The organism is Butyrivibrio fibrisolvens, from assembly GCF_023206215.1.
In the GTDB taxonomy this organism is placed as follows: Bacteria; Bacillota; Clostridia; order Lachnospirales; family Lachnospiraceae; genus Butyrivibrio; species Butyrivibrio fibrisolvens_C.
Map to the genome: position 1 here is coordinate 173,015 of NZ_CP065801.1, position 57,671 is coordinate 230,685.

Here is a 57,671-nt window from a genome sequence, read left to right on the forward strand (position 1 = left end):
AGGGAAATAGCTAAACAAATTAAGCCAGATATAGTTCATCTGCATTCGTCTAAAGCTGGCGTTATAGGACGATTTTTGTTTAACTTTTCTGATATACCAGTTTTTTATACTCCACATGGATATAGTTTTTTGATGCAGGATCGTTCAAAGGTCAAATGTTTTATATATAAAACGATAGAGAGATTTTGTGCGAAGTGTAATTGTACAACTGTTAGTTGCAGTTATGGAGAGTATGAAGAGACTTTAAAATTAACTAAGCGTGCAGTAGATATAGACAATGGAATAGATATCAATGGTTTTAATGAATTAGTCTCGCAGGCAAAAAATATAAGTTCATTTGAATCGCATGATAAGCAATTAAAAGTGTTTACACTTGGTAGAGTTAATTATCAAAAGAATCCGGAACTGTTTAATGAAATAGCGACCAGATTGCCTGATGTCAAATTTGTATGGATAGGTGATGGACCTTTGATAAATCTTCTAACTGCTCCAAATATTGAAGTAACTGGTTGGAAAAACAGAGAAGAAGCACTTGCGATATCAATGTCATGTGACATCTTTATATTAACATCTTTATGGGAAGGACTTCCACTTTCATTATTAGAAGCGATGTACATGAAAAAACCTGTTGTCGTAAGCAACGTTATAGGAAATCGTGATGTTGTTAAGAATAAAGAAAATGGATATGTATGCGATAAAGTAGAAGATTATGTTTCTGCAATAAGCGACGTTGCACATCATAAAGAATATGCTAGAAATGCATATTATGATGTTATTGGACACTATAACATCGTAAATATGACACAGAAATATATATCTTTATATAAGGAAGCTTTAAAAAGCGGAGAGAAAGTCTTTATTAAGAAGGTTGAAAAATATAATCAATTAGTAAAGTGTTCATGAAATGTTCTTTATAAAGAAAAAATAAGTATTGGAAATAGTTTAAATGTTGCTGTAAAAAAGCAGCAACATTTTTATTGAAAGTAAATGTTCATAATAAGTATCGGAGATTATTGATTTTGAAAAAGGTTGCAATTGTATCGTGTTATTTTCAACATAATTATGGCAGTATGCTTCAAGCATTGGCTACACAGATGGCACTAAAAAAATTAAATATAGATAATGAAACTATAAATATTGAAGGTTTTAGAAGTGAGATAAAAAAATCTAAAATAAAATATTTTGCTAGAGCCGCTGTTACTTCAGATATATTACTTTCTAAAAAAGGAATGGTAAAGAATGTCCTTAGAAGAAAGATTATTAAGGATGATTATTCAGTTAATAGCAAAAAGCGTTCGGAAAGGTTCGATGATTTTTATAAGAGGTATTTTAACTTATCTAAAAGATATAACTCAATCAAAGAATTATCCTCTGCTTGTCAGAATGCATATACTGATGTACTTGTTGGAAGCGATCAATTGTGGCTGCCTGCGAATATAGCAGCGAATTATTATACTCTTAGCTTTGTTCCCAAAAATGTTAATAGTATTGCATATGCTACTAGCTTTGGACAGTCTACATTACCAAGTGATTCATCAAAAAAAGCATCTGTTTTTTTGAAAGATATAAAAAACATAGGTGTAAGAGAAGAATCTGGTCAGAAATTAATAAAAGATCTAACGGGAAGAGATGTCCCAGTAGTATGTGACCCTACTATTTTATTTTCTGGTAAGGAGTGGATGGATATTCAGAAAAAGGAACCAATAATAGAAGAGCCATATATTTTATGCTATTTTCTTGGAAATAATCCTCCACATAGAGAGTTTGCCAAAAGGCTTAGAGATGTAACAGGATGTAAGATAGTCGCGCTTGTCAATTTAGATGAATACGTAAAAAGTGATAATGATTATGCTGACTTTACGCCTTATGATATCGATCCGGCAGACTTTTTGAATCTAATCAGAAATTCTTCTTATGTTTGCACAGATTCATTTCATTGTACAGTATTTTCGATTTTGTATAATAAGAAGTTTTTTACATTTAGAAGGTATACTAGAAAGACTAAAACATCTACTAATAGTCGAATTGATACCCTATTAAAAATGGCAGGTTTAAATAATAGACTATTCAACGGTGATGAAGATGTAAAAAAACTCATCAATCAGAACATAGATTTTGAGAGGGCTAATAAAAGACTGCAGGTAGAAAGAGAAAAGGGATACCAATTTATTAGGGCAGCGCTGAATGTTTGATGAATAAAGCTCCAGCAAGCATTATTTGTGTTTAATAAGCGTTGAGATAAAGAGGATTTATATGATTAGTATTAAAGATAAAAAGCAATGTTGTGGATGTAGTGCCTGCATGAATGCTTGCCCTATAAATTGCATTTCAATGGTGGAGGATGAAGAAGGTTTCAGATATCCTCATGTAGACACTGCAAAATGCATAAATTGTGGTAAATGCGAACGTGTATGTCCTATTTTAAATGTTAAACCTGGAGAGAAATTTGAACAAAAAGCATTTCTTATCAGAAACATGGATGAGCAAATCCTTAAGGAATCTACATCAGGAGGTGCATTTACAGCAATAGCTAAAGAGGTTATTGATGCCGGTGGAGTTGTCTTCGGTGCAGCATTTGATGATCAATTTGAAGTACATCATACTTATGTTGAAAAATATGAAGACTTGAGAATCTTTAGAAACAGTAAGTATGTACAAAGTAATATTGAATCAACTTATAAAGAAGCGAAGGCATTTCTTGATGCTGGTAGACAGGTGTTATATAGTGGAACACCTTGTCAGATAGAAGGATTCTGGCATTTTCTTGGTAAAGAATACGATAATCTGATATTATTGGATATTGTTTGTCATGCAGTACCTTCTCCACTTGTTTGGAGAAAATATAAGGAACATGGAATAAAAGAGAATCATAGCAATATTGTTGGTGCTGCATTTAGAGATAAGACTAAATATGGATATCAATATTCTCAAATTAGTTTGAAATATAGTAGCGGAGAATCAAAGTTTGCGGGTGTTGAATCAGATCCTTATCTAAGAGCCTTTTTTTCTGATTTGAGTGATAGACCATCATGTTACGATTGCAAATTCAAAAAAAGATATCGTGTAAGTGATATCACAATATGGGATTGTTTTGATGTATATTTACTTGATAAATCTTTTGATGATAATAAAGGTGTAACAAGGGCTCTCGTTCATACAGAAAAAGGTCAAAAGATAATAGAGAACCTTTATAATTGTAGAGTCAGAGAAATCATGGCAGATGATGCAGTAAAAAAAGTTAATGAACTTGTTCATTCAATAAAAGAGAACACAAGAAGGAGTGAGTTCTTTGAAGACTTAAATAATAAACAGTATTATGAAGTAATTGATAAATGGTTTCCGGATTCAATTAAAGTGAAAACTGAACGATTTATAAGAGTAAGTTTTGAGTGGCTTGGTATATACCGGCCTGCGAAGAGATTTGTTAGGAAAGTTTTGGGCAAAGAGTAATCTTGGAATTGCCAGAGGTGATGTTATGACAAATAAATGTGTGAGTATAGTAGTACCAATCTATAAAGTCCCTGAAAAATATCTAAGAAAGTGTATAGAATCTATTCAAAGTCAAACATTGAAAGATATTCAGATTTTGCTTGTTGACGATGGATCACCTGATAATTGTGGCGATATTTGCGAAGAGTATGCATCTAATGATAGCAGAATAATACTAATACATAAAGACAATGGTGGTTTATCTTCGGCTAGAAATGCAGGCCAGAGAGCAGCGACAGGCGAATATTTAATGTTTGTTGATGGGGATGATTGGATAGAACCTGATATGTGTGAAAAACTATATTCTATTGCCCAAAACACAAATGTTGAACTTGTAATGTGTGGAATGTATAGAGATTATGCTTCTTCAAGTGATATTTACAAGATAGGCTTAGAGGACAAGAAAATTTATTTAGGCGATGAATGTAAAAAACTACAAGAAAAATTATTTGAATACAATTGTAATATTGCAGTGGTTTACTCAAAGCTCATTAAAAAATCACTTTTAGATGACAATAATATATATCATGATGAAAAATTAAAACAAGGAGCTGAGGGTCTTGAATTTAATTTGAGACTTTTTGATAAATTAAATTGTGCTACATTTACTAAAGAATCATATTATCACTATATTTATAATGAAAATTCCATATCATCTACATCTACTGATTTAAACAATGAACTAGTAGTAAGATGTTACAGTAAAATACTTGAATTAATCAATAGTAGTGATAATTCTAAGAATCTTATCCCAAAGTTTTATAACAGATTCATTTATGTAATTGTTACTACTGCTATCAGTGGATATTTTAATCCAAATAATACGGATAATCATAAAGAACGCGTAAGAAAATTTACTAACTATTTACGAAAACCGTTGGTTGAGAGAACAATTAATTCTGCTGATTTAAGTAATGTTAATAAGCAAAGAAAACTAATACTATGGCTAATCAAAAATAGATTTTTCTTGGGCTTAGAAATACTTGGATATATAAGAATATGGCAGAAAAAGCATAAGTGAATCCGGAGAAAAAGTAATGGTTAGAGAAGATATATTGGTTTTAGCTGACAACATAGGAAAATAATAGTAGAAAATAAACTGATGTTTCCTGCAGATTTAAAAATAGGTGAAGATGCTTGTTTTAATATTGATTATTGTAAATGTTCAGATAAAAAACTATTTATTGATGAATATTTGAATTACTATAGAATACTTTCAGACTCGGCTAATCGTTCGTTTAGTAAAGATATTCTAGTAACTAGATTATCTTTACTTCAAGCATATTTAGATAGATTTAAGGATCAAAAAGACACAATTGAGTTTGGGACTTGTTACTTAAGAGAAGTGTTAAGTTGCGTATATAATTGTCTTTATAAAGATATTTCGAATTTGTTTAGTGGTGAATCTATAAGGTATAAGAATAAGAAATTAAATGAGTTAATAAATTCAGAATTGATATGTCAAGCCTTTAATATTAATTTCGACAATGATTTTTTTACAGTGGTCGAAAAAATAAAGATATATTTAATTAGAAACAAACGGAAAAATTTATTGTATTTATTTGGAATTTTGGTGTTCGCAAAGATCAGTATTAGTCGGCAAATAGCTTAATATGTTTGCCATTAAAGTTATGAAAGAGGGATTGTGATGATATATGTAGATATGAGAGGTAATTTAGGAAATCAATTATTTGATTATGCATTGGCTAGGGCGATTAGCGAAAAAACTGGCGATAACATATGTTTGAATACATATTATTTGCATAAGTATAAACCTCAATATACTTTTAATTTAGAGTATTTCAATCTTCCAGACAATGTTGAGATTGTAGATGACATGAAATTCCCATTTGGAGCAAATAGCTTTTCTTTGTTTTCCAAAATAGCTAGGAAAGTAGCTCCAAATATTTATTTTTCCCTTTTTAGTAAATTTGGAATATATGTGTGGTTAAGACCGGAATACAAAAAAATAGATATAGCAAATACAAAAAACCATTATGTGGTTGGATACTGGCAGAGTCCCAAATATTTGAATGGTATTGAAGATATATTAAGAAAAGAAATTGTTCCTAATAAAAAAACATTTGAGGATAATAAAGATGTGATTGAAAGGAATAAAGATTTATTTAATATAATACAGAAAACTGAGTCTGTTTGTATATCTATTCGTAGAGGTGATTATATCTCTGATGAAAAGAATAGGAAAAATTTTTATATTTGTGATGAAAAATATTTTAAAGAAGCCATGGAAAGAATAAACGCTGATGTACCAAATGCTGTTTTTATAATGTTTTCTGATGATATTGAATGGGTAAAAAATAATATAGATGTAGGTAATACACAAACTTATTATGAGTCGGGTAAAGATCCAGTATGGGAGAAACTTAGATTAATGTCATCGTGCAAACATTTTATTCTGTCAAATAGTACCTTTAGCTGGTGGGCTGAGTATCTTTCACAAAATAGTAATAAAATAGTGTATGCACCAGACAGGTGGTTTCCTACCAAACAAGTATCTGATTTGTATGAGAGCTATTGGAAGAAGATTTTAGTATAAGGGAAGCGCTATGCTATATTTGTTGTATTGTATTGTTTTGATTTCATCGATATTATATGCCTTAAAATATAGAAATTTAAAAAAAATCCTGTTTCTTTTAAATGCACTATTTTTCTTTTCCTATGGATCTTTTCTGGATGGATAAGAGGTTCGTATGATGTTGAAATTGGAATTAGCAGATATTTAGAGAGTTCAAGATTTGAATCATTTACAGAAATTGGATATTCTTTTTTGGTTGAATTTGGTCATAAATTAGAACTATCCTATAGAATGCACTTTGTTATTTGGTCTTTATTTGAAGTGACTATTCTAGTTTGGTTTATTAATAAATGGTGTATCAAACCTCCGATAGTCTATGCTATGTTTTTGCTTTATCCTATGATTTTTTACTTCCAATATGTTAGGAATATAGCAGCGTTTTCTATTGTTTTAATTGGATTCAGTTGTCTTATTGAAGAAAAAAAAAATATGGTAAATATATATATGCGTTATGCATATTGGGGGCTTCAACAATACACTTCAACTCTATATATTTTGCGACGTATTTGTTGTTGTTTGCAATTAGAAAGAAAATAAGTAAAAAAACAGAGTGCATTTTCGTTGGAATACTATCAGTTCTACTAGGAGTTGGTACTGGAACAGGTTTTTTTTACAATGTAATCAGCATGTTTTTAGGAACAACTAAGACAAGTATTATTGAAAATTCCACAGGTGCGTCGGGGCAGTTTGGAAGAGTTGCTACTTGCTTGGCATATATTCTTTTGTTTTTTATATATTATTATTTAGTTAATTTCAAATATGGTTTAAAAACAATTGATTCTAATTCTGACTTTCTTTTTAAAGCAAATGTCTTATCTTTTATGTTTGTTCCACTTACTTTGAATTTTGGTGTCGGTTTTGCTAGGATGCCAATACTAATTGGAGTTATAAACTACATATGGATTGTGAATAAGATATCGCTGATTAAAGGGCAGAAGAAAAGAATTGTTGCGTATATTCCGATGTTACTAATATTGTCATTTATATTAGCAGCAAATCTAAAGAATCAAGAGTTTTGGGAATTAGTAATTAAACCATCATTTGAGAATAATGAACTTATTAAATTTATAATGGAGTGATATTAGATAAATGGGAAACAAATATAAATATCTTGGAAAAAACATTTTTTTATTTGCATTAGGTGGATTTGTTCCCAAAATTCTATCTTTTTATTAGTCCCGTATTATACAGGTATACTATCAACTGAAGAATATGGTGTTGCTGATCTTTTATTGACAACAGTGTCTATTTTAGTTCCAATCTTTACACTAGATATTCAAGATGCAGTTATGAGATTTACGATGGATTTTCATTATGAAAAAAAATCAGTTCTATCAGCTTCCTTAAAAATTATATTTTTTGGAACAATTTTATTAGTAATATTTTCAATAGCATTTTGGTCCACTGGCATTTTGAGCCTTAAAATTGACTTGCTCATTTTTTTAATTATATTATTTATGGAAACTGCCTTTTTGAATGTTTGTTCTTTCTTTTGTCGCGCTATTGATAAAGTTAGAACAATGACCATATCTAGTATCGTAAATGCACTGGTATTTCTGGGTTCAAATATATTATTTCTTTCAGTATTCAAAAAGGGATTAAATGGATATCTGCTTTCATACGTGATTGGATATGCTGCACTAATATTATATGTGTTCTTTTCAGCAAAATTATATAAATACATTTGTATAGTAGATGACAAATTTAAAAAAACTATAAGAGGAATGTTAAAGTTTTGTTTTCCGTTGGTTTTTAGTGTATTAGCATGGTCAATTAATACAGCATTGGATAGATATATATTGACTTGGATAGTGGGAGTATCTGCAAGTGGTTTATTTGCAATATCTTATAAAATACCGAATTTGCTTTCAACATTTCAAAATGTTTTTTCCCAAGCATGGTCTATTTCTGCTATAAAAGAATTTGATCCTGACGATAAAGATGGTTTCATGAGCGAGATGTACACAATGATGCTTTTTGCCATGTCAGTAACTTGTTCTGTTATTATGGCATTTAATGTTACTTTTTCTAAAATCCTTTATTCTAACGATTTTTTTAATGCTTGGAAATATGTTCCGCCCCTTCTATTTGCAGTAGTGCTAAATGCTATGTCTATGTTTATGGGAAGTATTTATACTGCAGTAAAAGATTCTAAATCATTGTCTATTTCAACGCTGCTAGGGGTTTTTATTAATATTATTTTAAACGTCGTATTAATTTTTTTATACGGAACGTATGGAGCTGCTATTGCTACTGTAATTGGTAATTTTGTAACTTTTTTTTATAGGAAAGTATTTCTTAGAAAGCATATTAAGTTAAAAATAAATGCTTTTCGAGAATTCATGGTTTATTTTGCACTAACTATAGAGATGCTACTTGGTATATGGGGAAATGATTATATTATAATACAATTTACTGCTATTATACTTATTTTAATAATACTTAGAAAAGAAATGATAAAAACTTTTGGATTTATGAAGCAGAAAATATATAAGGTACGCAAATGAAAGATATGGTGACAATAAAATGAATAAAATAAATACACTTACATCATTAAGGTTTTTCATGATTATTACTATTTTTTTGTATCATTTCGAGTTTATGGGTGTTGGTGTAAGAAACTTTTATGATTTGCATCTTCATAATGCTGGAATGGGTGTGGATTATTTCTTTATTTTATCCGGGTTTGGGCTTACATATTCATACATTGGAAGATGTAAGGAAGTTAGTAAGGATGTTTACTCAATAGTTGGGGCATATAAATTTGCCAAAAAAAGGACCAAGAACATATGGAGATGGTATATTATTTCATTAATAATTATGATTGGCCCCAGTCTTGCTCTATCAGAGATTGATCCTATATATAAAAGAGTTGTTGTAAAAATGACACAATTTATAACTGCGCTCACACTTCTTCAATCGGGTACAGGCATTTCAAAGATTAGTCATGCGATTAATCCTGTTTGCTGGTTTTTGTCTTGCATATTTATTTTATACATGATATATCCTTGGATAAAGAAAACTAATGATTTCATTATACTAAATAGAAAGAAAGACATTGTTCTTTTTCTGATTGCTGATTATATCATCTATTACTTATTTCATCTAATTTTTTCGTTTTTAGAAAGAACGCAAGGCATTTTTGATGATATTTCATATGGTTCTCCTTATATAAGAATTTTCCAGTTTGTTGCAGGTGTTTTGTTATGCGATTTTGTTTATATCAATAAAAATAAATCATCATGTGATAAAAAGATCGCATCTATCCTTGAAGTTGTTGTTTTATCGGCGTTCATGCTTTGGTTTTTTTATAGAAATGCTTTATTTTATGGTGAATATGAGTCTGAAAAAAGTTTACTAGATTTTATTATAGCATCAACAATTGTATTAGTTTTTTCTTACGAACAGGGATTTATATCTGATTTTTTTACGACAAGATTATTTGTATATCTTGGGAATATATCTATGTATGTATTTTTATTTCATTTTCCTATCATTAGATCAATGGAGATTATTTTGGATTTATTAAAAATCAGCATTCCTAATTTAATATTCGTTTTTATTTCTGCGATTATTACTATGATTGTTTCTTTTCTAGCTAATTTGTTAACCTCATGTAAGTGTCAAAACGTGTCCTGAACAACTAGAAATTATTTAATAGTTTTCGGTGGCGCTATACTGGAGATAATGGAAGATCCCTCATAATTCAATAGTCCCAATAATAGCGAAATGTTGACTGGATGCGGAAGAATTTGTAGCAGTAATGAAGTAATGGTAATTAGAGTGAAGCGTAGGGATTATGATAGTCTACTCATTTTTGAAACAACTACATTTAGTGTGAGAATTAATGAACAAGAGAAAAACATTTCAGATTTCGCAATAGGAAACCTTAGTAACTTATAGAAGAGTTAAGACAAATCGTGGAGCAGGAGGTGCTGACGGTGTAGACTTTAAGAAATATGAGACTAACTAAAAAGATAATTTTTCAATCTATGGAATCGTCTATCAACTAGTACATTTTTTTACCAAGCGTTTAGAGGAGTTGAGATTTCAAAGATAAACGGCAAGAATAAGCTATTTGTTATTCCGACTATTGAAGAACGGTGTGCCTAGATGGATGTTAGAAATATATTAGAAATATATTAGAGGCCAAGCTAGAAGCCTTTCACGTACGGTTCCGTGAAAGGCTTGGGGTAAAAATCCCTTACTTACTTGATTGTTTTGCCTATTATTGAGCCGGTTTATACTGTAATCTTCTACAGTGGTAATGTTGCCTAAAAATGATAAAACTGGTTGGAATATTATTGGCGTGTTATTCAACTTGAAACAAATATAAGGATATAGAAAGGAAAAAGAATGAGAACTTACCTTGTAACTGGCGGTGCCGGATTCATTGGCTCCAATTATATTAACTATATGTTTAAAAAGTACGACAACGAGATCAGAATAATTAATGTTGATGTACTGACTTACGCAGGCAATCTTGAGAATCTTCGCTATGTTGAGAACCGCGATAATTACACATTTATCAAGGCTGATATCTGTGACAGAGATGCAATCAACAAGATTTTTGAAGAGAATGATATCGACAGAGTAGTTCATTTTGCGGCTGAGAGCCATGTGGACAGATCTATCGTAAATCCTGAGGTTTTTGTTCAGACCAACGTTCTTGGAACAGCTACAATGCTGAATGCTGCCAAGAAGGCATGGGAGCTTCCAGATGGTACTTTCAAGGAGGGCAAGAAGTTCCTTCACGTTTCAACAGACGAAGTTTACGGATCTCTTGATGATGACCCAAATGCTTACTTCTATGAGACAACTCCATATTCACCTCATAGCCCATATTCAGCAAGTAAGGCAAGCTCTGACATGCTGGTTAAGGCTTATATGGATACCTACAAGTTCCCTGCTAACATTACTAACTGCTCCAACAACTACGGACCCTACCAGTTCCCAGAGAAACTTATTCCGCTTATCATCAACAATGCCCTTGCAGGCAAGGAGCTTCCTGTTTACGGAGATGGTAAAAACGTTCGTGACTGGCTTTATGTTGAGGACCACGCTAAGGCTATCGACATGGTTCAGGAAAAGGGCAGACTTTTCGAGACTTACAACGTTGGAGGACACAACGAGAAGCAGAATATCGAGATCGTCAAAACCATAATTGATGTGCTGAGAGAGGAGCTTGATGACTCTGATCCAAGAAAAGCGCATCTTTCCTATGACCTTATCAAGTATGTAACTGACAGAAAAGGTCATGACCGCAGATATGCAATCGCGCCTGATAAGATCAAGACAGAGATTGGCTGGGAGCCTGAGACAATGTTTAATGAAGGCATCCGCAAGACAATCAAATGGTACTTTGAGAATCAGGAATGGATGGAGCATGTAACTTCTGGTGACTACGAGAAGTATTATCAGAAGATGTACGCTAACAGGTAATATATATATAAGTATAAATGAACTTAACTATTTTATGGACTACATGATTACTGACATAAAAAACCATTTTAATATTGATATGTTTAAAGATGTAGAATACCTGTCATTTAATGCTTTTGTAATAATAATATGCGTTTTGGTGTTCGCAGTATCAGAAGACAATATATTTTTTCGTATAAAGCGAACTATCTTGATACTGTACATGAACGTAGTATATTCGATGACTGTATTAATGCGAATTGGAAGTAATACAGTACGAAAGATTCGAATGCAGCCATTTTTTACCATATTTTATTATAAGGAAAAAGGGAGTGCATTTATGTTTTGGCAAGGTCTTATCAACATACTGATGTTTCTACCTATTGGTTTTTTATGCACGAATCTGATTAGGGATAAGAGAACCATATGGAAATATCTTATGATATTCGTTGGTGTTATCTTATTTTCAATTATTATTGAGACTGAACAATATTTCCTGCGTGCAGGTGTCTGCGAATTCGATGATATACTTACCAATACTATAGGTGGTGCAATAGGTATGGTGATAGGTTCAGCAAACGATATACAAATAATAAAAAAGGGTAAAGGATTGAGTAATAATGGGACAGATTAAAGTTGAAAATTGCGGTGATATAGAAGGTCTGAAGGTTATCACACCTACAGTACATGGTGATAACAGAGGCTATTTTATGGAAACATATAATAAGCGAGAGTTTTTTGAAGCGGGAATAGACGTAGAATTTGTACAGGATAACCAGTCTGCAAGTAAGAAAGGTGTTTTAAGAGGACTCCATTTTCAGAAAGAATTCCCTCAGGACAAGCTTGTTAGAGTTATCAAGGGCGAGGTATTTGATGTTGCAGTAGATATTCGAAAAGGTTCTAAGACTTATGGAAAGTGGTTTGGAGTAGTTCTATCAGAAGAGAACAAGAAGCAGTTCTTTATCCCCAAGAACTTTGCACATGGATTCCTTGTTCTGTCTGATTATGCAGAGTTTTGTTATAAATGTTCAGACCTTTGGCATCCAAATGATGAAGGTGGACTTGCTTGGAATGATCCTGAGATAGGAATTGAATGGCCAAGGCTTACCGGAGAATATCGAGGAAGTGCTTCAGCTGAAGGATATAAACTTGAAGATGGTTGTGATTTGACACTTTCAGGCAAAGATCAAGGCTGGAGTGGACTTAAAGATACTTTTTAAAATGCATCAAAGAATTCGATAACCGTAGTTATAATTGCACACTTGCAAAGAATCTTGTGGGATGGCAGAATAGTTCTAGATTTGCACTGACATTTGAGGTAAAAAGTTCTTTTACATGACTATACTATTACTATTTCTTACTATACTTTTAGTTTTTACTATCACTCTCCTTGTTGTAGAAAAGCTCCTGTTCCAACCATTCAAAGGAACTGCCACTAAATGGCTCCACCATTCTGATCAAAACGGACGCAAAGTTCTTTTTAAAAGCCGAAGAAATGAACTATCAGGTTGGTTCTATGGAGATGACAACGACAATGCGAAAGGCATGATCATAATCTCCCACGCAATGGGAGTTACATCTGAGTATTACCTGCCGGAGATCATGTATTTTGCTGACAGGGGATATAAGGTATTTGCATTTGATAATACCGGATATGGATACAATAAAGGCTTGTTTTGTGGATTTCCTCAAGCAGTTAAGGGTTTCATAACTTACAAAACGGTATAAAATTGCATGAACTATAACTTTTGGCAATCTATCATACATGACTTAGAAAATCACTTTGAAATAGGTATTTTCACAGGGGATACTTATATAATATTCAGTATATTTATCCTCCTTATGTTGCTGATGTTTGTTTTTATAAGATCAGACAATACCAAAGAACGAATAATGCAGGCTGCCCTGCAGGGATATATGTTCATAGTTTATTCTATGGCAGTTATCCTCCATTACAAAAGATTTGAGCGAAAGGTTAACTTTCAGCTGTTTATATCCTACAAAAGGGCAATTGAGTACGGAAACAAATACCTGTTTTATCTCGGCATAGAGAACGCGCTGGCATTTGTGCCGATCGGAATATTGATTCTAATACTTCTTAAGAGGGAAAAGAAATTTAGTTCGGTTTTACTGACCACGGTGCTTAGCGGTGCCTTTTCGCTTTTGATAGAAGTAGTTCAGTATATTTTTGTTGTAGGTGTCTTTGATGTTGATGACCTGTTCCATAATACTTTGGGTGGTTTTCTTGGAGCATTGCTTGCATTTGTGGTTTTCAGGATCAGAAACAAAACTAAAGCAGAATCATCGTAATCCTGCTTCAATGATATCAAAGGCGTTATTAGGGACTTTATAGGCGCTCATGGCAGTCTGCCTAAGAAGATGTTTGCATTACGAAGAATTGACGGTATATATATTTAATGATAAGATACGTATATTAGTATATATACATGCACTGTGGATGTAGCATTTCAGTTTTTATGGAAGGATCATTTTATCAATGCTTATAAGAGATCGTATATTTCAGAAACTTGATGAACTGGATATGACACAGAAGGAGTTTTCTATAAGAACAGGTATACCCCAGACTACTATCAGTGATTGGCGTAAGAAGAGGACTAATCCAACAGCAGAGAAGATAATGGTGATCTGCAAGGTGCTTGATGTCACACCGGAGTGGCTTCTTTCTGGGATTGAGCCGCAAGGAGACAGAGGTAACCCCCAGAAATGGTATGCCATAGATTCTGAAACTGAAGTTGGTAGATTAGTAGTAACTTTTAATGCTATGAATCATGGAATGCAGGAGAGGCTTCTAGGCTATGCGGAGGCACTTTCTAAAATGTAATTTTAATTTAAAATTCATATACGTATAATAGGATTATTTTAAAAGCTCATTGAATGCAAGTTTTTGACATATAGCTTGCTAACAATAAATATAAATGCAATAATCGGAGTAAGAGAAGGCATATGGACACAAATTTATCCCAGACTATAGATATTACTACTGAAAGAGCCAGATACGATGAATATATAAAAGAGATTTTATCTGACAAGCAGATTTTGGCTAGAATATTAAAATATACTCTTGAAGAATTTCAAGATACAGATATAGATACTATAATTGCCAATATAGATGAACCGGAAGTTTCAAAAGTTAGAGTAGAACCAGGGCATACCAATACAGAGACTATAAAAGGGGCACCCACTGAAGATAATGTGCCTGGCGAAGGGAAGATTTTCTTTGACATAAGATTTTCAGCTTATTCCAAGGATGAGCTCATCAAGATTCTGATTAATATTGAAGCTCAGAAGAGCACGAATACATCAAAGCTAGGATATCATCTTGATAACAGAATAATTTATTATCTGGGACGAATGATATCAGCCCAAAAGGAAGTAGAGTTTGCAAAGTCGGATTATGATAACTTAAAGCCTGTAAGAAGCATATGGATATGCATGGATGCAGGTGATAATGAAGATTCTATTAATCGTATTAGATTTGTACAAGATACTGTATTTGGAAAAGATATAGAGTTTTCTAACATTAATAAGGTTCAAGGCATTATAATAAGGTTAAGAAGTAATGAAAATGTTGCGGAATCGAAGAACTCACTTATAGCAATGCTTGAAGAGCTTCTAAAAAGAGAACCTGTGGATATTAAGAAGCAGCGTTTGTCAGAAAATTTTGGACTAATGATGAGCGTAGATACTGAAAGGAGACTTGGTGATATGTGCAATTTAAGTCAAGTTCTAATAGATCAGGGAGAAGAAAAAGGAAGAGTAAAAGGAAGAGAAGAAGGAAGAGAAGAAGGGAAAGTAGTAGCCAGATTTGAGGATGGCATGAATATAGAAACAATTGCTCATAAATCACAGCTGTCTGTTGAGAGGGTTAAGGCTATCCTGAAAGAGGAAGGACTTATATCTTGATTTTGTTTTAGAAAAGCGCTGCTCTACCTGTTGCTATTGAGGCAGAGCAGTTTTTTTATATCAAAACTCAATCTGTGCATCTATGAATTCCTTGAATCTAGGCAGCCTAAGCGTGATAACCCCGCGAAGCCTTGTATCAATGACGCCCTTTTCCATTAGTCGTTTACGTGGAACTGACCATTCGCTATGTGATTTTTTAGTTATTTCCAGAAGATCAGTTGCTGTCATGGAATCCTTTTGGGCTATAAATTTAAGGAACCAGCGGTCGTTTGGTGCAAGTTCAGACCATATTTTGTAATATACTTTCTGGGCCAGAACATCATCGAATTGACGTAAGACCTCGTCTGTCACTGTCTTTCCTTTTGAATCCCACATGTATTTTCCAAGTGTTTGATATGCAAAGGCGTAACCTTTCGTTATATAGGCCATTTTCTCAGCTTCTTCAAAGGTGATCCCTAGAGTCTTTTGATAATCGTCTCTTATATAGGTTATATTAAGAGGCGTCATTTCGAATTTAGTAGCACGCAGGAAGAAAGTAAGCCCTTTTGTGTTCTCCAGACTTTCTATATCTTCATATAGTCCGGCAAGAATGGTATAAATCGGAAGGTCTTTCCTTATCAGTATCTGAAATTCTTGAATGAAGTCAATAATTCCCTTGGTATTCCTGGCTTCATCTATAGTAACAAGAAGCCTTTTTCCATGTTTGTTTAATTCAGAAAGAAGTATTTCAAGAGCATAATCTATACTTGCAACAGGGCTCTTTTTTGAGACATTAATGCCAATGCCAAATGCAGACAGGTTCAGGTTGGCATCTACAAATTTGGTTATGAGTGGGACGCTGCTATATAGCCTGGCTACAAGTTCGCTTATGATATCAGAATCAGACCTGATTCCGATCACAACCCAGTTTTTTTCATCATTGAAGTGCCTCTCAAGGCTTGTTAGAGTTACTGTCTTACCGGTACCACGAATGCCTGTTAGTTTAAAGGCCTGTTCATCAGGGATATCGCTTTCAAGAGCTTCAACGATGCTGTCTATAATGCTTGCTCTGCTCAGGTATTTAGTTGGGACTTTACCAAAGCTTATGGTATATGGATTTCTATTGTTCATAAATGGTTAACCTCATGTATCTATATAATGGCACAACAACTATATAATTCTATATAAAATAATATAATTTACTATGTATATATAATACTATATAAAATAATATAAAACAACCAAACACAAGATAATCATATAAAAGTATATAAAGTTATATAAAAGCTACAACTTATAAAAGTCACAACCTATCAAGATTCTGATTAATATTGAAGCTCAGAAGAGCACGAATACATCAAGCGCTGCTCTACCTGTTGTTATAAAGTAAACTCTCCGACAAATACTGTCCGGAGAGTTTTTTTAGTGCCGAAAGCGGCCAATTAGCTTGATTCTATCATCATACAAATAAATTAAGCAAAAATAAATAGAAATATGATATTTTTGAAGATAGGTGATTTGGTATCCTATTCCTCGTGATTGTGATTAAGAATTTACTTTATGCCGCAGTACCTGGCATTTGGTATATAAAAATCGTTACGGAGGGATAGGAACGATGAAAAAGATGAGACGCGTATTGGCTATGGCCATGGCACTTGCAATGATGCTCACTACATTTGGCAGTGATATAAGTGTTATAACATCATACGCAGAAGAAATGACTGATATCGAGCAATCAGATATCGATACAGTCGAGACACCGGTTGAGGAAGGATCTGAAAACGGTGAGGAACAAGTAACTGATGTATCTGCAGAAGGATCAGGTGAAGCTGAGACTTCTGAGCTTGCAGAAGATGCTTCTACAAAGTCAGCTTCAGGCGATTCTGTAAATGAAGATGCAATTGACGCAGCTAGTACAGAAACATCTGCAGATGATTCTGCAAGTGTAGCAAGTACTGACGAAGCAACAGACAGTGCTTCAAATGCAGCAAGTGTTGCAACATCTGATGAAGCTGTAACAGAACCTCAGTATGAGTATGAATTCAAGGATTCTACAGAGGTTGATAATGTAAAGATATCTCTTTACGCTGCTAAGGATGTACTTCCTGATGATACAACATTTGTAGTAACCAGAGTTTATCCTGAGGTTGCAGAGATGATTGAAGAAGATCTCTCTAATCAGGCAGGAGAAGATACTCAGGTTGAAGTTCAGGAGACAATCTCTTTTGACATCACATTATATGCTAAGAGCATGATTACAGAAGAGAATCCGGAAGGTGTTGTCCAGCCTAAGGATGACGGGACTGTAAAGGTTACATTTGAGGAACTTAGCGAAGTATCAGATAACGTATCTGATTCAGACACAGGAATTGCTGTATACCATGTTGAAGATGACCTTTCTGATGTTAATTGTGAGACTAAGGTTGAGAATACAACATCTGATGATGTGACTTTTGATGCAGAGCATTTTTCTACATATTCAGTTGTAATTTACAGATATATGTTTAGAAGTGAAATAAAAATAGAAGCCAAGGATATTAATGATACTTCTAAAAAAATAGGGAGTACAGAAACAGTTAGCCATTCGTTAGGGTTATTTGAAGAAAAAATTAGTCCATCAGAGTTAGCAGAATCAATTACTGGTTATAAATTCGTAAAGGCAACAGTAGAAAGCAGTAGTAATTCCATAGAAATTAAATATTTCAGACTGAATTGGAATAATGTTCAGTATACTACAGGCGAGAGAAATGGTCTCAATGGTTATAAATGGATCAATTACGAAAGTACGGTGTATTTCTGGTACGAGAAGATAAACGAAAAGATTCCTGTAGCAGTATACGCAACAGATGGAACAAGCAGCGCTAAAATCAATCAGCACAGCCAGGTACTTAGAGACACACTGGGGCTTAAATATGTACAGGATGATGGCTATTTCCCTATTGGTGTTGTATGGCTTTCACAGGATGTAATAGATCAGGGATTAAATGGTGACATAAGTGCAGTTATAAACAGTATTGAGTCAATAGATACAAAATATCTTATTAATTCCGGTATAGATAACAACGAGAACACAGTATTTGCTAATAAGAGCAATATAATGCTTGATAAGGGCGGAAGCGCTAAATCTTATCGCACAGCATTTTTTAAATGGGTTAATGGTGGCCAGTCATATAAGGGACATGAGAATCCGGAGCATAAAGATTCTAATGCTAAAGATAAAGATAAAGAAAATATAGATTATTTTAATGGACAGGATTATAAATATCACCTTGACATAAGATTTGATACCAATGTTGTAAGTTATACTGAAAAGTACTACACAGATAACAAAATTGATTCAACTAAAGAAAATGCATCGTCAGTTGCATATCTTAAGAACAGCAACAATTATTCAGCTGTATCTTATGAAGAGATTAAGAGTGCTGCGGTTGAAACAAAATCTGAATATAAACTTGAAGGTTTCTATTCAGATGCAGCTTGTACCAACAAGATCAGCGGAGATATTACAGTAAGATCAGATACAACAATCTATGTGAAATATGTTAAGAGCGGATCATACAATGTATATTTCAAGGATTCTGAAGGAAATATCCTTAAAACAGTTACCAAGAAAACAGGTGAAGATCATTCAATCACATTGTATGAAGGTGATGCTCCTACAAAGGAAGGATACAGATTTACCGGTTGGAGTAATGCTGAGACTTCTGATAATGGTGATGTAACCTACACAGCTCAGTTTATCAAAAAGGTAACAGTATCATTTGTAACAACTAATGATAAAGTTAAGACATCATCTGTAATTACGAATCAGGTTATTGATGAAGGAGAAAATGCAGTACAGCCCGAAGCGCCTACTGCTACAGGTTATACTTTTGCCGGATGGTATATCAAAAATGGTGATAAGGAGAATGAGTATAACTTTAATACTTCAGTAAGTGAAGATATAACCCTCTATGCTCATTGGACTGCAAATAAATACACAGTAACAGTTAAAGATGAGTATGTTATTGGTGATACTAAAACAATAGTGACCAGAATTGCAGCTGATAAAGTAGAATATGGTCAAATCAAAACATATAAAAAGGCATCTGTAATAGGATATACATTTGATTCATCAAGCGTAAAAGTTTCAAATAATGAAGCAGTCCAAGATGGTTCAGAGGTAATACTAACTGTCGAAGATAATACAGAAATCGTATTTACTTATAAAGCTGAGGAAAATGTGGTCGTAGCATTCTTCCTTTTAAATCCGGAAGTAGAAGACGCTCCTAAGATAGGTTCTCAGAGTAGCGCTGATTATTATCCGGAAGGCGGAAGCAAGAAATGGAAGGGCACTGCTGCTAACATTGATGCGATTAACGTGACAGATCTTACGGAGGCTAATGGATATTCATTATCCTGGGGTAATATTAATGGATACAGAGCTATATATAACTGGAATAATGGCGTATTTGATATAACAGATGCTAAATATGACAGTGAAACATATAGTGATATATCTTCTTATATCGCTTCAAATTATGGCAATAAAAAGGATGAATTCTCTATTAGCGATGTAATCTGGTATGTGTACAAGAGGCAGAGCGATGGATATCACATTGACGGATATGTAAGCACATATATTACATATGATCCGAACTATGGAGAAAACCTTGCTACAGTTACTGGTTCAAAACTCAGATACAATACAAAAGCCACTATCGCCGGGAACCCATTTATTAGAAATGATGGTTATGCATTTGCAGGGTGGTCAACATCTGAAAATGGAGAAGTGGTATATAAGCCTGGTGATACGATAGAAAATCTTACTTCAAAACTGACTCTTTATGCACAGTGGACAGATGAAAATGTATATGAAGTAACATTCAAGTATGGCTATGACAATGGAAATAACACAGACATTTTCCATTACGAAAATGGCTTAAAGTCAGGAAGTATATTAACAAATGTACCTGAACCTGAAAGAGATGGATATGATTTTTCAGGCTGGAAGGATGAAGATGGAAATATTTTTACATCTGATCAGATAAAAAACAAGGCAGTAATCAAAAATACAACTTATACTGCGGAATGGACACCTAAAAAAGATACAAAATACACAGTTGAGTATTATGTTCAGAATCTTAGTGACGACGGCTATTCATTATATGATACAGATTGGAACCCGGTAACTTCAAATGGTACAACTGATACTCTGGTGGTGGTTTCAGACTACAGTAATAGAGAAATAACCGGATTTACCTATAATGAAGATAAAACTGCAGCATATTCAAGAGAAAAAGAGGCAGGCACAGTCCTCGAATCATCACTTGATTCTGCAACTATTAAGGGTGATGGCAGCCTTGTAATAAAGCTTTACTATGACAGAAACAGTTATACTGTAAGATTCCTTAATTATGATGGAACAGTACTTGATGAGGGAAGCTATAAATATGGAGATATGCCTTCATATACAAAAACTACTCCTGTAAGGAACTCTGATGACAAGAGAAAAGTATATCTTTTCAATAATTGGGATAAAGAAATTGTCGCTGTAACCATGGATGCGGATTATACAGCACAGTATACAGAAAAAACACTAATAGTAGATGAGGATCGTACAGTAGACACAGCACCATCTACAGATGATGCACCTTCACAGCCTGATAATAATGGAGAAACAACACAGACAAGTGCATCTGAAACATCTGCAGCACAGACAGCTTCTAATTCGACGGCAACAATTTCTGATCAGAGAATTGCAATGACAGATGAACCTGATGTACTTGGAGCAAGTCGTGATGCTTCAAAAGACGATGCAGCTGTTCTTGGCGAGAGACGTTATTCTACAGGTGATTATGATTATACTTATAAGTATGTCATTATAATCATTGCAGCGGGACTTATTATTACACAGCTTTACTTTGGATTTGGCAAGAAGCAGAGTGATAAATAATCGTAACCCCAATAGTTATAACTAAAATAATAGCCATATATCGTGGAAAAAACTGCGATATATGGCTATTTTGTTGCACTTTTCTATATACCAATAGTAATAATAAGAAGGATAAATTTTAATTATGTAAAAAAATAACACCACAGTGGAGCTCGCGACACCAATTTGGGTTTGAAAATGGAACATTTTCAAACTTGTTTATGATGCGCAGAGTTTGTATAATTTTTACATATTCGCATTTTGAGGGGAACATAAGATGAGACTGATATTTGTAAGACACGGAGATCCCGATTACCAGAACGACTGCCTGACTGACATTGGACGCAGGCAGGCCACAAACACTGCCGCAAGGCTTCATGATGAGAAGATCAAAGCCATATACGCATCTTCCAATGGAAGAGCAATAGAGACAGCTTCATATACAGCCAAAGATCACGGACTTGACGTACAGGTACTTGACTATATGCACGAGATATGGTGGGGAGACAAGGATCAGAACATAGATGAGAGTCAGAAGATCCCGTTTGAGGGGCATCCCTGGTCTATATCATATAAGCTTCTGACAGAGCATCCGGAATATGCCGGTGATAAAGAATGGTCTGAGCATCCATATTTTAAAAATAATATCTGTATGGATTATTTTGACAGGATTCATTCAGGAATAGACGCACTCTTAGAGCAGTATGGGCTTAAAAGAGAAGGTAATTTCTACAGATGTATAGAAGAATGTAGTGATACTATAGCACTGTTCGCCCATGGCGGCTCCGGAGCTATCCTTTTTTCACATCTGTTATCAATCTCTTTTCCAATAGTACTTACTACGCTTCCTTTTGGTGTATGCTCAGTTACTATATTCGACTTTGCAGCCATGAAGGGCGAGATGACGATACCAAGACTTGAGATCTTCAATGATATGAATCATCATAATGAACATAATCTGTTATTCAAGATGTGATATTATAATCCTCTCCTTGCTTAGTGTATAAAAACTCGCAAATTGCCAGGCAATTTGCGAGTTTCATAAACACATCTTTTTTTTAGACTGATAAGCACTCGTACTTATTCTGCTTTCCAAAGTCCATGGAGGTTGCAATATGCATATACACCGACTACACTATCGCCCTCTGTAAGAAGGAATTCTGCGCAAGGTTTCTCTTCGGGCTTAAGCGCTTTTCTCTGAACTCCCTTAGCTGTCTCGATTGCGATCCATTCAATGTAATGCTCAGGAAGCATTGGATGCTCAACAGATCCTACAGTAACTGTAACCTTGTTACCTTCAACTGTATAAACCGGTACATGCTTCTCAACTGCTCCATCAGAAGTTCCCGGTACAAGCTCTGTCATATGCTGACCACAACATGTCATAGGAGCGCCTGATTCCTTAACCATTTCTACGAAATTGCCACAAACCTTACATACATAGAACTTCATTAGTATATACCTCCTTACCTGTTTGAATAGACTCATATTCAATATAACGTTTATAGTTCTATTATACACGGATAATTGGACTTGTGGGTGTTTTGGATATTTTTCATGCAGTTAATTTATTATCGTTATACAGCTATACTCATCAGAAATCAAACAGCTTAAACTTCCCATATAAACTGCATAGTATCACTAAAAATCCTGAGTAAATAGTCAAATATTCATCTTTTCGCAATTTCTAGCCTGCCATATTCTGTGATAGTTTCCATCTGATATAATGTCCTTAAGAGTAGTTCACAATTCCTTTTCTAATGGAGGCTTACGCCCATGATCACACAGGCATATATTAATGACATATTAGATCAGCAAAAGAAATTCTTCAAAACCGGAAAAACTCTGGATCTGTCATTCAGGATCAGACAGCTCAAAAGGCTTAAATGTGCTGTTATGCAATATGAAGATGAGATCAAAAATGCTCTTTCAAAGGACCTTGGGCGACACGGCGCAGAAGCCTATTTCTGCGATATAGGTACCATAATCCTTGAGATTAATGAAACTATAGAAGGGCTTAGAAAGTGGGCTAAGCCTGAGACTCATTTTAGCGGTCTTACCTGCTTCCCAAGTATCATTACCAAAGTCTACAAGATGCCTTATGGTAACACGCTTATCATAAGTCCTTTCAACTTCCCGTTTACGTTGTCGCTTGGCGTTCTGATACCTGCTATTGCAGGCGGCAATACAGCTGTTATCAAGGCAAGCTCTAAGTCTTCATATTCTACGCAGGTTCTTAAGAAGGTAGTCACAGCTTTTTTCCCTACTAAATATGTAGCAGTGATAGATGGCGACCACGACGTAGCAGATATGTGTCTTGAAGCGGGGTTCGATAAGATATTCTATACTGGATCACCAAAGGTTGGTAAGCATGTTATGGAGATGGCGTCTAAGAATCTGACACCTGTAGCGCTGGAACTGGGCGGTGAGAACGGCAACTGGTGCATAGTCAGGAAGGATGCTAATCTCAGGGATGCAGCCAGGAAGATTGCCTTCTTCAAGATGCTCAACAGCGGGCAGATCTGCATCAATATCAATCAGATTGCTGTTGCCAGCGAAGTCGTGGACAGGTTTATAGAATTATTAAAAGACGAGTTCAAGCGCCAGATAGGCGATGATGCACTTGTAAACAGCGAATATCCGCATCTGATCACTAAAAGCGCCTATGACAAGTGTAAATCCGAATGCGACCTTTATAAAGACAGGGTCATCTATGGCGGCAAGGGCGATCCTCAGAGCCTTAGATTCCAGCCAACTATCATATATCCTGTCAAGGACGACGAGCCTATAGTCAATCATGAGCTCTTTAATCCGCTTCTACCTATCGTGCCTTTCGAAGATAGCGAAGTGGACAAGCTCCTTAATACTATCGAATCCAGGCATCACGGACTTGCCCTATACATCTTCACTGAGAACTTCGGCTGGGCGCAGAAAGTAATGTCTACTATGCAGTTCGGAGGAGGCTGCATCAACGAAGTGTGCCTTCATATGATGGTTAAAGGCGTGCCTTTTGGCGGAACAGGTCACTCCGGCATGGGAGCATATCACGGAAAGTGGGGATTTATGGAATTCACACATCCTACAACTGTCCTTGTAGGAAGTTCGAGATTCAACCTGCCGCTTAGGGAGCACCCATATAAAGGGATTAAGCTTGGGCTCATCAGATTGTTTGAAAGGTGAAGCTTACTAATTGTATGGAATCAGCTAGCTAGTTATATCCTTGAAAATACCATGGGCAGCTATCATTCAAGATGCTGCATCTATATTTTCTTTGGTATATCCGATTCGAGCTTTTGGATTCTTCTGCGCTATAAGATTTAGTACAAAGTTCGCAAGATCCATGTTTGCTTCACAGGCAGCCAGTGCCGGAAGACTATAACTGCCCTTATATATATCCAGAATTTCAATCGTATAAGTTATATCTTTTCCATACTGTTTGTTGATCTTAACATATGCCCAGACAATATCAGAATATGGGATAAGTCTCGTATCAGTATAGTAGGTGAATATATATTTGTTGGTACAGTAGAAGGCATTCTTTATTATCTCTTTGGTAGTAGCAGATTTAAGATCTGACTCTAACATAGCATATTCACTATCAGTAAGCCTGCACATAGTTTTCTTGAAGCTATGGATAGGAGTCATACCGAAATAGAGAAGGAATAGTCCCAGTATACATGGGAACATAGCAAAAATAACAGCTGTTTCTATATCATCTTCTGAGATTCCGCTGCCATTGTATGATTCTTCAACTACTAGGCAGTATTTTCCAAAAAGCTCATCATAATCATCTAAGTCTATGTCTTCACCTGTGCTTTCGTTATAGAAAGTAACAGCATTTTCTTTACCCATATCAAGGAGGGTGTCATAATAGCCGTGAAGAGTTGCAACGCCTGTATCTTTAAGTTCTTTCATTGCCTTTTGGTATTCTTTGTCATCAAGCTCTGCTATATATATGCCATTATCAGTACTGATCATATACACGCCATAGTCTCCGCTGCTTGGTGAGTAGAACAGGATTGGTACATAGGAGACTTTGATCTCGCCGATTGATTTGACGGATGCTTTCTCATATTCAGCGGCATCGTCCATATTGTATACAGTCGTATTTTTGGCCGAAACCTCTTCATTGTGTGAATATATAGAATATAAAACCGGTGCAAGGATACTTACTGCAAGGATTATAGAGCCGGCAATAGTCAGTTTTTTCTTTTTCTTAAGATATAGTTTTAGTGATTCATTATTAACTCTCTTAACAGCATCTTTGCCGGTTACAACTTTTGCCTTTTTGACAGGCTTTTGCTTTTCATATGAGGAGGCTATAGAAGTACCGTATGAACTGATGGAATTTTCGAAGGCCTTTCTTTGTTTTCGCTCTTTAAGTAGCTTTGAGCCGTTTTTGATGATATCGTATAATGCCAGAAGGATGATGATTCCAGGCATTAGATATTTGTCTATGAGAAAAGAGGGTACAAGATCTTGGCCAGCAGGGCAGATAGTCTGATATCTTACAACATTTTCAGATTCATCAATGCCATACTCTGCAATAGTTGAGCGATAGAATCTCTCCTCCTCATCGTCCATGGATCTGATGATGCCGACAAAGCTATATACATCACCGGACAGGAGTTCGTTTGAATCTATATCACCATCCAGATAACTCCAGGTCTTATCTGATATCTTATCCATGAGTTTACGGTTACTATCAAAGACATACATAGATATAAATGAACTATCGTCAAGCCAGGCTATATAATAGTATCTGTCTTTACCTGATGTATCATCATAGGTGACTGATGCATAGTTACCAAGGTTTGCATCAATAGTGACGTTTACGTACCTTTCTGGAAGCTCACCATCCCCATATTCTTCCAGATAGTCGGTAAGGCTTGGAATATTACCTGTGACTACATCCTTTGTTTCTTCCCAACTTGGAACTGTATAGATGACAGCCCCGATCATGATAAGTACTGCAACAATAATTCTGACTTTTTTACTAAGCATTAATTTGTCCCCCAACTTATAATATGTGCAACGCTTATATTCTACCATATACAAAGCCTTATGAGCATGTCAATCTTAGTAATAATATGCGTTTTGTTAATGCTGTGTGACAATATTATCAATATATAACAAAACGGAAACTAATAAAATCATGTCATATATCAAATAGCTGATATGCTCATATTACAATATACAATTATTGCACCTGTCTCCCTAATAAGAATTAATTAATCCGGAATTTTTATTGTGAAAATTGCCTTTTCGCATTCTGTTTCTTCTAATACAAATATCCATAATAAATCCCACTTTAGCCATGTGAAATTAAATAAAATATACAAACGATATACAGATAATCGCAAAAAATGTTTATTCCAGCGCAACTTTTGAATGAAAATAAATAGCAATAATTAGTACAAGAATAGCAATATTAAAAAAGAAACTCTGCCTATAACCCTTTATAAATGTATAGGAGTTATTAATATAGATACAAATTTAGTAGGGAGGATTTATAGGTGGAGACTAGCTCTGCAAATAAGAAAACTTCTGTAGTAACCAAAAAGAAGCTTTCCAAAAATTATCTTAAAAGGTATTGGCAGTTATACGTTTTGCTGGCTATACCAATGGTATATTTTTTAGTGTTTAAGTATGTACCTATGGTATATATTCAGATTGCATTTAAAAAATATATGCTCAACACAAGTGTTTGGAGTATGCCCCTGGCCAAGAATAATGGATTCCAGTATTTCATACAGGCATTTTCCAATCCTGAATTCTTAAGGGCACTTAGGAACACTATCGTTCTTAACCTTCTTGATCTGTGTATCGGATTCCCGATCCCGATCATATTTGCACTTATTCTTAATGAGCTTGTATTCAAGCGTTTCAAGAAAGTGGTTCAGACAATTGCATACATGCCTCACTTCTTATCATGGGTCATCATCTATGGTATTGCTATACAGCTCTTTGCACCTAGCACAGGTCTTATCAACATTGCTATCACAAAGATGGGCGGAGAGGCAGTTCCATTCCTCAATGATGGTAATCACTGGGTATGGACATACATCTTCCTTGGTGTATGGCAGAGTTTTGGATGGAACTCAATAGTATATCTTGCTGCAATAGCAGGTATCAACTCAGAACTTTACGAAGCAGCATCTGTTGATGGTGCCGGACGTTTCAAGAAGATGTGGCATATCACACTTCCTGGTATCAAGCCTACAATAGTTATTCTTCTTATCATGGCTATCGGTAATATCCTTGGAAGTAGTTTTGACAGACCATTCGCACTCCAGAATAACCTCGTAATGGATCAGGCGCAGGTTCTCTCAACATACGTATATCAGTATGGTATCAAGGGCCTGCAGTTCTCACTGACAACAGCTGTCGGACTGTTCCAGTCTGTAGTTGGCGTATTTTTCCTGCTTATGGCTAACTGGCTGTCTAGAAAGCTCGGAGAAAGGGGTATCTGGTAATGAAAGTAAAATCAAAAAAGGCAATGTTTGGCGATTGGATCTTTGTTCTTATATGCGTGATCATAAGTCTTATCTGTATTATTCCTATGATCAACCTGCTCGCCAGATCACTTAGTAGTACTGATGCGCTTGTAAGACATGAAGTATATCTGCTTCCAAAGGGACTTAACTTCGGCGCATATGCAACAGTTTTCAAGGATATGAAGTATATCAATGCATTTGTTTATACAGTTATCCTCACACTTGTTAGTACAGTAGTATCACTTACTATGACAACTATATGTGCATATCCTCTTATTTTTCCAGATCTTAAGGGAAAAGGATTTTTTAACGTAGTAATAACTATCACAATGTTCTTCAACGCAGGAGCAATACCTAACTACCTTCTGATGCAGAATCTTAATCTTCTGGACAATCCGCTGGTACTGGTTCTTCCATATTGCCTTAGCGTTTACAACATGATCATTATGAGAAGTTTCTTCTACGGAATCCCTGATTCACTCAGAGAATCCGCAGAGATTGACGGCGCTGACTTTTTTACAATACTTTGGAAAATATATATACCGCTTTCCAAACCTGTATTTGCAACACTCGCTCTGTTCTATGCAGTAGGTAGATGGAACGGATACTCAGATGCTCTTATGTATATTAAGAAATCAGAGTTCTATCCTCTTCAGCTCCTTTTGTACAACATCCTCAACAATATCAACAGCGTAGAAGTTGCAACACAGGAAGGTTTCTCTGCACCAGGTCTTTCAGAGTCACTTAAGGCAGCTATAGTTATGTTCTCAACGGTTCCGATTCTGTGCATATATCCATTCCTCCAGAAGTACTTCATTCACGGAGTTATGGTTGGTGCAGTTAAAGAATAAAATAATATGGCGCACAAGCGTCAAGGAGGGAAAAATGAAGAAAAGGTTACTTTCACTGCTTCTTGCATCAAGTATGGTAGTATCACTTGCTGCATGCGGCAAATCCGGCGAAGGAAACGGACAGGGTACAGCAACAGGCTCAGCTCCTGCAGATGCTGCAACAGAGCTTGTAGATGGCAAGTTTGCTGACACAAGAACAATCACAGTAGAGGTTTATGATCGTGGTAATGATGGCGGATCTGACCCTACAGACAACATGTACACTAAGTACATCCATGATCAGATGCTCGAGCAGCACAATGTAGATGTACAGTTTGTAAAGGTTCCAAGATGGACAGAGGTTGATGAGATCAACAACCTTCTTGCAGCACAGACAGCTCCTGATGTATGCGTAACATACAGCTATGCTACAATTCAGACTTATGCTGATATGGGTGGTGTTCTCGATCTGAGCTCATATGTAGAGGATTATAAGGATGTACTTCCTAACCTCTGGGATTGGCTCGGTGAGTCCAATATCTATTGGGACAAAGATCCTGAATCAGGATCAATCTGGGCACTTGAAGCAAGACTTGCTAACCAGAACCGTATCTGCACGTTCATCCGTAAAGACTGGCTTGATACTCTTGGTCTTGAAGAGCCTACAACTAAGGATGAGTTTTACAATGTTCTCTGCCAGTTCAGAGACAATGCTGACAAGCTTCTCGGCGCAGATGCTGACAAGATGGTTCCTTATTCAGTAAGCTATGACGTAGGTTGGAGAGCAGCTACTCTTATCGAGTCATTCATGGATCCGGCTATCACAGAAAAAGAGTACTATGTAAACGGATTCGATGACAGAAAGCTTACAGAAAACGGTACTAAGGATGCTATCAAGCTCCTCAACAAGTGGTACAACGAAGGTCTTATGTGGGATGATTTCGCTGTATACGGAAGCGGCGACACAACAGAAGACGACATGATGAAGGCCGGCTATGTTGGTGCATTCACACACAACTGGGATTACCCTTACAGAAACGGTGAAGATTCTATCGAAGCTAACCTCAAGAGACTTGTAGGTGAGGACGCTTCTTATGTAGCAATCGATCCTTTCGAAGATTCCAACGGAACACATACAAAGTGGATCGCAGGCCCTATCGACAGAAAGATCTTTTTCCCTGTAACTAACGATGAACCTCTTGCGTCTCTTCTGTACCTTGATTTCATCTCAGATCCTGAGACTATCCAGTATCTCCAGATCGGTGATGAGAACGTTACACACACAGTTGCTGACAATGGTGCTATCCAGATTCAAGCTGCAACAGGCGATGCTATCCAGAACTCCGGTATGAACATCGACTATACAATCACATGTAACGGTCTTCACCTTGTAGATCCTGAGATCACAGAGCTCTCACTTGCATACAGCTATGCAGGCGTAGATCCTAACCTTATCTTAAGAGCTGATGAGATTGCTAAGACAGATACAAGAGAACTTGGTAATGTACAGGTTGGTGCTATCGAGTCTGAAGCAGGATTTGGTGAAGCTCTTTCAAGTAAGCGTGATCAGGTATACGATAAGGCTCTTAGCGCATCAGAAGCTGATTTCGATAGCGTTTGGGATGCTGGAATGCAGGATTACCTCGCATCAGGCGGACAGACTATCATGGATGAGAGAAAGACAGCTTGGGAAAATGCATACGGCGATGCAGAGAACCTTCCTGAGAAATAATGCAATTATAAATAATGCAGGTAAAAAATATTTCAATTGGTAATAATGGAACTTGATATCCCACCAATGATATGTTCACATTAATGACAAAAACTGCGGCACTAAGATATATTCTTAGCGTCGCAGTTTTTGTTTTAAGCAAACTGAGCCATATACAGATCGTAGTAAGCGCCTTTTCTTGCAATAAGTTGATCGTGGCTACCTGCTTCCATGATGCCTCCGTTATTGATAACGAATATGCGGTCAGCATTCTTGATAGTAGATAGACGATGCGCTATTACAAAGCTCGTCCTGCCTTTGAGTAGTGCCTGTATACCTTTTTGAACAAGCATCTCAGTGTGAGTATCAATGCTGCTTGTAGCTTCATCAAGGATCAGTATCTTAGGCATAGAGATCATAGTTCTTGCAAATGCTATCAGCTGTCTCTGGCCTATAGACAGGCCTGCGCCTCTTTCTTTGAGCTCTGTGTCATAGCCCTTTTCAAGTTCCATGATGAAGTCGTGAGCATTTACAGCTTTGGCTGCAGCGATCATCTCTTCTTCGGTTGCATCAAGCCTTCCATACATGATGTTCTCTCTTACAGTTCCCTGGAATATGAAATTGTCCTGAGTCATAACACCCATCTGGCTTCTAAGGCTATTGATGGTAACATCTGTAAGGTCGTTGTCATCAACATAGATCCTTCCTTTTTGAATATCATAGAACCTGCTTATCAGATTGACTATGGTACTCTTGCCTGCGCCGGTCGGTCCTACAAGAGCTATTGTTTCGCCAGGTTTTGCTTCGAAGTTTACATTTTCCAGAACCTTGGTTTCAGAATCAGTACCTTCATCGTAGGAGAATCCTACATTTTCAAAACGAACCTTGCCCAGGATAGGAGGGAGCTCTTTGGCATCATCCTTATCAACTATGGTTGCCTTAGTATCGAGTATGTCGAATACTCGTTCAGCTGCAGTCATGTTGGTGACAAGCTGGTTATAATAGTTTGAAAGTCCCATGATAGGGCTCCAGAACATACCTGTATAGCTTGCAAAAGCAGTGATAAGTCCTACAGAAGCTCCTGTATATCCCAGAAGCTTTACTGCTACAAGGTATATGAGCATACTGTTCAGGGCTCTGCTCATATCAATTGAAGGTCCGAATAGATCTACAGCCCTGCAGGCACCTATATAAGCGTCTCGGTGCTTGTTGGCAAGTTCTCTGAAGGTCTTCTTGGTCTCGTTTTCAGCATTAAAGCTCTGTACGACAGATATTCCTGCGATATCCTCGTGTACGTAAGCATTAAGATTAGAGGATTTCTTACGTACATCTTCCCAGCGCTTGTGCCCGACCTTCCTGATCCAGGTGATACTTACTATCATGATAGGAAGTGATACGAAGGTACCAAGCGCAAGCTTCCAGTCTTTGACCAGCATGATAATAACTACACCTATAACAGTTATGAAGTTAGGAATCAGGTTTGTGATCGTGTTGGACATAACATCCTTCATGGAGTTAACATCTCCGATTATTCGGGCCAGGATCTTACCTGTAGGCCTTGAATCGAAGAAAGTAAAGGATAGTGTCTGGATGTGTTCGTATAGCTCCTGCCTTATATCCAGCAGAACCTTGTTAGCCACCTTGTTCATCATATACATTCTGATCTTGACAAAAGATATATAGATAATACCAAGGAGCACTATAGATGCTGCAACAAGTAGTAGTCCTCTGACATTCTTATTGGCTACATGTACGTCTATTGCATACTCTATGAGCAGCGGGCTTATAAGGCTTATGCCTACTGTGATCATAAGCGATATGAATACCGGGATTATTTCAAATATATGTGGTCTTAAATATCTTATAAGACGGGCGAATATCTTATGCCTGTCCGTGTTTTTTAGCGTCTCATCTTCGCGAAATGAGTTAGCTGCCATTATGCACTCACCTCCATTACGTCAAGGGCTCCGTATTGTGCAACATAAGTTTCGTAGTAGAGTCCTTTTTTCCTAAGCAGTTCTTCGTGCGTTCCGCGCTCAGCAACATGTCCGTCTTTTAGATAGATGATCTCATCTGCGTTACGAACTGCTGATATTCTGTGAGCTACGATGATTCGTGAAGAGCTCTTTATCTCATCAAGTGTCTTCTGGATCTCGGCTTCAGTCTCCATATCAAGAGCAGAAGTTGAGTCGTCCAGTACCAGTATAGGAGCATCTTTGGAGATGGCACGAGCGATACTGATACGCTGCTTCTGGCCTCCGGATAGTCCTACACCTCTTTCTCCTATAACAGTCTCATACTTATCGTCAAGCTTATCTATAAAGCTGTCTGCCTTGGCCTTTTTGGCTGCATCCACGATTGTTTCCATGGTCATATCTTCACGTCTTCCCATGCGGATATTTTCTTCAATAGTATCTGAAAAAAGAAATACATCCTGCATAACAACTGATGATGCGCTTCTAACCTGTGACAGATCCATCTTTCTTATATCTGTTCCGTCAAGCCTTATCGTACCCTTAGTAGGATCATAGAAACGCTGCAGGAGGTTAACGATAGTACTCTTACCTGAACCTGTCTGTCCCATGATGCCAAGAGTCTTGCCCTTATGAAGGGTGAAGCTGATGTCTGACAGGATCTGCTTGTCTCCAAGTTTAAGTGATACGTTATCGAACTCGATTTCGCCTTCAACTTTATCAACGTGCTTGGCAAAAGGGTCAAGGCTAAGAGTAGAATGCTCCTTATATATCTTTTTGACCTTTTTAAGAGAGGCGATCGAGCTTGAGATATCATTGGTGATCCAGCCAAGCTCTTCCATAGGCCATGTGCAGTTTCTTGCATAGATTATGTATGCTGCAAGGCTTCCAAGGTTCATCTTTCCATGTATTACAGATATACCTCCGAATACTGCACAGGCTACAGGAAGAAGAGTGCCTGCAAGCTGGAACACAGGATAGAAGCGGATCATAACCTTGGCTTCCTGCATGTTCAGATCGTGATATCTCTTGTTGTGTTCATAGAACTTTTTGATCTCGTAGTCTTCTCTTGCAAATGCCTTAACTGTACGTACTCCTGCAAGGTTTTCTTCAGCTATTGTAGTAAGAAGAGCATTCTCCTCACTGATCTCGTCATAGACTTTATCAAGCTTTTTTTCCATGATGATCGCAGCTGCGCCGCAGATCGCCATGAAGGTAACAGGCAGTATTGTAAGAACCAGATTGATTCTGACCATGAAATACAGGATGAGTACAGCATTAAGTATAACTTCCATACCCATCATAGCTGCCATACCTACAAGCCTGTATATCTTGTCGATATCATCCTTTACTCTTGCCATCAGCTCGCCTGTGCTGGCATCATCAAAATAGTCAAGAGAAAGCCCCTGAATATGATCAAAAAGATCCTTTCTCATTTCTGTTCCTATAGTTATACAGTTTTTATCAAAAGTATATTCTTTAAAGTATCCGAATACACTTCTGCCAAGTCCTATCAACATGATAGCTACAAGCAGAAATGTAAAGTTATCATATACGCCTCCAACTAAAACATCATTTACTATTGTTTTTGTAACCATGGGGAACATCATGTCTAGGGCAATTGATATCAGCATGAATATGATTGCCATGGTATATGTTGCCCAGTGCTTTTGCACATAACTTCCAAGTGTCTTCATTCTTCTTTCTTTCTCCTCATTGGTGCTGTAACAGTGCTATTAACCTCGGAACTGTGTTTTAAGGAAACAGGCCCTTGTTTCCCCAAAAAAGCATAAAAAAATCCCCAGGTAAGAATCAACTCTTTACCTGGGGAATGCTTATCACAATAATAATTCTATAAAGACAGATCAAAAAAATCTATCCGCGTAGAATATCCCGAGGTAAAGTAATAACAAATACAAGATTAAAATTATTCACTAAATTTATTCTCGCCACATTAATCATTGCTTTTACCTCGCTTTCTTTAATATTTATCAGTCGTAGCATAACTGACTCTTTGATAATGACATAGCTATTTTCAGTTGTCAATATGATATTTATATATTTTTAATATTTTTGATAAATAAAATCGTGTTTTGTTATCATATAATTATGAGATACGTCACACATGGACAGATTGGCATTTTCAAAGTCTTTGCAGGAGTGAAGTTTTAGTGATAGGGATTCCTGGAAGTATGATAGAATAAATATATATGAAAATATATTAAATCTATTAAATATAAACCATAGTAAACAACTTTAGAAAATACCTAATGCCAGTTATCTGATACTGACATATAGGGCATTTGATGACTGGAAAAGGGCATTTTCTTAGCCTTTTACTATAATAATCTTTGGAGGAACTGAATTTGGATAAGATTTTCAAAAAGCTTGACAAGAAATATCTGAAAATATGCATCTATGCTGCGATCACTGTTTTGATAACAGGTGGTATTGCAATGCTATTTCTTTTAAGCGGCCCCTTTTGGTCTAAGCTATGGGCTATTTCTGCTGCAGTATTTAGACCTATGATCATAGGAGGTATTATCTGCTACCTATTCCTTCCTATAGTGGAGAGACTTGAGAGAATCTTTAATAAGAAAAAGAAGCATAAATGGGCAAGGTCAATTAGCGTGCTCCTTACTTTTGGTATAGTTATAGCAGCAATCCTTCTGATACTTGCTCTCATTGCTGTTGCGATCTATAAAAATGTAGAATCACTCAATATAGAATCTATCAAGAATCTATTTTTCAAGTTGCAGGCTGATTACACGGCTATATGGAATTTTGTAGCCCAGCAGCTGGAATCATATGATATAGCTTCCGATAACATAAGTCACATAGTGACAGCAGCAACAGGTGCTGTTACAAGCTTCTTTTCAGGACTTTTATTTGGTGTTATCTTTTCGATCTATTTCCTGCTTGATGGGAACCATCTGTCAACATACTGGACCAGAGCTTTCCGCCTTATATTCGGGCAGAAAGCAGAGGACAATATTGAGATTTTCCTTAAAGATGCTGATAAGGCATTTTCAGGATATATCCGTGGACAGTTCACAGATGCACTTATAGTCGGAGTTCTTATAACTATTATCCTTTCAGTAGTCGGTGTCCCGTATGCTATAGTCGTAGGAGTATTTGCCGGGCTTGGCAACCTGATTCCTTATCTTGGACCTATTGTCGGATATCTTACTTTAGTTATTGTATGTCTTCCTACAGCAGCTTTTGACAAGATGATCATTGGAATTATCATATTTGCGATCGTGATGTTTATAGATGGCAATATCATCAATCCAAAATTATTGTCTGACAATGTTGAGGTTCATCCATTATTGGTTGTAGCTGCCCTTATAGGAGGCGGCGCTCTTGGCGGCATAGCAGGTATGCTGGTTGCCGTTCCCTGCGCGGCACTCATAAGACTGCAATTCGACAGATATCTTCAGAGACTTTCTGATAGAAGACGTGAAGAGGAAAAAGCTGAAGAGGAAAAAGAAGCTTCTGATCCTAAAGATTAAAGCTGTAATTCCAATTCGGAAGTTTGAGGTAGTAATTATACGCACTTGAGTTTGAGTTAAGATCAGACAGGATATTTGGAGCTGAATCAGTAAGTAAATCAAACGGATGTAGTATCTATCCGCCCCGGGTAACAGGATTAATGCCTGCTACCTGGGGCGTATTTTATATCGTATAAACAAAACGAAAAAAAGTATATTAAAGCACATAAATACGTATTATTTTGTACGAATATATGTAATAATAGGTATGGCTGTTTAAAATTTTACTTAATCTATAATGTTTTTAAGGCATCTATTGTTATAAAAGCTTAATAATAGTAACCGACATAAGTAAATGTTCTTTGTCCGTTATCAAATGCACAATATATCAACCTTAGATAACTGGCATAAGGCAGTCTCTAAAGTCGTTTACAACAGATATTAGTTTTTTATGTAAGATAGGACAATACTTATGAAAAGATTATTTGTAATGTTGTTAACAGTATCGGTGGTTCTTACGACAGTATCTCTTAATTCAAAAGCCGCTCCCCATGCACAAAAGAATATGCAGCAAAGTAAAGACCAGGAAGAAACAGATCAGGTATATGGTAATGGCGGTTATCTGGTTAAAGTCGGGCAAAAGGTCTTTTTCCATGATTATCAAAAAACAGATGTTATGGAACCGAGTCTTGGAGGCCAGTTCCTTGAGTATGGAAGAGGTATATGTTCATATGATGAAGCTACAGGTGAGATATCAAAATTAACAGATGCCCCATGTTCCGGTTCGTTATATTATTGCGGCGATTCATTCTATAGTACATGGATAGATGAGAGCGGTAAGTCGCAGATTATCAGAGTATCAATGGACGGCGAGATACAAAAAGTTGGTCCCGGGATAGTTTCAGGAGTTTCAGAAGATAGTAATCTGATAGCGCTGTGGTGTGATGATGCATCTATGAAGCATATTGATGTTCTGGATGTGTCCGGCATGCAGTATTGCAGGATTGATAAAAAATCTGATATAAGCTTGTCTTTCTGTGGCCTTACAGATAGCGACGTAATATATCAAAAGACAGAAGATGATGTGATAAAGCTATACAGCATGGGCGCAGGCAACAAGGAGATATATCTTGGAACTTTGTCTGAGCTTGGCATATATGGAAGCCTTGAGTGTGATGATTTTCTATATGATACAGATAATGGAGAAGCCTACTTTGTTTTTGCTCACTATGGCGGGCCGGTAGATTCTGTAGAGGATTATATTGTGGTTAAGGCTGTGCCGGGAGATAAGGATAGCCTTGAACTTATAACACATGGATATGATTATGAGATTATGCCTGGACTGACATATGATGATGAACCAAAGCTCAGATTAAATGATGGCAAGCTTTTATGCGGTTATTATGATCTGGACAAGCTGTATCTGTCACATTCCTATATGGGAAGTCATATGTTAAGCCGCTTTGTATATGGAGATCTATTATGGTGTAACAGCAAAGGCCAGATTCAGACCATGATCAGCAATTTTATCCCATATATGGACAAGGATCATCTTATTATGCAGACGGGAGAGGTTCTTGGGGATGAAGCATATGTGCTGGTGGCGGAAGTGATAAGGGATCCAGGCAATGATTATAAACTGCTACAGGCATTTGATTTTGTAAATATGTATGTACTTCGTCTTCCCATGAAGGCATGGATAGATGATGCCGAGGTTATCTTAGGCGGAGACTTCGAAGCTTCTATTACCTTTGATAAAGAAGGCTTTAAGCCATATATAGGCATATGGCGTATGGACAATTTCATCACCGAGGATGGCTATGAGCCGGATCACTCCAAGGATATGTGGATCAATATTACGGATACTCAGGAACTATACTTCATAGATAATGCTGAGTATGGAGGTCAGGGTGTATATTCTAATCTCTTTAAATTGTCTACATCTACAGCCGGTGACAAGTGCCTGATTGTCGGATACAATGAGGTTCTTGGGATCACATGTACAGGCAGTCTATATGAAGAAGACGGCGAAGTCAAACTTATCCTGGAAGTTCAGGAGATCAAAGAAAGTATAGATGATCCCGGGCCATCTTCGTGGAAAGGTTCTTTTCACAAGGTATCAAACGAAGAATGGTCCATAGAGTGGGGCTAAAGGATAGTTTGAAAGTGTTCCACTTTCAAACCCAAATTGGTGTCGCGTGCTCCACCAATTCGAACCATTAGTCACTGCTTTGCGCCCTCAAACATTCGCAACTCCGCACTACGTGCTACTTTGCTCATGTTTAGCGGGTCATATAAATACGATTAGAAATCTAAGAAATCATTGATTCTTGATTGAATTTGTTTTATAATTTCTCATTGTTTTTACGTGTATTTTAAGTGACTAGAACTTCCCACTTGGATGTAGATCCGTTCAAGTGGGGAGTTTTAGTAAGTAATAAAATGAGGAATGAGATTTATGTTTTTTATATTGATCGATATTTTGGTCATTGGTATTGTCATACAGGCTGTCAAATATAAAAAGGTAAGGAACAAGATCTTCAGCCATAAGGAAGTTGAGAAAGCTGCAAGAGAACAGGTCAAGAAGATGAAGATCACCAATCCTGTGATCACCTGTGAATATTGTGGAAGCCAGATAGATACTTCAAGAGAGGAGGTCTGTTCACATTGCGGAGCACCGTATGATGTATCTGCGGACTGGCGTGCAAGATTCAATGTCAGCGATTCTTTTATCGAGGAAAGTGCGGATGAAGTAATTAGTAGTCAGGAATCCAAAGTAAAAGAAGAGACAGCTAATATGTTAAAAAAGATCAAAAGAAGGATCATTACCTTATGTGTTCTTGTCTTTGGTCTGCTGATAGTGGGAGCTATCATCTTAGTAACAGATGGTCCGGGTAACTATAGAGGCAATGAAAAGCTCAATGATAAGAATGGTTATCGTAACTGCGTTGATGTCGATTATAAGATCAATGGTGACGGTGTCATATACGATGATGGCAATGTTAAGATAACAGTCGCAGGCATTTATTATGAAGAAAACAGTACCAGAAGATATAATGGGCTTATGAGATCTAACGGCAAGATAGCCTTTACTGTAGAGAACAGCCATGATGAGAACATATACGTATCTATAAGCTGCAACAGTATCAATGAGATAAGTAGTGACACTAATTATATCAGTATGTATGGTCGTTTTAAGAAGAATAAAACTGTAACTATCTATGAGCAGATATATCAGTTTCCGGGAGAAGGTATTTCAGAGCTTTACTTTGACAGGATATATGTTTCTTGCGATGACTATAAGCATGGTGAGGAAAATGTAGAGGGTATAAAGCTAACTACTACTCATGATGAGACATGTGAGTATGACCTTGATGGGTATAAGATGATATATACCAATGATAAATTCGATGTATATGCTAGGTATACAGATGAAAGCTATGATGAAGGCTATATACTGTATATAAATAATAAGTCAGACAAAGCATTTAGGATAACTACCAAAGATATTCTTGTAGATGACGCAAGCTGTGATATATACGGAATTAGGGATTTATATATACCTTCCGGATATAAGCTAAAGACAAGTACTTTGTACAGTTCTGAAGATACTTTTGAAAATTTAAAATCCAAAGAAGTTAAGATGAGTATAGCATTTAACTGTAAGGAAGATCCTTCACTTGACTTCTCAACAGGATACATAGAACTCAACTGATATAACTCACTAAAACTTAAGCGTAGTGGCTTAGTAATTGAAACTCCCCACTTGGATAGTACAGTATCGCAAAGTGGGGAGTATATTCTTAGATATATTTTATTTCAGTACATTATCTTTGAGCATCAGGAGTTTTTCGCAAGGGGTGGTCCTTCTGGTAGCATTGAGTATAAAGAACACACCGGCTCCAACCAGGACGAATATAAGAGATGGTCCCAAAGCATCTGTGAAGAAATCACAGATAGAGAATATTCCGAAGAATATAACAGGGACTACACTTACTATGCATAGCAGTATGCCTCCGGCCAGCATGAATGATTTGTTTTCCTGATTATCAATAAGCTCGTTTTGGATTACGAATTCGGTTTCGGGATCCAGCATACAATGTTCATGATCAAGGAATCTCCACAGCTTATTTCTGCTTGTAGACAGGAGAATAAGTGCAACTCCCAAACCCACGGATACAAATAAAAGAATAACACCTATTGCTTCAATGAAGTCAGAAAATAAACTTAATATAAAGATGTCTCCAAGCCCTGAAGCAAGAATAGGGCCAATCGGAGCTATAATGCAGAAGAATACACCGCATCCGAGTAATATTCTGGATGAAGTACAATCTTTAATATAGTTGTCAGCTTCATAAGAGTCTATTATGCGCCTTCCCTTGGGGGGCATTTCATAGTTTAGAGCATCATTTTTAGGCGCAGGTATGATGCTATGCTTTTTCTGACCCAGGATTTCCATAAGATCTTCCTTACTTCCGAATTCAGAGATGATAGTACCTATCACTTCATTTTTGGGCATACCGCTTTGAATAAGCTCATTGTATTTGTCTTCCATCATAGAATACAGTTCCTGCTTGGCTTTTCTGGCTTGCGGAGTATCAGGAATGCTTGCAAACATTGCGTCCAGATAGTTTTTGATAGTTTCCATAGTTAGTTCCCCTCTTTTATTTATTCGTCAATAAATCTTTCTATTACGTCCTTGGTAAGACGCCATTCTTCACACTTTTCCCTATAATAATTAAGCCCTTGGTCCGTGATCTTGTAGTAAGTACGGCGCTTACCATTGTCTGCCTCCATGCTAAAGGACGTTATATAACCGTTCTTTTCCAACCTTGTGAAAGCAGAGTAAAGCGTAGTCTCCTTGATCAGGTACTTGTCATCAGATACAGCCCGGATATTCCTTGATATCTCATAGCCGTAGGATGGCTCCTTCCTTAGGAAAAAGAGTATGATGGTATCGTTATAACCTCGGATCACATCACTACTGATCTCTTGCATAAGATAAACTCTCTTTCGGTACGTGTATTAGGTGATGAATTATTAACTTCCCACGTAGGTGATACTGCACCGTCCAAGTGAAAAGTTTGAGTCATTAATACTGACAATATTGAAATAATACAAATGAAATACTCGTGTGTTATGTACTACGATAATCGTTACTACGACTGTCATAGTAAATATACTACTACAGTCGGGGTATGTCAATATGCTAGATATAGCTTTATCTCTAGTGAACAATTATACTTGATTATGATAGGATGTTTGTGAGAAGATCCATTAAGGAGAAATAGCCATGAAATCTATACTTATCAAGGATACAACCAAAGAAGAGCGTGAGCAGATAGTAAAGAGTTCACTGGATTGTGGCGGCGGTTGTGAGAACTGCTCTTCATGCTGGCTCGGAGGCGGAAGCCCCTGGGATATATACCAGGATTATATTGATGGTAAGAAAGAAATCCGTGACATAAATATGGAATACATGGAAAAGTATCGACAGGACAGGCAGATACACTAGTGTGCTGACTTGTTCATATAAAAAAGATTGAGGGATAAGATGACAGAAAAACAGATATATTGGTCAAGAAAACGGGATGAACTTGTGACAGCTATCAAGCAGCGTGGGTTCCCCAGGGAACTTGGTGAGCAGATTGCAAAGCAGCTGGGAAGCCCCAAGGCTATGGACAGGATGCTGGCGTATATTTATAATGTGAAGCCCCGAACTGCGGAACTGATCGTGGATGAAATGCTGGCCATCTGCAGTGATATAGATACATGGCACAAAAAGAAATCTGCAGAAGAAGCTAATGCAAAATATAACGAGATTCTGTACTACGGCCTTGAAACTGATGATGAGGAAAACTACTAAGGAATTTCTTATGTTCTTTCGGCATGCATTCTCTTTTTGTTTTCATACATGTTGTTATCTGCACGCTTAAAGACGTTTATTGCACCTTCATCTTTATCACTGTCATACGTGGCATAACCAATCGCAGCTGAAACTGCTTCCCAGGGAGATAGACCCTTGTTGTTTGCCAGGTCCGAGAGTTCTTGGTTGAACTTATCTATTAGAGAATCAATATTTTCAAGGTCCTGACCCTTTAGGATTATGACAAATTCGTCACCTCCCACTCTGAAGACAGGAGAGTGGGCAAATATAACGCAGACTATATGACAAATGTTCTTGATGGCTTCATTACCTTTTTCGTGACCATAAGTATCATTGATGATTTTCAGGTAATTAAGATCAACGACTCCGATTCCAAATTCAGTTTTTTCAAGCTTAAGATTCCATTCAAGGCTCTTGATCTCATTGTCGTATGCGGTCTTATTTCGTATTCCGGTCAGAGAATCACGGTTTGCAAGGACTTCCAGCTGGGAGTTCTTATCCTGCATGTCACTTATCTTTTTATCTTTGTTGATCAGGTCAGAGGCATAATTCCTTATATCCTCAACCATGGAGAAGATGGAGCCTGACAGGGATTCAATCTCATCATGGGTATGTATGTCAATTTCGTCCATAACAAGTTCTGATACAGGAGCGCGCTTTCGGCATTTGTCTTCAATTTTGCCGGTTGCATTTTCAAGATTCCTTATAGGCTTGACTATTCGCTTGTTATACCATCTGTTGAGCGCTAAAACAAGAAGCAGACCTGCTATAAGTGCAACTATGAATGTCGCAAGCGCATATGTATAGGCTGCTTTATATATATCATCAATAAGGATATCCCCACAGATCACAGCAATGGGCTCTCCTTTTGAATTTATCAGAGGACGGATTGCGGTATATATTTTCCCAAAGTCAGTATCATTTCTAAAGTAAGTGACAGTTGTATCCGTGTCCATGCGCTTAAGGTACTCAAGGGCGACATCCTTTGGATAAGCATCTCCGGTATAGTTTCCAAGATCGGTAAGTTCATCTGCTTCATATGTTTTTTCATATAAAGTATATGCAGCAAGGACATCCATCATGTTGTCCGGAGGATCTGCACTTAATGGCTCAATTATATATATATAAAAGGTCATGGGTTTCCTTAACGTCATTTGCCAGAGTCTGCAGTTCGTTGTACTTGTCTGATTTGACACCGGTACGCATACACTCTTCAAGGTCATCAACATCTATGCATCTGCTCAGAAAGTTGATGGCATCACCGGCATAGTTCTGATATCTGCTTATCATATCCCTTCTGTAAATATCAAAGCACAAAGTGCCCACGGAAATAGATATGAATATAACAATGATTATGCTGATGCGGATAAGTGATTTTTGTAAGGAAGTTTTCATTTTTTTATTGTTCATATCTGCCCTGCCTGTACCTCCATATTAATTGTAACTTGGATTGCGCTGTGACTCAACAAAAAGCTTTATAAACAAAAAACATGTGCTTTTTGTTTACAGGAAGTTTATAGATTATGTTGCATATTAAATGTTACTATATAAACGTAGAAGATTGCCTTCATTTTAGGTTGCAGAGTAACTTTTGGCTGCACGCTGTTCCAGGGTTATTACTTTTCAAAGCCTCTGCCTTTAGAAGAATTTGAGGCAATGCTCAAGGAATAGATTTTGAAATCATTTAGGGAGATTATAAGTTTGAAAGTGTTCCACTTTCAAACCCAAATTGATGACGCGAGCTCCATCAATTTGAACCATTAGTCACTCGTTTCACTCGCGACATGAGGTTAATTATGAAAATCGCTGAATTGATGGCAAATAAGCTTGAGAAACTCTTTCAGGAGGCATCGCTGGAGAATATTAAAGCAGATACCTACAAGGACCTCTGTGGTGCGCTTCATGTCACGAAAATGTATTATGACATGGATCTTGGTGGTGATGACAGATACCGGAACCACAGGACGGGGAAACTTATATTTGAAGCAACACCAGTTGATGACAAGCTTGTTCTTTATGATTCCGGCATGCCGGGAGGCTTAAAAAAGTGTTACAACTTCTACTATGATGGAAATGAGTATGTCCATGCCTACATAGAATTCGAAAAAGCTGTAAAAGAAGATGACATTGATCAGGAACTGTGTGCGTTTATGGCAAATGTTATCTACATCATCATAAGCAGACAGAACATGAGAAAGATGCTTGACTATGCTGAGACATCTGATGTTCTTACAGGAATCCCTAATATTGCAATGGTACAAAGAAAATATTATACGGTACTACAGCATTCCAGGCCACAGGATTATGCCGTTCTAAGGATCAACCTCAGAAACTTCAGATACATTAATGAGATGTGTGGTGCACAGGCAGGAGATGAAGCCATAATACAGTATTCAAGGAAACTGCTTAAGTTTACAGAAGATGATGAATGTGCCGGACGCATGGGCGGGGATAATTTTGTAGTATACCTGCACAATGAGAATCTAAAGAACTTTTTAAAGAAGATAAGTACAGTCACCATATCAAAGCTTAAGAATGCTCCAAATAATCGCTTTGACGTTGTGGCATGGGTCGGGATATCCATGCTCTCAGAAGATGAGAACAAGACTTTCCTTGAACGCCTTAACGATGCAAATGTAGCCTGTGGGCTTGGAAAGAGCAGATTAAAGCAGGACGTTGTTTATTATGGCAAAGAGCTGAAAAATATGGTGATGCAAGGAAGGGACATTATAGGAATATTTCCGACTGCAGTAAAGAACCATGAGTTCACGCCTTTTTTCCAGCCTAAGGTTGACATGAAAACGGGCAAACTTGTTGGTTTTGAAGCGCTGTGCAGGTGGTTCCATGAGGACCATTACATATACCCTGATCAGTTTATTCCGATATTGGACAGAGAGGGACTTATACCGAAGCTTGATCTTGCCATATTTGATGAAACCTGCAAAGCGATAAAAAGATGGAAAGAAATGGGACTTACTCCACCAAGGATTTCAAGTAACTTTTCCAGAAAAGACCTTTTTGTACCAAAGATAGAAAACAAGATATTAAAGGTAATAGAGGAAAATGGCCTATCTACTGACGATGTGGAAATAGAGATAACAGAGAGCACAAAGGATGTTGAGTATGAGAGACTCATTACATTTGTAAAGACTCTCAAAGAAAATGGGCTGTTTATATCCATCGATGACTTTGGTACCGGATATTCATCCCTGTCACTTCTCCATAACATCGATGTAGATGTAATAAAGATCGATAAGTCTTTTACAGATATGATAACAGCAGATGATAAAACTGCGATTCTTGTTGAAAGCATAATAACTATTGCACAAAGACTAAAGATGGAGATCATCGCAGAAGGCGTTGAGACGAAGGAGCAGGGTAAAAAACTTGTGGAACTGGGTTGTAATCTGGCGCAGGGGTATTATTACAGTAAGCCGGTAGACTATCAGTCTGCGACAGAGATTATAAACAGTTGCGATTATGCACCGGTCGTATAAGACATACCGGGACTACCATGAGCCTCAACCGCAGCTCGTTTCTCATCAAGGGCAAGGACTAGAAGAAAAGCAAGGAAGGAGAAAATGGCTATGATTTACAGAAAATTTCAGGAAATCAGATTATCAGGACTTGGCTTTGGAGCTATGAGGCTGCCTGTGGTCGGAGGAGATGATGGCAACATCGACGAAAACGAGACTATCAAGATTTCAGATATGATGTCTGATTTTGTGGAAAAAATAGGCTGATAGTTTCGGAGGTCATTTATGAGATACAGAGAAAATAAAAGAACCGGGGATAAGGTCAGTGAAATAGGCTTTGGCTCAGCTTATATATTTGAGGCAGGCACAAGTGCGGCAGTTGAAACTCTTTGTCATGCCTATGAGGGCGGAATAATGTACAATGATAGCTTTTTTATGGAGGAAGTTTGAAAGTGTTCCACTTTCAAACCCAAATTGGTGTCGCGAGCTCCACCAATTTGAACCATTAGTCACTCGCTTTGCTCGCGACATGAGGTTAAAAATGAAGGCAGAACAGTTATGGACAGAATATTGCTCCAAAAAAGGAATAGATATAAATACCCCTTATGAAGCGTGGAGCTTTGGCGAAGATGAAGAAGGAGATGACCTTCTCCGACTAGTCCTTGCGGGAAAGAAGTTTGGCACAGCTAGTCTCTATGATGCATACGAAGCAGAAGATGCTCTTGATGAGCTTCCTAAGGCAGGTGATTACAGCGTTTTGTTAAATAGTAAGAATGAAGCTGTATGCATTATAAAAAACTACGATGTATACATAAGAAAGTTTAATGAAGTGCCTCCTTATCACGCATATTCTGAAGGAGAGGGTGATAGATCCCTTAAATACTGGAGAGAGGTGCATAAGGAGTTTTTTGAAGAAGAAGCGAAGGAAGACGGAATTGAATTTACGGAAGAATCCAGAGTTGTATGTGAGAAGTTTTCTCTTGAATATACTTTGGAAAAAGAAACTACCGCTGACGACGAACTTCTTTTTATAGAACCTTCAATGGTTTTTGCAGACGAAATCGCAGCTTATAGGCAGGAAATGCTGGATGTGGATTCAAGTTTTGATGGATGCTTTTCTATGAAAAGAATGCCTGATCCAAAGGAATATGTAGACTATTGTATAGGCTGGGCGAATCCGAGCAGAGTTGCAGATGAACATGGTGCCTGGGGCAATGTCCTTATGGTATTTAGGAAATCCGATATGAAAATGGTAGGTTGTATGCAGGTTCACAACGTTTTAACCCAGCGTATGAAAGACTTCACAGGTCATGTTGGCTATTCTGTTAGGCCATCAGAAAGGGAAAAAGGATATGCTAAAAGAATGCTTGCAAAGTCTCTTGATTTTTTAACGGCTTTTGGATTTAAGGAAGTATACGTTAGTTGTGTGCCAACGAATATTGCAAGCAGGAAGACTATTTTGGCTAATGGTGGAGAATATATTGAGACAAAATACCTGGAGTGCGATAATGTAAATCTTGAACGGTATAGAATTTGCATATAATAGAAATTGTATTTCAGGATAACTGTTTATTAGGCATAAATGGAGGATATGAAAATGTAATAACTTGCAAGAATGATACGAGCGGAGCAGATTAAAAATAGTCTGTTCCGTATCTTATTATGCCAAAATATCATTGCACAAAATTCCTCTTTTGTGATATGCTATATATAGGAGGCGCAAAATGGGTGAAAATTCAGCATATTACAATTCCCTGAAGCAAAAACGCAGGCAGGACACAGAGAATATTAAATCATCATTACCTCAGCATGTGCACGGTTTTGTAGACGAATGCCTGTTGAGATATCAGCCAAGTACTGCATTTAACTATGCGCAGGATATTCTGTTTTTCTATAAATATTTGAAAGAAAAGAATCCTATCTGTAGAAATCTTGAACTGCGAAACATTACTTTTGAAGTAATTGAAAATCTTGGGCCACAGGATATCAATGAATTTCAAAATTATGTTGCTTCAGGCCATAAACCGGACAAAACAGGCAATATAAAGCCAGTTAATGAGCGTGCAATTGCCAGAAAAATGGCTGCTGTTAGGAATTACTTCCAATATCTGGTTAAATACGACTATCTTAATGCAGATCCAACGATTAAAGCAGTTGTAAAAAAGAAAAATCCAGAGAAAAAAGATATTCGGAGGCTCGATTCTGAACAGGTACAGAAGCTTATTGATTCCGTAGAAAATGTTAATTCTGCCAGCTATCACTCAAGAGTAATGTCTGAGATTACTGCCAAAAGAGACCTGGCTATTGTGACACTTCTTTTAAATACAGGAATCCGTGTATCAGAGTGCGCTGGCCTTGATCTTACAGATGTAAACTTTGACGAAAATTCCATTACGATCGTCAGAAAAGGTGGCTACGAGGATCATCTTTACATAAACGAATTAATAAGAAATACTTTGAAGGATTATATCAAAAACGAGCGCCCTACCCTGCTTGAAAATGCTGAAGATCCAGCTCTTTTTATATCCTTAAAACATAGACGAATGTCAATAAGAAGCATTCAACATATGATAGAAAAATACGGTAAGAATACTGGCCTTTCGCAGAAACTGACGCCACATAAGCTTCGCAGGACCTATGGTACAGCGCTTTATAACAAAACAAGCGATATTTATATGGTGGCTGATGTATTGGGACATAAAGATGTTAACACTACAGTAAAACACTATGCTGCAATTGAGGAAGAACATAAGAGACAGGCATCACAGGTCGATGTTTATGCTCCAGATCCGGATGAAAAAAGTCGACTATGATTATATCTTGAGTGTTCTTTCATAATAGAAACAGATAGATTATACAGAGATTAAGATAAATCAACAAAGGATATGTGATCTGATGGATAAAAATAAAATTAAAGGAATCTTATTAACAACTATAGGTGCTGCCTGTTGGGGTCTTTCTGGCTCAGTTGGGCAGTATCTTTTTGACGTGCAAATGATGGACAGCAGATGGCTTGTGCCTATCAGGTTGGGACTTTCCGGAGTGCTAATTCTACTGTACTCACTTATCAAATATCCAGACTCTGTTTTTTTACCATGGAAAAGCAAAGAAAAGGCAATAACTATGCTCATCTATGGACTGGCAGGTGTGTCAGCATGTCAGTTCCTGTACTTTCTCACAATAGAACTGTCCACTGCAGCTGTTGGAACAATCATGCAAGATTTGGCTCCAATATTCATCCTAGGATATACATGTATAACAACCAAGAGATTTCCCAAGTTTTTGGAAATATTGTCAATCATAATGGCTCTACTAGGCGTTTTCTTCCTTACAAGCCATGGCAACATTACTACAATGACAGTGCCGTCACTTGCAATAATTACAGGTGTCTTAAGCGCTGTTTGCGTTATGATTTATAATGTGCTTGCTCCTAAACTCACGAACGATATTCCTGTCATAGTTGCTCAGGGCTGGTCTTTCCTGCTTGGAGGTATATGCATCGGTATCATTTTCAGAACCTGGACAATCCACTATATTCCAAATCTCTATGGAATATTAGGCATTATATTTGTTATTGTAGTTGGCAACCTCTGCGCCTTTACTCTATATATCAGCGGTGTGAAACTTATCGGACCATCCAAAGCAATTCTCTATAGTTTTGCTGAGCCTCTGACCGCAGCAGTCATTTCAACTTTGGTCCTCGGAAGTGCCTTTACGGCATTTGATGCACTGGGCTTTGCGATGATCTTTATCATGCTATGGCTGATTACAGTCAGCAAATCATCATAAAGTTAATGAAGAAGCATACCTATTATTTGTCGTATTCTCTATATTCACAACCGATATGCTTTGCCCCGATACTATCATTTTTATATGGTTTTCCTGTCTATCTATGACAGCCCAGCAAGGCGGTTGCCGGATTCCATGATCCTGGAAGCTACCATCTTCTTTTGGGCAAGAGCAGCCTCGAAAAAAAGTCCGAGGAAGGTTTTGGATTTATTGTTGCTACTAATGTATTCCCCAATATGCTCATCCTTGTCAAAATCAGGGATGCGCTCCCCGGAAAGGCTCTCTCCAAAAGCTTTCCAATCATCTGACGCATCGACCTGACGTTTCGTGATGATACTACGGATCTTCTCAATGTGTGGCTTAAGTTTTTCCATAGCATAGGTGTCTTTCTTAAAATCGTCAACTTCCCCACGTAGATATGACATGGCATAGACCATCTGGGCAAATGCACATTCATAATCGTGTGGATTGTCCTTTATTATCTCCTTGTAACCACCCCATGCCGGTAGATAGACATAGCGGATATAACTATAGTCCGGCAGATGTCCCGCACGTCCGTGCCCAAGGTTCATGATCGAGTTTTCATCGGACTGATATACGCTTCCGACATATACAGGCTTATATACATCCTCTGATGCGGATGGATTATGTGAAAAGGTAACCTGTCTGCGCTCAGGTTCTACGCTATCTCCCGGGAACAGCTCATAGAAATACCAATTTGTGTTATTGATCACCAGTGATGGTGTTCCGGCAAAATATGTATGCGCCCATGTATCTGCGAGAACGTGCATGGCAATACCGATTGCCGGGGTACCCTTATCTTTGGCAAGTTTAACTGTATCGACAAGCAGATCGCCATTTGGTCCGCAGATCAGGCGGTATTTATCCTTATAGTTTTTGGAGCCTATTTTTATATCTGCATACAGATCTCTTGGCAGGAAATGAAATGAAGACCATATTCTTGTGATATCGCAAAGACCGATCGGATCCGTTCTAGCCTGTAGAAGCTCTGTCTGTAGCTGCGTCGTTGCAGCCTGCGCGGGTCCTCCTACTTTTATGAGCCATGTCCTTGAGCAATGATCTACAAGCTGCGCAGCATGGCATATTTCTACACTGTGCTTATGATCGAAACCTGCCAGCACCGCGGCGCAGTAAGTCGCATAATAATGAAAATCTCCCTGCATTTTCGTGTACTCCTAATCTATCGTGATTACCTGCTGACGGCGAAATGTATTCGCTATATTCATAACCGCCGAGAAGATGAAACCAACAGCACAGATATATACAACTCTTGCTCCGCTTCGCATAAAAATCAGGCATATAATAGAAAATAATATCTTGACCACGCCCTGAAAAGTCTTAAATCTCCAGGAGCTTTGAATCCTTCTTGATTCATTTGCCCCCAAAAGATCCACAACACCTGAAAAAGCCAAAGTGCCTGCCAGATACATAAGAACATATGCCCTTGGTACCCACACAAGAGAACCTGTGAATATCCCAAAATCAAAGAAAAGGATTCCGCGAAACAGGATATTCCTTCCCCCAACCATGTGCCGGGCCATCCGAAAATAGAACCAGAGCATACGAAGCCCCATGATCTCTAACGTCAGAGAAAAGATACCAATGATACCCATATATGTTTTTTCGCCAAAAACAAGCATTGCTGCGCCTATGAGGATCATAGAAGCAGCCAGCAGTATATTTCTTAATTTCTGCCATTTCGTCATTGTGATTCTCCACCTGCTTTTTCAAGTTTTCTGATTTTGTCAGCTGAATACAAAATGAATATGTAATTTACAAATGCAGTTATCTCCATTATGAAAAAGGCTAGATCCACATTTCCGCTGGGTTCCTCAGCATTAATGAAACTTAAAATATTCACTATGATAAGTATTCCTGCAAACAGTGCACTAAGGAAAGTCAGTACAAGATAAAATCTCTTTTTTCTTTTTATTGTCTGCCGTCCTACCCTATAAGCATTTAATCCAATGTAAAGGTGATACAAAAGCACAACAACACTAAACATCATGATTATCAGCAAAATACCTATCCATAGAATGATATTTACAGCCTTCTCATATTCCGTACCTATAACAACGCTGCCGTTTTGCTCCATAATCGTTCCGATAATCTGAGCAATCGTTTCCTCACCTAAGAAAAAGCCGATGAATAGTTTGATGATATCCCATACAGACAAGGCGATCACCATGCTGCCACTTAGAGATAGAGCATCCCGGTAGCGACGAAGCTTGATTTGTATTTCTTCGTTTTGGGGCTTATATACAGCTGTATCCATCTGCACTCCTCTTTGCTTCTTACTTTATAGGTACAATAAGGTCAGACCCTGTCATGACTTCTGATCTGCACTGTTTGTATCCATGAATGAAAGTGCTGTAAGATTTGCGGCATTTTTCTTAAGCCGTCTGAATATATAGAACTGGAATATAAATATCGGAATTACTATGATCAGTACCATACCAGCACCAATATATGTTGTTCTCTCTATTTCCGGTGTTATAGTTTCTACGTTATCCCCGGCATGTATGAGCATGTTTGCAGCAAAGAAGTCAAAAATAGTGTGGCATAATACTGGAACAAAATATGCAAGAAGGTATTCTTTTACTACAGACCCTCTGCCTGTTACTTTGTTATATCTGGCAAGGCCAAGATGTCTTCCCATGGCAAGCCCGAGCATCATATGTACTGTCACATTCGGAAGCCTCATTAAAAGACCTGTAAGACCCATACTATATACAAAATCTTCTATAAGAGTAAATCCGAATCCGACGGCGCCTGCTACCAGCATATATTCATATACATTTCTCCATTTTTTTCTATAAATGCATAAGACAATAAGCGTAATGATAAGTTTTGCGAGTTCTTCATTCAGTGCTGCTGAAAAAAGAGCATGGTTGAAACTGGCAAGTAATGCCGGTCCATCTGTAGGAACAAAACCGGTTACAGCCTTGAATGTAAGACCGATTATCAGGAAAAAGACAAATGAAAGCGGCACAGATAAAAGCCCAAGTACTACCGGCAGCAAAGCCTGTCCTCTTGAAATCCTGTAACTTCCTTCCCAGGTAATCATATTCTTGTAAAGAATACCAATAATGATTAAACACAGAACCAAACTGATTATCGATGCCATATTTTTCCCCTTTCTATCGCATATAAACCATGTTAGAAATCCAGCTCTTTTTTTCTAAAGAGCAAATATGCCACAATAATGGAAATTGCGCAGATCTTTGCAACATGCCAAAGCATCGTAAAGATTGCCGTGCCGCCGGTAAGCAACAAATCTACTTTTGCACATTCGAGGGCATGTGAAAAAACATGCCTGTCTATATGTAAGTGCTTGATCACAGGAATAGCATTAAGACCGCCAAGCAGTGTATCTCCTGCAAAAAGCAGGAATGCATCCACAAGTGTTGCATAAGCAACGTTCTTGCTCCAGAAAAGAATGATCATGGATATTGTTGCATAGCCCAGAACGATAAAAGCATTGGTTAGTATCGTGCTATATAAAAAGCTGCTCTCTGCGACATTCATCTTCGCTCCCATTAATAATCCTGTAATCGTGATAAAAAGAGTATAGATTCCATATGAAATAAAGGTTACGATCACACAATTTACGAACTTGGCGATAAGGAGCCTTTTTCTTGAAATCCCTCTTCCAATAAGGCACTGCATGGAATTTGACGTAAACTCATCGGCATATACGCTTACGTATATGGCAATTCCTATAAACAGATTCATTGTGTTTATAGCTGTACCCTGACTGGAAGCAAATGAAAACCCGCTTAGTCCGTCACTGCCTTTTGATTGAATAGTCCAAAATAGTGAAATAAGGAGGCAAATTCCAAGTACGATCCAATATGACGGTTTTCTCAGAATTCTTTTCACATCTGCAAAAATAAGATCTTTCAAAAGTCAAACTCCTTTCTCCTGAAAAAATAAGTCGTTATCAATAGTGCTGCCAAAAGATAACAGATAGCAGGCAGAAGCTCCCAGGGGGCTGCTCCCACTTCTACTTTGGTATATGCCCAATCTAATAGCCCGTCAAAGGTATAATCATATAATGAAAGAGAAGAAAAAAACTCTACTATGTTAAATACCAGCTTAAATATGGCTGCAAATGCGATACATGCGATAATACCAAGAACTGTAGAACCGGAGATGTACATGATCATGGCAGAAAAGACGATGTATCCAAAATGTCGTAGCCATCTCAGGATGATATATATAATAAGACTTGCCTGTTGCTGCGGGCTTAATACGATTGCCGATTCTGTATTTATTACGATAAGAGCTGCTGCAATTATGATCAGATACAGACAAAGAAGTAAAATGGCGGCGTCAAGGAGCTTGGCTATTATGAGCTTATTCCTGGTTATACCGTGACCAAGCACGGTCTGCATGGATTTCGAAGACAGCTCATGTGCAAAAACAGCATAAAATGTAGGAAAGACTATAAAAAGAGCTATAGGAGCTCCGCTAAGTGCTTTCTGCACACCATTTATAAGTCCGATTGAGCCATCATTTACAATACCTTCAAGTACTGCATACGAGATATAGATCAGCGCAAGCAAAAGTCCTATATAGATAAGGCCAACCCGAAAGATACGTTTCAAATCTGCTCTTAACAAATTCCTCATTCTGCTGATCCTCCAATGAGTTCAAAGTAATAGTCTTCCAGAGTAACTTTCTCTTTTCCTTCTTTTAGGATATCAATACCATTTTCTGCAAGAATACTTTTGGCTCGCTCCAGATTATCGGTAGAAACTGTCAGTTCTACTTCAGGGCGCTTTGCAGAAAGGTCATCCTGTGTGATCTCTTTGGCTATAACTCCGTTGTGTACTATGCCAAAGCGATCTGCGGTATTTTCCAGTTCGCCAAGAATATGACTTGATACTATAACTGTCATACCAAACTCATCTCTGAACCTACGTATCATGTGCCTTATATCGGCTATACCCTGAGGATCAAGACCGTTGGTCGGCTCGTCAAGGATGAGAATATCAGGATTACCAAGGATTGCATTGCCTATTCCAAGGCGCTGCTTCATTCCAAGGGAATATCCCTTTGCTTTCTGATTTTCCTTACCGCCTGTAAGTCCCACAACATTCAGGACACGATCAACCTCCTGCTTTAGCTCTTTTCCCTTGATACCCTTTGCAGCTGCATAATACTCAAGATTGGCTCTTCCGGAGAGATATCCGTAGAAATTGGATCCTACAAAAAATCCAATTTTAGACCTGTTTGCAAACAGCTCTTTGCGACTTTGCGAGCCATCTATGGAAACACTGCCGCTAGTGTACTCCGACAAGCCAAGGATCATCTTGAATATGGTGGTTTTTCCTGCACCGTTTTTACCTACCAGACCGTAGATGTCGCCTTTATTAACCTGCATGGTGACCCCTTTTAGAACGTCATGTTTACCATAGCTTTTGACTATGTTATCAAGCCTTATTGCTGCATTTGAAATCTCTGATCCCATAACTTTCTCCTTCCTGAATAAGACATCACCAGACAGTTACTCTATTTTCCGGGCTTAAATACATTCCATCTCCAGGTTTAATATCATAGGTTTCGATGAATTCATCATATTGTTGAAGTATAATGTTTATTCTGTAGAATGGCAGAGGATGCACGTCACCTCTGATTGTGTCAAGTTCGTTTTCCTTAGTTGTCTGCTGTGCATATTGCCTTGCAAAAGCCCTGAAAAACTCGTCATAATCAAAATCAGGTATATTCCTTGCTACATATAGAACTGACTTGATGCCTCCCATATCGGCTATGGCTTCATCTTTTATATTGTTTCCATTTACTTTCTGTTGCCCGGGGATAGGCCTTGCCAGTGAAAAATAGCCGGCAAGTTTTGATGCCTTTTCATCCATCTTTGACCTGTCTTCTACAGCCATCCAGTCGATGGCGGTTATATTTTCATCAAACTGACGTCCATACAGGTCAAACTTAGTGCCGTTAGAATCAAATCCATGAGTTATCTCATGTCCAATAGTAGTTCCTACAATTCCCGCAAACTGTTCAAGTGTTGCATCCTCTCCATATGCAGCATCACACATGGCTAGATACCCCGCCATTATATAGATGCCGTTTTCGCCGGTATAATACACACAGTTAATCTCGGTAGTGGTTTTACTTTCGTCATAGATATCCCACTTGAATCTGTCAAAGTTAAGATTCTTACTTATATCTGCCCTGTGAGCTTCCAATATGCGCATGCCCTCAGCAGCTGCATCAACAAGGTTGCCTCCTTCGTCGTAGGATTTTATTTCTGCTGATGAATAGTCAGCGACATTATCAGGCTTTATGAGGTGCAGAGCCATATTTTGCAATTTTTCTTTTGCAGCAGTTTTTGTATCATCCGACATCCAGTCTTCTTCATCAAGTATTTGTGAATAAGCCTTTATCAGTGCGTCAGTAAATTCTTCTACCTGATCTGTTTTTTCGCTGTCTTTAAAATATTTTTCCAGATATAGCGTATCTAGTAATGGAAGATAGCCGCAGATCTTCATATCATTTCTAAATAGGACGCCAAGCTGCCCATCTGATAATCCCTCATGGCCTTCGGCGCTTTTAGTATAAAGAGAGACCATCTTTTCATATGATTCGCGGTCAAGAAGATACTTGGTTGAATCGATGGTATGTACTATAAGAAATGACTTGATATCCTCAAGATTTTTTTCTGTATAGATACCAGACAGAGACTTAAGATATGTATAATCCACATAAAAATTATCGCATCCCAAGTAGCCTCTGCTATCCAGTATCTGTAAGAGCGGATAATCCCCTTGTAAGGCGCTGATCCCTTCTCTGTTATTTTGAGCCTGTGTGAACATTTCACTTACGCTTAAGTAATCCATATTGCTGTTTCTGGCGATAAAAGTTTCTATTTTGTAATTGCCTTTTAAGATATCGTCTATCTCTTTTTCTGAAAAGCCAAGTCTTCCAAGAAAGTATCCAATTACTTCATCGCATCTTTCTTTGGCGGATAATGTATTGGCTGTATATTCAACATATGAAGAGACAGATCCGAGGGAAAGACTCGGAGCCACGAGATTTAAAGTACTCTTGTCCGGGAATTGAAGTTGTGCTCCTACGGATTCTGGTATTAGAAGCCCCAGACCAAAGGGATTTCGATCAAGGCTTCCCTGATATTCTGTAAGTTCACTTATAGAAGATATGCTCTGTATATCTATAATATATTTTTCGAGCGGTTTTACTCCGAGCTTATTTCTCTCATCCCAATCAGAGTGCAGATCTACCAAAGCTTTGTATTTTAAAGCATTGTCGTCTGTCATAGTTTCGTCAGAGGCGATTGCCATACATCTTTCATAGACCAGCTTATTTGCATCAAGAACTATGCTGGCCTCTTCATAAGCAGGATCTAAACTAGCCGACAATATATAGTCTTTATTTGCAGCCGCAGCAAAGTCATCTTGAAGCCGTATGTTATCTTCAGGATTCACCATGCCGGAAACGTCTGAATCAACCCATTTCCCTCCTCCGGGTTCTCCGGAACTATCTGAAATTCCTACTTCCTGAGAAGATGTGTCCGAGCCTGAGGCACTGTTGTTTCCACATCCGGAAGACATTAGAGGTAAAGAGACCAAAAGTAATATAGAAGTGGTTTTTCTAAATACATTCCATTTTTTGCCTATCATTAGCTATCATTCTCCTATCTCATCTATAAGGTTTTCGAAAGCCATTTTCTTGATTCTGAGAATAAATAGTAATCCTTTGAACTTCTTATTCTTTGCTCCAGATCTTTGCCCAGATTTCATTGGGTTTAAAGAGTTTGTTTTTGCTGATCAGGCAGAGTGCAAAGGTTCCTATGATCATGATTACAATAAATTCATACATAAGCCGCCCTGTACTGTACTGCTGCGTCAGTATGCCATCTTCGGATAATAATGGGTCCGTTGTAAAGCAGATAAAATCATATAACCCGTGTGCAAATATCGGAAATATAACACTCCCTGTTCCCAAATATAAAGAAGTAAGCAATAAAGCCATAAATGTTGAATGCAGTACCTGTGATGCGGTCATGACTAAATCTGCACCCTGTGCCAGATTTCCTGCATGAGAAAGGCCGAATATTACAGCCAGAAGGATTATCGCAGTAAGTCTCCTCTCTTTACTGACATATCTCATGACTATAGCAAGGGATAGTATCCTGAACATAGTCTCTTCTCCAAAGCCGGCTGTAATGCCCATAATAGCAGCATTAAGAGAGGGATTAAAATAAAACGAATGATAAAAAAATAATGGCTCGATCAGTGTAAAGATTATAAGAACCCCTAAGAGTATCATTAATATACAAATATCTCTTGCCGGAGCTTTGGGCTTTACAAATCCTTTAAATTCAGGCGAGAACCAAAACCAAAAAATCAGCATCGATATTACTGCGAAAATGCAAATACCTATATTCCCTGCATTTCCTGAAAACATCTCACCTATAGAACCTCCTATTCCCGTTAAAAGCGATGGAATGAGTATGCCTAGTATAACGGCGATATAGGGCATCTTTTCACATATCGAATGCTTTCTTGTTTTTGTATCCATTTGTGACCTCCTAATGAGCTATGATGAAGAGTTGTTAATGGGTATTGCTTTAGGGATTGAAATGCCACTCTACAAGATAAATTTCGACTATTTTTATGAAAATCTTTA

Annotated in this window: 51 protein-coding genes (1 of these 51 cut by a window edge); 33 read left to right on the plus strand and 18 right to left on the minus strand. The window is 37.4% G+C overall.

Annotation, left to right across the window (positions count from 1 at the left end; genetic code table 11):
* From I7804_RS18060 to I7804_RS18130, 16 genes are all read left to right on the plus strand, one after another.
* Positions 1-903, plus strand: the 3' portion of a protein-coding gene (locus tag I7804_RS18060; RefSeq protein ID WP_248405996.1) for a glycosyltransferase. The gene continues 369 nt to the left of window position 1, outside the view; 903 of the gene's 1,272 nt are visible here — the last part of the coding sequence; its start codon lies off the left edge, out of view; the stop codon is at positions 901-903.
* 167 nt (positions 904-1,070) lie between these two features.
* Entirely contained in the window at positions 1,071-2,192 is a 1,122-nt protein-coding gene (locus I7804_RS18065; protein WP_282570550.1) for a polysaccharide pyruvyl transferase family protein, read from the plus strand.
* A 61-nt stretch (positions 2,193-2,253) separates the two neighbouring features.
* Positions 2,254-3,450, plus strand: a complete 1,197-nt coding sequence (locus tag I7804_RS18070) for a Coenzyme F420 hydrogenase/dehydrogenase, beta subunit C-terminal domain (protein WP_248405998.1) — start codon at positions 2,254-2,256, stop codon at positions 3,448-3,450.
* A 25-nt stretch (positions 3,451-3,475) separates the two neighbouring features.
* Positions 3,476-4,510, plus strand: a complete 1,035-nt coding sequence (locus I7804_RS18075) for a glycosyltransferase (RefSeq protein ID WP_248405999.1) — start codon at positions 3,476-3,478, stop codon at positions 4,508-4,510.
* Between the two features lie 627 nt (positions 4,511-5,137).
* A complete protein-coding gene (locus I7804_RS18080) occupies positions 5,138-6,046 on the plus strand; it encodes an alpha-1,2-fucosyltransferase (protein WP_248406000.1) in 909 nt (302 codons plus the stop codon).
* A 108-nt stretch (positions 6,047-6,154) separates the two neighbouring features.
* Positions 6,155-6,622, plus strand: coding sequence for an EpsG family protein (locus tag I7804_RS19455; RefSeq protein ID WP_420314869.1), 468 nt, complete (start codon positions 6,155-6,157; stop codon positions 6,620-6,622).
* On the plus strand, positions 6,526-7,164 hold the full coding sequence (locus I7804_RS18085; protein WP_420314870.1) for an EpsG family protein: 639 nt from the start codon (positions 6,526-6,528) through the stop codon (positions 7,162-7,164). Before I7804_RS19455 ends, I7804_RS18085 begins: the two co-directional genes overlap by 97 nt.
* Positions 7,165-7,248: 84 nt before the next feature.
* A complete protein-coding gene (locus tag I7804_RS18090; RefSeq protein WP_282570551.1) occupies positions 7,249-8,592 on the plus strand; it encodes a polysaccharide biosynthesis C-terminal domain-containing protein in 1,344 nt (447 codons plus the stop codon).
* A 19-nt stretch (positions 8,593-8,611) separates the two neighbouring features.
* The gene (locus I7804_RS18095; RefSeq protein WP_282570530.1) at positions 8,612-9,724 is read left to right on the plus strand and encodes an acyltransferase family protein; all 1,113 of its coding nucleotides are present in this window, start codon (positions 8,612-8,614) and stop codon (positions 9,722-9,724) included.
* Positions 9,725-10,441: 717 nt separating this feature from the next.
* On the plus strand, positions 10,442-11,527 hold the full coding sequence (rfbB, locus tag I7804_RS18100) for a dTDP-glucose 4,6-dehydratase (RefSeq protein WP_248406003.1): 1,086 nt from the start codon (positions 10,442-10,444) through the stop codon (positions 11,525-11,527).
* Positions 11,528-11,729: 202 nt separating this feature from the next.
* The gene (locus I7804_RS18105) at positions 11,730-12,140 is read left to right on the plus strand and encodes a VanZ family protein (RefSeq protein WP_282570531.1); all 411 of its coding nucleotides are present in this window, start codon (positions 11,730-11,732) and stop codon (positions 12,138-12,140) included.
* Positions 12,127-12,726 carry a dTDP-4-dehydrorhamnose 3,5-epimerase gene (gene rfbC, locus I7804_RS18110; protein WP_248406004.1) on the plus strand — a complete coding sequence of 200 codons (600 nt, stop codon included), beginning with the start codon at positions 12,127-12,129 and terminating at the stop codon, positions 12,724-12,726. Before I7804_RS18105 ends, rfbC begins: the two co-directional genes overlap by 14 nt.
* A 115-nt stretch (positions 12,727-12,841) precedes the next feature.
* The gene (locus I7804_RS18115) at positions 12,842-13,234 is read left to right on the plus strand and encodes a serine aminopeptidase domain-containing protein (protein WP_248406005.1); all 393 of its coding nucleotides are present in this window, start codon (positions 12,842-12,844) and stop codon (positions 13,232-13,234) included.
* Between the two features lie 6 nt (positions 13,235-13,240).
* Complete coding sequence (locus I7804_RS18120; RefSeq protein ID WP_282570532.1) at positions 13,241-13,816, plus strand: VanZ family protein; 576 nt, start codon at positions 13,241-13,243, stop codon at positions 13,814-13,816.
* 187 nt (positions 13,817-14,003) lie between these two features.
* Positions 14,004-14,348, plus strand: a complete 345-nt coding sequence (locus I7804_RS18125) for a helix-turn-helix domain-containing protein (RefSeq protein WP_022756211.1) — start codon at positions 14,004-14,006, stop codon at positions 14,346-14,348.
* A gap of 122 nt (positions 14,349-14,470) precedes the next feature.
* Positions 14,471-15,430, plus strand: a complete 960-nt coding sequence (locus I7804_RS18130; protein WP_248406006.1) for a hypothetical protein — start codon at positions 14,471-14,473, stop codon at positions 15,428-15,430.
* 60 nt (positions 15,431-15,490) lie between these two features.
* On the opposite strand, the gene I7804_RS18135 is transcribed toward I7804_RS18130, so the two are convergent.
* Positions 15,491-16,540, minus strand: a complete 1,050-nt coding sequence (locus I7804_RS18135; RefSeq protein ID WP_248406007.1) for a mS29 family ribosomal protein — start codon at positions 16,538-16,540, stop codon at positions 15,491-15,493.
* Between the two features lie 484 nt (positions 16,541-17,024).
* Between I7804_RS18135 and I7804_RS18140 the strand changes: the two genes are divergently transcribed.
* Both I7804_RS18140 and I7804_RS18145 read left to right on the plus strand, forming a co-directional pair.
* Positions 17,025-21,344 carry an InlB B-repeat-containing protein gene (locus I7804_RS18140; RefSeq protein ID WP_248406008.1) on the plus strand — a complete coding sequence of 1,440 codons (4,320 nt, stop codon included), beginning with the start codon at positions 17,025-17,027 and terminating at the stop codon, positions 21,342-21,344.
* Between the two features lie 256 nt (positions 21,345-21,600).
* The gene (locus I7804_RS18145) at positions 21,601-22,299 is read left to right on the plus strand and encodes a histidine phosphatase family protein (RefSeq protein ID WP_248406009.1); all 699 of its coding nucleotides are present in this window, start codon (positions 21,601-21,603) and stop codon (positions 22,297-22,299) included.
* Positions 22,300-22,403: 104 nt separating this feature from the next.
* On the opposite strand, the gene I7804_RS18150 is transcribed toward I7804_RS18145, so the two are convergent.
* Positions 22,404-22,775, minus strand: coding sequence for a desulfoferrodoxin family protein (locus tag I7804_RS18150; RefSeq protein ID WP_027206307.1), 372 nt, complete (start codon positions 22,773-22,775; stop codon positions 22,404-22,406).
* A 324-nt stretch (positions 22,776-23,099) separates the two neighbouring features.
* On the opposite strand from I7804_RS18150, the gene I7804_RS18155 reads away from it, so the two are divergent.
* Positions 23,100-24,503: an aldehyde dehydrogenase family protein gene (locus tag I7804_RS18155; protein WP_248406010.1), complete on the plus strand. Its 1,404-nt coding sequence runs from the start codon at positions 23,100-23,102 to the stop codon at positions 24,501-24,503.
* A gap of 66 nt (positions 24,504-24,569) precedes the next feature.
* Here I7804_RS18155 and I7804_RS18160 read toward each other — a convergent pair whose 3' ends face one another.
* On the minus strand, positions 24,570-26,327 hold the full coding sequence (locus I7804_RS18160) for a DUF6709 family protein (protein ID WP_248406011.1): 1,758 nt from the start codon (positions 26,325-26,327) through the stop codon (positions 24,570-24,572).
* 512 nt (positions 26,328-26,839) lie between these two features.
* Between I7804_RS18160 and I7804_RS18165 the strand changes: the two genes are divergently transcribed.
* Genes I7804_RS18165 through I7804_RS18175 form a run of 3 tightly spaced genes read left to right on the plus strand, consistent with a single transcriptional unit; the run spans position 26,840 to position 30,382 of the window.
* Positions 26,840-27,799: an ABC transporter permease gene (locus I7804_RS18165; RefSeq protein WP_110074512.1), complete on the plus strand. Its 960-nt coding sequence runs from the start codon at positions 26,840-26,842 to the stop codon at positions 27,797-27,799.
* The gene (locus I7804_RS18170) at positions 27,799-28,671 is read left to right on the plus strand and encodes a carbohydrate ABC transporter permease (protein WP_092046078.1); all 873 of its coding nucleotides are present in this window, start codon (positions 27,799-27,801) and stop codon (positions 28,669-28,671) included. The genes I7804_RS18165 and I7804_RS18170 overlap by 1 nt, the downstream gene beginning before the upstream one ends.
* Positions 28,672-28,705: 34 nt before the next feature.
* Positions 28,706-30,382 (plus strand): extracellular solute-binding protein, encoded by a 1,677-nt coding sequence (locus I7804_RS18175; RefSeq protein WP_092046080.1) that lies wholly within the window; start codon positions 28,706-28,708, stop codon positions 30,380-30,382.
* A gap of 134 nt (positions 30,383-30,516) precedes the next feature.
* On the opposite strand, the gene I7804_RS18180 is transcribed toward I7804_RS18175, so the two are convergent.
* A complete protein-coding gene (locus I7804_RS18180) occupies positions 30,517-32,298 on the minus strand; it encodes an ABC transporter ATP-binding protein (RefSeq protein WP_022758805.1) in 1,782 nt (593 codons plus the stop codon).
* The gene (locus I7804_RS18185; RefSeq protein ID WP_248406012.1) at positions 32,298-34,031 is read right to left on the minus strand and encodes an ABC transporter ATP-binding protein; all 1,734 of its coding nucleotides are present in this window, start codon (positions 34,029-34,031) and stop codon (positions 32,298-32,300) included. Before I7804_RS18185 ends, I7804_RS18180 begins: the two co-directional genes overlap by 1 nt.
* Before the next feature lie 669 nt (positions 34,032-34,700).
* On the opposite strand from I7804_RS18185, the gene I7804_RS18190 reads away from it, so the two are divergent.
* From I7804_RS18190 to I7804_RS18200, 3 genes are all read left to right on the plus strand, one after another.
* Positions 34,701-35,846, plus strand: a complete 1,146-nt coding sequence (locus I7804_RS18190) for an AI-2E family transporter (RefSeq protein ID WP_248406013.1) — start codon at positions 34,701-34,703, stop codon at positions 35,844-35,846.
* Positions 35,847-36,297: 451 nt separating this feature from the next.
* Complete coding sequence (locus I7804_RS18195; protein ID WP_248406014.1) at positions 36,298-37,977, plus strand: hypothetical protein; 1,680 nt, start codon at positions 36,298-36,300, stop codon at positions 37,975-37,977.
* Between the two features lie 306 nt (positions 37,978-38,283).
* Complete coding sequence (locus I7804_RS18200) at positions 38,284-39,540, plus strand: hypothetical protein (protein ID WP_248406015.1); 1,257 nt, start codon at positions 38,284-38,286, stop codon at positions 39,538-39,540.
* Positions 39,541-39,639: 99 nt separating this feature from the next.
* Here I7804_RS18200 and I7804_RS18205 read toward each other — a convergent pair whose 3' ends face one another.
* Together I7804_RS18205 and I7804_RS18210 are read right to left on the minus strand one after the other, a co-directional pair.
* Positions 39,640-40,473 carry a hypothetical protein gene (locus I7804_RS18205; protein ID WP_248406016.1) on the minus strand — a complete coding sequence of 278 codons (834 nt, stop codon included), beginning with the start codon at positions 40,471-40,473 and terminating at the stop codon, positions 39,640-39,642.
* Positions 40,474-40,493: 20 nt separating this feature from the next.
* On the minus strand, positions 40,494-40,823 hold the full coding sequence (locus I7804_RS18210; protein ID WP_022758811.1) for a PadR family transcriptional regulator: 330 nt from the start codon (positions 40,821-40,823) through the stop codon (positions 40,494-40,496).
* 295 nt (positions 40,824-41,118) lie between these two features.
* Here I7804_RS18210 and I7804_RS18215 point away from each other — a divergent pair, with 295 nt between their 5' ends.
* Positions 41,119-41,340, plus strand: coding sequence for a hypothetical protein (locus I7804_RS18215; RefSeq protein ID WP_022754469.1), 222 nt, complete (start codon positions 41,119-41,121; stop codon positions 41,338-41,340).
* A 39-nt stretch (positions 41,341-41,379) separates the two neighbouring features.
* Positions 41,380-41,691 (plus strand): hypothetical protein, encoded by a 312-nt coding sequence (locus I7804_RS18220; RefSeq protein ID WP_248406017.1) that lies wholly within the window; start codon positions 41,380-41,382, stop codon positions 41,689-41,691.
* A gap of 8 nt (positions 41,692-41,699) precedes the next feature.
* Here the strand turns inward: I7804_RS18220 and I7804_RS18225 are convergent, their stop codons facing one another.
* Together I7804_RS18225 and I7804_RS18230 are read right to left on the minus strand one after the other, a co-directional pair.
* Entirely contained in the window at positions 41,700-42,848 is a 1,149-nt protein-coding gene (locus tag I7804_RS18225) for a GGDEF domain-containing protein (protein ID WP_248406018.1), read from the minus strand.
* Positions 42,823-43,122: a hypothetical protein gene (locus tag I7804_RS18230; RefSeq protein ID WP_248406019.1), complete on the minus strand. Its 300-nt coding sequence runs from the start codon at positions 43,120-43,122 to the stop codon at positions 42,823-42,825. The genes I7804_RS18225 and I7804_RS18230 overlap by 26 nt, the downstream gene beginning before the upstream one ends.
* Before the next feature lie 374 nt (positions 43,123-43,496).
* On the opposite strand from I7804_RS18230, the gene I7804_RS18235 reads away from it, so the two are divergent.
* From I7804_RS18235 to I7804_RS18260, 6 genes are all read left to right on the plus strand, one after another.
* Positions 43,497-45,209 (plus strand): putative bifunctional diguanylate cyclase/phosphodiesterase, encoded by a 1,713-nt coding sequence (locus I7804_RS18235; RefSeq protein ID WP_248406020.1) that lies wholly within the window; start codon positions 43,497-43,499, stop codon positions 45,207-45,209.
* Positions 45,210-45,299: 90 nt separating this feature from the next.
* Positions 45,300-45,455: a hypothetical protein gene (locus tag I7804_RS18240; protein WP_248406021.1), complete on the plus strand. Its 156-nt coding sequence runs from the start codon at positions 45,300-45,302 to the stop codon at positions 45,453-45,455.
* 18 nt (positions 45,456-45,473) lie between these two features.
* The gene (locus tag I7804_RS18245) at positions 45,474-45,638 is read left to right on the plus strand and encodes a hypothetical protein (protein WP_248406022.1); all 165 of its coding nucleotides are present in this window, start codon (positions 45,474-45,476) and stop codon (positions 45,636-45,638) included.
* Positions 45,639-45,717: 79 nt separating this feature from the next.
* Positions 45,718-46,731 (plus strand): GNAT family N-acetyltransferase, encoded by a 1,014-nt coding sequence (locus I7804_RS18250; RefSeq protein WP_248406023.1) that lies wholly within the window; start codon positions 45,718-45,720, stop codon positions 46,729-46,731.
* Positions 46,732-46,912: 181 nt separating this feature from the next.
* Positions 46,913-48,001 (plus strand): tyrosine-type recombinase/integrase, encoded by a 1,089-nt coding sequence (locus tag I7804_RS18255; RefSeq protein ID WP_248406024.1) that lies wholly within the window; start codon positions 46,913-46,915, stop codon positions 47,999-48,001.
* 82 nt (positions 48,002-48,083) lie between these two features.
* Positions 48,084-48,977, plus strand: coding sequence for a DMT family transporter (locus I7804_RS18260; protein ID WP_248406025.1), 894 nt, complete (start codon positions 48,084-48,086; stop codon positions 48,975-48,977).
* A gap of 101 nt (positions 48,978-49,078) precedes the next feature.
* On the opposite strand, the gene I7804_RS18265 is transcribed toward I7804_RS18260, so the two are convergent.
* The 9 genes from I7804_RS18265 to I7804_RS18305 all read right to left on the minus strand — a co-directional run bounded on the left by I7804_RS18265 (position 49,079) and on the right by I7804_RS18305 (position 57,563).
* On the minus strand, positions 49,079-50,161 hold the full coding sequence (locus I7804_RS18265) for a DUF6765 family protein (protein WP_248406026.1): 1,083 nt from the start codon (positions 50,159-50,161) through the stop codon (positions 49,079-49,081).
* A 12-nt stretch (positions 50,162-50,173) separates the two neighbouring features.
* Positions 50,174-50,704 carry a DUF308 domain-containing protein gene (locus tag I7804_RS18270; protein WP_248406027.1) on the minus strand — a complete coding sequence of 177 codons (531 nt, stop codon included), beginning with the start codon at positions 50,702-50,704 and terminating at the stop codon, positions 50,174-50,176.
* The gene (locus I7804_RS18275) at positions 50,701-51,273 is read right to left on the minus strand and encodes a hypothetical protein (RefSeq protein ID WP_248406028.1); all 573 of its coding nucleotides are present in this window, start codon (positions 51,271-51,273) and stop codon (positions 50,701-50,703) included. The genes I7804_RS18270 and I7804_RS18275 overlap by 4 nt, the downstream gene beginning before the upstream one ends.
* A gap of 51 nt (positions 51,274-51,324) precedes the next feature.
* Positions 51,325-52,125: a PrsW family glutamic-type intramembrane protease gene (locus I7804_RS18280; protein ID WP_027204568.1), complete on the minus strand. Its 801-nt coding sequence runs from the start codon at positions 52,123-52,125 to the stop codon at positions 51,325-51,327.
* A 32-nt stretch (positions 52,126-52,157) separates the two neighbouring features.
* Complete coding sequence (locus I7804_RS18285) at positions 52,158-52,880, minus strand: ABC transporter permease (protein WP_248406227.1); 723 nt, start codon at positions 52,878-52,880, stop codon at positions 52,158-52,160.
* 20 nt (positions 52,881-52,900) lie between these two features.
* On the minus strand, positions 52,901-53,632 hold the full coding sequence (locus I7804_RS18290; RefSeq protein WP_027207403.1) for a hypothetical protein: 732 nt from the start codon (positions 53,630-53,632) through the stop codon (positions 52,901-52,903).
* Positions 53,629-54,474 carry an ABC transporter ATP-binding protein gene (locus I7804_RS18295; RefSeq protein ID WP_110074366.1) on the minus strand — a complete coding sequence of 282 codons (846 nt, stop codon included), beginning with the start codon at positions 54,472-54,474 and terminating at the stop codon, positions 53,629-53,631. The genes I7804_RS18290 and I7804_RS18295 overlap by 4 nt, the downstream gene beginning before the upstream one ends.
* A gap of 25 nt (positions 54,475-54,499) precedes the next feature.
* Complete coding sequence (locus I7804_RS18300) at positions 54,500-56,662, minus strand: M13 family metallopeptidase (protein ID WP_248406029.1); 2,163 nt, start codon at positions 56,660-56,662, stop codon at positions 54,500-54,502.
* Positions 56,663-56,747: 85 nt separating this feature from the next.
* Positions 56,748-57,563, minus strand: coding sequence for a CPBP family intramembrane glutamic endopeptidase (locus I7804_RS18305; protein ID WP_110074368.1), 816 nt, complete (start codon positions 57,561-57,563; stop codon positions 56,748-56,750).
* Positions 57,564-57,671 lie beyond the last annotated feature (108 nt).

Excerpts from the sequence above, each read along its gene's own strand:
- I7804_RS18065 (WP_282570550.1), top strand. The coding sequence starts at position 1,071 with ATGCTTCAAGCATTGGCTACACAGATGGCACTAAAAAAATTAAATATA.
- I7804_RS18070 (WP_248405998.1), top strand. The coding sequence starts at position 2,254 with ATGATTAGTATTAAAGATAAAAAGCAATGTTGTGGATGTAGTGCCTGC.
- I7804_RS18075 (WP_248405999.1), top strand. The coding sequence starts at position 3,476 with ATGACAAATAAATGTGTGAGTATAGTAGTACCAATCTATAAAGTCCCT.
- I7804_RS18080 (WP_248406000.1), top strand. The coding sequence starts at position 5,138 with ATGATATATGTAGATATGAGAGGTAATTTAGGAAATCAATTATTTGAT.
- I7804_RS18095 (WP_282570530.1), top strand. The coding sequence starts at position 8,612 with ATGAATAAAATAAATACACTTACATCATTAAGGTTTTTCATGATTATT.
- rfbB (WP_248406003.1), top strand. The coding sequence starts at position 10,442 with ATGAGAACTTACCTTGTAACTGGCGGTGCCGGATTCATTGGCTCCAAT.
- I7804_RS18105 (WP_282570531.1), top strand. The coding sequence starts at position 11,730 with ATGAACGTAGTATATTCGATGACTGTATTAATGCGAATTGGAAGTAAT.
- rfbC (WP_248406004.1), top strand. The coding sequence starts at position 12,127 with ATGGGACAGATTAAAGTTGAAAATTGCGGTGATATAGAAGGTCTGAAG.
- I7804_RS18115 (WP_248406005.1), top strand. The coding sequence starts at position 12,842 with ATGACTATACTATTACTATTTCTTACTATACTTTTAGTTTTTACTATC.
- I7804_RS18120 (WP_282570532.1), top strand. The coding sequence starts at position 13,241 with ATGAACTATAACTTTTGGCAATCTATCATACATGACTTAGAAAATCAC.
- I7804_RS18125 (WP_022756211.1), top strand. The coding sequence starts at position 14,004 with ATGCTTATAAGAGATCGTATATTTCAGAAACTTGATGAACTGGATATG.
- I7804_RS18130 (WP_248406006.1), top strand. The coding sequence starts at position 14,471 with ATGGACACAAATTTATCCCAGACTATAGATATTACTACTGAAAGAGCC.
- I7804_RS18135 (WP_248406007.1), bottom strand. The coding sequence starts at position 16,540 with ATGAACAATAGAAATCCATATACCATAAGCTTTGGTAAAGTCCCAACT.
- I7804_RS18140 (WP_248406008.1), top strand. The coding sequence starts at position 17,025 with ATGAAAAAGATGAGACGCGTATTGGCTATGGCCATGGCACTTGCAATG.
- I7804_RS18145 (WP_248406009.1), top strand. The coding sequence starts at position 21,601 with ATGAGACTGATATTTGTAAGACACGGAGATCCCGATTACCAGAACGAC.
- I7804_RS18150 (WP_027206307.1), bottom strand. The coding sequence starts at position 22,775 with ATGAAGTTCTATGTATGTAAGGTTTGTGGCAATTTCGTAGAAATGGTT.
- I7804_RS18155 (WP_248406010.1), top strand. The coding sequence starts at position 23,100 with ATGATCACACAGGCATATATTAATGACATATTAGATCAGCAAAAGAAA.
- I7804_RS18160 (WP_248406011.1), bottom strand. The coding sequence starts at position 26,327 with ATGCTTAGTAAAAAAGTCAGAATTATTGTTGCAGTACTTATCATGATC.
- I7804_RS18170 (WP_092046078.1), top strand. The coding sequence starts at position 27,799 with ATGAAAGTAAAATCAAAAAAGGCAATGTTTGGCGATTGGATCTTTGTT.
- I7804_RS18175 (WP_092046080.1), top strand. The coding sequence starts at position 28,706 with ATGAAGAAAAGGTTACTTTCACTGCTTCTTGCATCAAGTATGGTAGTA.
- I7804_RS18180 (WP_022758805.1), bottom strand. The coding sequence starts at position 32,298 with ATGGCAGCTAACTCATTTCGCGAAGATGAGACGCTAAAAAACACGGAC.
- I7804_RS18185 (WP_248406012.1), bottom strand. The coding sequence starts at position 34,031 with ATGAAGACACTTGGAAGTTATGTGCAAAAGCACTGGGCAACATATACC.
- I7804_RS18195 (WP_248406014.1), top strand. The coding sequence starts at position 36,298 with ATGAAAAGATTATTTGTAATGTTGTTAACAGTATCGGTGGTTCTTACG.
- I7804_RS18200 (WP_248406015.1), top strand. The coding sequence starts at position 38,284 with ATGTTTTTTATATTGATCGATATTTTGGTCATTGGTATTGTCATACAG.
- I7804_RS18205 (WP_248406016.1), bottom strand. The coding sequence starts at position 40,473 with ATGGAAACTATCAAAAACTATCTGGACGCAATGTTTGCAAGCATTCCT.
- I7804_RS18210 (WP_022758811.1), bottom strand. The coding sequence starts at position 40,823 with ATGCAAGAGATCAGTAGTGATGTGATCCGAGGTTATAACGATACCATC.
- I7804_RS18215 (WP_022754469.1), top strand. The coding sequence starts at position 41,119 with ATGAAATCTATACTTATCAAGGATACAACCAAAGAAGAGCGTGAGCAG.
- I7804_RS18220 (WP_248406017.1), top strand. The coding sequence starts at position 41,380 with ATGACAGAAAAACAGATATATTGGTCAAGAAAACGGGATGAACTTGTG.
- I7804_RS18225 (WP_248406018.1), bottom strand. The coding sequence starts at position 42,848 with ATGACCTTTTATATATATATAATTGAGCCATTAAGTGCAGATCCTCCG.
- I7804_RS18230 (WP_248406019.1), bottom strand. The coding sequence starts at position 43,122 with ATGAACAATAAAAAAATGAAAACTTCCTTACAAAAATCACTTATCCGC.
- I7804_RS18235 (WP_248406020.1), top strand. The coding sequence starts at position 43,497 with ATGAGGTTAATTATGAAAATCGCTGAATTGATGGCAAATAAGCTTGAG.
- I7804_RS18240 (WP_248406021.1), top strand. The coding sequence starts at position 45,300 with ATGATTTACAGAAAATTTCAGGAAATCAGATTATCAGGACTTGGCTTT.
- I7804_RS18245 (WP_248406022.1), top strand. The coding sequence starts at position 45,474 with ATGAGATACAGAGAAAATAAAAGAACCGGGGATAAGGTCAGTGAAATA.
- I7804_RS18250 (WP_248406023.1), top strand. The coding sequence starts at position 45,718 with ATGAGGTTAAAAATGAAGGCAGAACAGTTATGGACAGAATATTGCTCC.
- I7804_RS18255 (WP_248406024.1), top strand. The coding sequence starts at position 46,913 with ATGGGTGAAAATTCAGCATATTACAATTCCCTGAAGCAAAAACGCAGG.
- I7804_RS18260 (WP_248406025.1), top strand. The coding sequence starts at position 48,084 with ATGGATAAAAATAAAATTAAAGGAATCTTATTAACAACTATAGGTGCT.
- I7804_RS18265 (WP_248406026.1), bottom strand. The coding sequence starts at position 50,161 with ATGCAGGGAGATTTTCATTATTATGCGACTTACTGCGCCGCGGTGCTG.
- I7804_RS18270 (WP_248406027.1), bottom strand. The coding sequence starts at position 50,704 with ATGACGAAATGGCAGAAATTAAGAAATATACTGCTGGCTGCTTCTATG.
- I7804_RS18275 (WP_248406028.1), bottom strand. The coding sequence starts at position 51,273 with ATGGATACAGCTGTATATAAGCCCCAAAACGAAGAAATACAAATCAAG.
- I7804_RS18280 (WP_027204568.1), bottom strand. The coding sequence starts at position 52,125 with ATGGCATCGATAATCAGTTTGGTTCTGTGTTTAATCATTATTGGTATT.
- I7804_RS18290 (WP_027207403.1), bottom strand. The coding sequence starts at position 53,632 with ATGAGGAATTTGTTAAGAGCAGATTTGAAACGTATCTTTCGGGTTGGC.
- I7804_RS18295 (WP_110074366.1), bottom strand. The coding sequence starts at position 54,474 with ATGGGATCAGAGATTTCAAATGCAGCAATAAGGCTTGATAACATAGTC.
- I7804_RS18300 (WP_248406029.1), bottom strand. The coding sequence starts at position 56,662 with ATGATAGGCAAAAAATGGAATGTATTTAGAAAAACCACTTCTATATTA.
- I7804_RS18305 (WP_110074368.1), bottom strand. The coding sequence starts at position 57,563 with ATGGATACAAAAACAAGAAAGCATTCGATATGTGAAAAGATGCCCTAT.